This window comes from Methylobacterium terricola (genome assembly GCF_006151805.1).
Classification (GTDB): domain Bacteria; phylum Pseudomonadota; class Alphaproteobacteria; order Rhizobiales; family Beijerinckiaceae; genus Methylobacterium; species Methylobacterium terricola.
Genome location: NZ_VDDA01000014.1, coordinates 57,672 through 113,182 on the forward strand (window position 1 = coordinate 57,672; position 55,511 = coordinate 113,182).

The 55,511-nt window shown below is 72.0% G+C and carries 52 protein-coding genes, 1 pseudogene and 2 riboswitches (2 of these 55 cut by a window edge); of the genes and pseudogenes, 29 read left to right on the top strand and 24 right to left on the bottom strand.

The window, feature by feature from the left end; translation table 11 throughout:
- The 3 genes in view from FF100_RS24225 to FF100_RS24235 are tightly spaced (each overlapping or abutting the next) and all read left to right on the top strand, a layout consistent with a single transcriptional unit that may run on beyond the window.
- Positions 1-872, top strand: partial view of an ABC transporter permease gene (locus FF100_RS24225; protein WP_425463349.1) — the 3' portion only. The gene continues 40 nt to the left of window position 1, outside the view; only the last 872 of its 912 coding nucleotides appear in the window; its start codon lies off the left edge, out of view; the stop codon is at positions 870-872.
- Positions 865-1,824, top strand: coding sequence for an iron chelate uptake ABC transporter family permease subunit (locus FF100_RS24230; RefSeq protein ID WP_139038337.1), 960 nt, complete (start codon positions 865-867; stop codon positions 1,822-1,824). Before FF100_RS24225 ends, FF100_RS24230 begins: the two co-directional genes overlap by 8 nt.
- The gene (locus tag FF100_RS24235; RefSeq protein ID WP_139038338.1) at positions 1,821-2,579 is read left to right on the top strand and encodes an iron ABC transporter ATP-binding protein; all 759 of its coding nucleotides are present in this window, start codon (positions 1,821-1,823) and stop codon (positions 2,577-2,579) included. Before FF100_RS24230 ends, FF100_RS24235 begins: the two co-directional genes overlap by 4 nt.
- Before the next feature lie 19 nt (positions 2,580-2,598).
- Here the strand turns inward: FF100_RS24235 and FF100_RS24240 are convergent, their stop codons facing one another.
- Positions 2,599-3,972, bottom strand: coding sequence for an MFS transporter (locus FF100_RS24240; protein WP_246102318.1), 1,374 nt, complete (start codon positions 3,970-3,972; stop codon positions 2,599-2,601).
- Positions 3,973-4,085: 113 nt separating this feature from the next.
- Positions 4,086-5,354 (bottom strand): D-amino acid dehydrogenase, encoded by a 1,269-nt coding sequence (locus FF100_RS24245; protein WP_139038339.1) that lies wholly within the window; start codon positions 5,352-5,354, stop codon positions 4,086-4,088.
- A gap of 60 nt (positions 5,355-5,414) precedes the next feature.
- Positions 5,415-5,507, bottom strand: a riboswitch (glycine riboswitch).
- A 3-nt stretch (positions 5,508-5,510) separates the two neighbouring features.
- Positions 5,511-5,610, bottom strand: a riboswitch (glycine riboswitch).
- Positions 5,611-6,095: 485 nt separating this feature from the next.
- On the opposite strand from FF100_RS24245, the gene FF100_RS24250 reads away from it, so the two are divergent.
- From FF100_RS24250 to FF100_RS24270, 5 genes are read left to right on the top strand one after another with little or no spacing between them, the layout of a single operon-like run.
- The gene (locus FF100_RS24250; protein ID WP_246102320.1) at positions 6,096-6,878 is read left to right on the top strand and encodes a transporter substrate-binding domain-containing protein; all 783 of its coding nucleotides are present in this window, start codon (positions 6,096-6,098) and stop codon (positions 6,876-6,878) included.
- A 25-nt stretch (positions 6,879-6,903) separates the two neighbouring features.
- Positions 6,904-7,548: an amino acid ABC transporter permease gene (locus FF100_RS24255; RefSeq protein ID WP_139038341.1), complete on the top strand. Its 645-nt coding sequence runs from the start codon at positions 6,904-6,906 to the stop codon at positions 7,546-7,548.
- Positions 7,545-8,207 carry an amino acid ABC transporter permease gene (locus FF100_RS24260; RefSeq protein WP_139038342.1) on the top strand — a complete coding sequence of 221 codons (663 nt, stop codon included), beginning with the start codon at positions 7,545-7,547 and terminating at the stop codon, positions 8,205-8,207. The genes FF100_RS24255 and FF100_RS24260 overlap by 4 nt, the downstream gene beginning before the upstream one ends.
- Positions 8,204-9,004 (top strand): amino acid ABC transporter ATP-binding protein, encoded by an 801-nt coding sequence (locus FF100_RS24265; RefSeq protein ID WP_139038343.1) that lies wholly within the window; start codon positions 8,204-8,206, stop codon positions 9,002-9,004. Before FF100_RS24260 ends, FF100_RS24265 begins: the two co-directional genes overlap by 4 nt.
- Positions 9,001-9,792, top strand: a complete 792-nt coding sequence (locus FF100_RS24270; protein ID WP_139038344.1) for a histidine utilization transcriptional repressor HutC — start codon at positions 9,001-9,003, stop codon at positions 9,790-9,792. The genes FF100_RS24265 and FF100_RS24270 overlap by 4 nt, the downstream gene beginning before the upstream one ends.
- A gap of 318 nt (positions 9,793-10,110) precedes the next feature.
- On the opposite strand, the gene FF100_RS24275 is transcribed toward FF100_RS24270, so the two are convergent.
- Entirely contained in the window at positions 10,111-10,647 is a 537-nt protein-coding gene (locus FF100_RS24275; protein ID WP_139038345.1) for a flavin reductase family protein, read from the bottom strand.
- A 67-nt stretch (positions 10,648-10,714) separates the two neighbouring features.
- Positions 10,715-12,073 carry an LLM class flavin-dependent oxidoreductase gene (locus tag FF100_RS24280; RefSeq protein ID WP_139038346.1) on the bottom strand — a complete coding sequence of 453 codons (1,359 nt, stop codon included), beginning with the start codon at positions 12,071-12,073 and terminating at the stop codon, positions 10,715-10,717.
- Positions 12,074-12,237: 164 nt separating this feature from the next.
- Here FF100_RS24280 and FF100_RS24285 point away from each other — a divergent pair, with 164 nt between their 5' ends.
- Positions 12,238-13,149: a LysR substrate-binding domain-containing protein gene (locus FF100_RS24285; RefSeq protein WP_139038347.1), complete on the top strand. Its 912-nt coding sequence runs from the start codon at positions 12,238-12,240 to the stop codon at positions 13,147-13,149.
- On the opposite strand, the gene FF100_RS24290 is transcribed toward FF100_RS24285, so the two are convergent.
- The 3 genes from FF100_RS24290 to hutH form a co-directional block, all read right to left on the bottom strand.
- Complete coding sequence (locus FF100_RS24290) at positions 13,144-13,716, bottom strand: HutD/Ves family protein (RefSeq protein WP_139038348.1); 573 nt, start codon at positions 13,714-13,716, stop codon at positions 13,144-13,146. The genes FF100_RS24285 and FF100_RS24290 overlap by 6 nt on opposite strands.
- 392 nt (positions 13,717-14,108) lie before the next feature.
- Positions 14,109-14,909 (bottom strand): N-formylglutamate deformylase, encoded by an 801-nt coding sequence (gene hutG, locus FF100_RS24295; protein ID WP_139038349.1) that lies wholly within the window; start codon positions 14,907-14,909, stop codon positions 14,109-14,111.
- A complete protein-coding gene (gene hutH / locus FF100_RS24300; protein ID WP_139038350.1) occupies positions 14,906-16,450 on the bottom strand; it encodes a histidine ammonia-lyase in 1,545 nt (514 codons plus the stop codon). Before hutH ends, hutG begins: the two co-directional genes overlap by 4 nt.
- A gap of 243 nt (positions 16,451-16,693) precedes the next feature.
- On the opposite strand from hutH, the gene FF100_RS24305 reads away from it, so the two are divergent.
- From FF100_RS24305 to FF100_RS24320, 4 genes are all read left to right on the top strand, one after another.
- The gene (locus tag FF100_RS24305) at positions 16,694-17,647 is read left to right on the top strand and encodes a tyrosine-type recombinase/integrase (RefSeq protein WP_139038351.1); all 954 of its coding nucleotides are present in this window, start codon (positions 16,694-16,696) and stop codon (positions 17,645-17,647) included.
- A gap of 48 nt (positions 17,648-17,695) precedes the next feature.
- Positions 17,696-18,643 (top strand): AEC family transporter, encoded by a 948-nt coding sequence (locus FF100_RS24310; protein ID WP_139038352.1) that lies wholly within the window; start codon positions 17,696-17,698, stop codon positions 18,641-18,643.
- A 210-nt stretch (positions 18,644-18,853) separates the two neighbouring features.
- Positions 18,854-19,054 carry a hypothetical protein gene (locus FF100_RS24315; RefSeq protein WP_139038353.1) on the top strand — a complete coding sequence of 67 codons (201 nt, stop codon included), beginning with the start codon at positions 18,854-18,856 and terminating at the stop codon, positions 19,052-19,054.
- Between the two features lie 233 nt (positions 19,055-19,287).
- A complete protein-coding gene (locus FF100_RS24320) occupies positions 19,288-19,968 on the top strand; it encodes a GntR family transcriptional regulator (protein WP_425463348.1) in 681 nt (226 codons plus the stop codon).
- A gap of 79 nt (positions 19,969-20,047) precedes the next feature.
- On the opposite strand, the gene FF100_RS24325 is transcribed toward FF100_RS24320, so the two are convergent.
- The 4 genes from FF100_RS24325 to FF100_RS24340 form a co-directional block, all read right to left on the bottom strand.
- The gene (locus FF100_RS24325) at positions 20,048-20,785 is read right to left on the bottom strand and encodes an amino acid ABC transporter ATP-binding protein (protein ID WP_139038355.1); all 738 of its coding nucleotides are present in this window, start codon (positions 20,783-20,785) and stop codon (positions 20,048-20,050) included.
- Positions 20,757-21,452, bottom strand: coding sequence for an amino acid ABC transporter permease (locus FF100_RS24330; RefSeq protein WP_139038356.1), 696 nt, complete (start codon positions 21,450-21,452; stop codon positions 20,757-20,759). The genes FF100_RS24325 and FF100_RS24330 overlap by 29 nt, the downstream gene beginning before the upstream one ends.
- Positions 21,453-22,127: an amino acid ABC transporter permease gene (locus FF100_RS24335; RefSeq protein WP_139038357.1), complete on the bottom strand. Its 675-nt coding sequence runs from the start codon at positions 22,125-22,127 to the stop codon at positions 21,453-21,455. It abuts the gene before it with no gap.
- 186 nt (positions 22,128-22,313) lie between these two features.
- Positions 22,314-23,138 (bottom strand): transporter substrate-binding domain-containing protein, encoded by an 825-nt coding sequence (locus tag FF100_RS24340; protein WP_139038358.1) that lies wholly within the window; start codon positions 23,136-23,138, stop codon positions 22,314-22,316.
- Between the two features lie 150 nt (positions 23,139-23,288).
- Between FF100_RS24340 and FF100_RS24345 the strand changes: the two genes are divergently transcribed.
- From FF100_RS24345 to FF100_RS24360, 4 genes are read left to right on the top strand one after another with little or no spacing between them, the layout of a single operon-like run.
- Positions 23,289-23,573: a (2Fe-2S)-binding protein gene (locus FF100_RS24345; RefSeq protein WP_139038359.1), complete on the top strand. Its 285-nt coding sequence runs from the start codon at positions 23,289-23,291 to the stop codon at positions 23,571-23,573.
- Positions 23,570-25,003, top strand: a complete 1,434-nt coding sequence (locus tag FF100_RS24350; RefSeq protein ID WP_139038360.1) for an FAD/NAD(P)-dependent oxidoreductase — start codon at positions 23,570-23,572, stop codon at positions 25,001-25,003. Before FF100_RS24345 ends, FF100_RS24350 begins: the two co-directional genes overlap by 4 nt.
- Entirely contained in the window at positions 25,000-26,112 is a 1,113-nt protein-coding gene (locus FF100_RS24355; protein ID WP_139038361.1) for an NAD(P)/FAD-dependent oxidoreductase, read from the top strand. Before FF100_RS24350 ends, FF100_RS24355 begins: the two co-directional genes overlap by 4 nt.
- Positions 26,113-26,125: 13 nt before the next feature.
- Complete coding sequence (locus tag FF100_RS24360; protein ID WP_246102306.1) at positions 26,126-27,070, top strand: dihydrodipicolinate synthase family protein; 945 nt, start codon at positions 26,126-26,128, stop codon at positions 27,068-27,070.
- A 31-nt stretch (positions 27,071-27,101) separates the two neighbouring features.
- On the opposite strand, the gene FF100_RS24365 is transcribed toward FF100_RS24360, so the two are convergent.
- Both FF100_RS24365 and FF100_RS38395 read right to left on the bottom strand, forming a co-directional pair.
- Positions 27,102-28,040 carry an acetamidase/formamidase family protein gene (locus FF100_RS24365; protein ID WP_139038362.1) on the bottom strand — a complete coding sequence of 313 codons (939 nt, stop codon included), beginning with the start codon at positions 28,038-28,040 and terminating at the stop codon, positions 27,102-27,104.
- Positions 28,041-28,062: 22 nt separating this feature from the next.
- Positions 28,063-28,191, bottom strand: a complete 129-nt coding sequence (locus tag FF100_RS38395; RefSeq protein ID WP_281287313.1) for a hypothetical protein — start codon at positions 28,189-28,191, stop codon at positions 28,063-28,065.
- Positions 28,192-28,343: 152 nt separating this feature from the next.
- On the opposite strand from FF100_RS38395, the gene FF100_RS24370 reads away from it, so the two are divergent.
- From FF100_RS24370 to FF100_RS24385, 4 genes and pseudogenes are all read left to right on the top strand, one after another.
- The gene (locus FF100_RS24370; RefSeq protein ID WP_171070312.1) at positions 28,344-29,012 is read left to right on the top strand and encodes an ABC transporter substrate-binding protein; all 669 of its coding nucleotides are present in this window, start codon (positions 28,344-28,346) and stop codon (positions 29,010-29,012) included.
- 15 nt (positions 29,013-29,027) lie between these two features.
- Positions 29,028-30,269 carry an amidohydrolase family protein gene (locus tag FF100_RS24375; RefSeq protein ID WP_171070313.1) on the top strand — a complete coding sequence of 414 codons (1,242 nt, stop codon included), beginning with the start codon at positions 29,028-29,030 and terminating at the stop codon, positions 30,267-30,269.
- The gene (locus FF100_RS24380) at positions 30,170-30,451 is read left to right on the top strand and encodes a hypothetical protein (protein ID WP_139038365.1); all 282 of its coding nucleotides are present in this window, start codon (positions 30,170-30,172) and stop codon (positions 30,449-30,451) included. The genes FF100_RS24375 and FF100_RS24380 overlap by 100 nt, the downstream gene beginning before the upstream one ends.
- Positions 30,452-30,650: 199 nt before the next feature.
- A pseudogene (locus FF100_RS24385) lies at positions 30,651-31,277 on the top strand (class I SAM-dependent methyltransferase); the annotation flags it as partial.
- 72 nt (positions 31,278-31,349) lie between these two features.
- On the opposite strand, the gene FF100_RS24390 reads toward FF100_RS24385, so the two are convergent.
- Positions 31,350-32,822: an 8'-apo-carotenoid 13,14-cleaving dioxygenase gene (locus FF100_RS24390; protein WP_139038366.1), complete on the bottom strand. Its 1,473-nt coding sequence runs from the start codon at positions 32,820-32,822 to the stop codon at positions 31,350-31,352.
- A 196-nt stretch (positions 32,823-33,018) separates the two neighbouring features.
- On the opposite strand from FF100_RS24390, the gene FF100_RS24395 reads away from it, so the two are divergent.
- Positions 33,019-33,228, top strand: a complete 210-nt coding sequence (locus FF100_RS24395; RefSeq protein ID WP_139038367.1) for a hypothetical protein — start codon at positions 33,019-33,021, stop codon at positions 33,226-33,228.
- Between the two features lie 254 nt (positions 33,229-33,482).
- On the opposite strand, the gene FF100_RS24400 is transcribed toward FF100_RS24395, so the two are convergent.
- The 7 genes from FF100_RS24400 to FF100_RS24430 form a co-directional block, all read right to left on the bottom strand.
- Entirely contained in the window at positions 33,483-34,808 is a 1,326-nt protein-coding gene (locus FF100_RS24400) for an NAD(P)/FAD-dependent oxidoreductase (protein WP_139038368.1), read from the bottom strand.
- A complete protein-coding gene (locus FF100_RS24405; protein WP_139038369.1) occupies positions 34,801-35,565 on the bottom strand; it encodes an amino acid ABC transporter ATP-binding protein in 765 nt (254 codons plus the stop codon). The genes FF100_RS24400 and FF100_RS24405 overlap by 8 nt, the downstream gene beginning before the upstream one ends.
- Positions 35,562-37,061: an argininosuccinate lyase gene (gene argH, locus FF100_RS24410; RefSeq protein ID WP_139038370.1), complete on the bottom strand. Its 1,500-nt coding sequence runs from the start codon at positions 37,059-37,061 to the stop codon at positions 35,562-35,564. Before argH ends, FF100_RS24405 begins: the two co-directional genes overlap by 4 nt.
- Positions 37,062-37,116: 55 nt before the next feature.
- Complete coding sequence (locus FF100_RS24415) at positions 37,117-37,854, bottom strand: amino acid ABC transporter permease (RefSeq protein ID WP_205824987.1); 738 nt, start codon at positions 37,852-37,854, stop codon at positions 37,117-37,119.
- 15 nt (positions 37,855-37,869) lie between these two features.
- Positions 37,870-38,532, bottom strand: coding sequence for an amino acid ABC transporter permease (locus FF100_RS24420; protein ID WP_139038371.1), 663 nt, complete (start codon positions 38,530-38,532; stop codon positions 37,870-37,872).
- 65 nt (positions 38,533-38,597) lie between these two features.
- Positions 38,598-39,452 carry a transporter substrate-binding domain-containing protein gene (locus FF100_RS24425; protein ID WP_139038372.1) on the bottom strand — a complete coding sequence of 285 codons (855 nt, stop codon included), beginning with the start codon at positions 39,450-39,452 and terminating at the stop codon, positions 38,598-38,600.
- Positions 39,449-40,600, bottom strand: a complete 1,152-nt coding sequence (locus FF100_RS24430) for a threonine synthase (RefSeq protein WP_139038373.1) — start codon at positions 40,598-40,600, stop codon at positions 39,449-39,451. Before FF100_RS24430 ends, FF100_RS24425 begins: the two co-directional genes overlap by 4 nt.
- 83 nt (positions 40,601-40,683) lie before the next feature.
- On the opposite strand from FF100_RS24430, the gene FF100_RS24435 reads away from it, so the two are divergent.
- Positions 40,684-41,610, top strand: coding sequence for a LysR substrate-binding domain-containing protein (locus FF100_RS24435; protein ID WP_139038374.1), 927 nt, complete (start codon positions 40,684-40,686; stop codon positions 41,608-41,610).
- A gap of 52 nt (positions 41,611-41,662) precedes the next feature.
- Here the strand turns inward: FF100_RS24435 and solA are convergent, their stop codons facing one another.
- Both solA and FF100_RS24445 read right to left on the bottom strand, forming a co-directional pair.
- Positions 41,663-42,832, bottom strand: coding sequence for an N-methyl-L-tryptophan oxidase (gene solA, locus FF100_RS24440; protein ID WP_139038375.1), 1,170 nt, complete (start codon positions 42,830-42,832; stop codon positions 41,663-41,665).
- A gap of 63 nt (positions 42,833-42,895) precedes the next feature.
- Complete coding sequence (locus FF100_RS24445) at positions 42,896-43,906, bottom strand: TRAP transporter substrate-binding protein (RefSeq protein WP_246102308.1); 1,011 nt, start codon at positions 43,904-43,906, stop codon at positions 42,896-42,898.
- A gap of 901 nt (positions 43,907-44,807) precedes the next feature.
- On the opposite strand from FF100_RS24445, the gene FF100_RS24450 reads away from it, so the two are divergent.
- The 6 genes from FF100_RS24450 to FF100_RS24475 all read left to right on the top strand — a co-directional run bounded on the left by FF100_RS24450 (position 44,808) and on the right by FF100_RS24475 (position 52,696).
- On the top strand, positions 44,808-45,005 hold the full coding sequence (locus tag FF100_RS24450; RefSeq protein WP_139038376.1) for a hypothetical protein: 198 nt from the start codon (positions 44,808-44,810) through the stop codon (positions 45,003-45,005).
- Positions 45,006-45,197: 192 nt separating this feature from the next.
- The gene (gene repC / locus FF100_RS24455) at positions 45,198-46,388 is read left to right on the top strand and encodes a plasmid replication protein RepC (protein WP_171070314.1); all 1,191 of its coding nucleotides are present in this window, start codon (positions 45,198-45,200) and stop codon (positions 46,386-46,388) included.
- Between the two features lie 97 nt (positions 46,389-46,485).
- Positions 46,486-48,588 (top strand): hydantoinase/oxoprolinase family protein, encoded by a 2,103-nt coding sequence (locus FF100_RS24460; protein ID WP_139038378.1) that lies wholly within the window; start codon positions 46,486-46,488, stop codon positions 48,586-48,588.
- Positions 48,585-50,204, top strand: coding sequence for a hydantoinase B/oxoprolinase family protein (locus tag FF100_RS24465; protein WP_139038379.1), 1,620 nt, complete (start codon positions 48,585-48,587; stop codon positions 50,202-50,204). The genes FF100_RS24460 and FF100_RS24465 overlap by 4 nt, the downstream gene beginning before the upstream one ends.
- A 78-nt stretch (positions 50,205-50,282) precedes the next feature.
- Positions 50,283-51,206, top strand: coding sequence for a LysR substrate-binding domain-containing protein (locus FF100_RS24470; RefSeq protein ID WP_246102310.1), 924 nt, complete (start codon positions 50,283-50,285; stop codon positions 51,204-51,206).
- Between the two features lie 245 nt (positions 51,207-51,451).
- Positions 51,452-52,696 (top strand): ABC transporter substrate-binding protein, encoded by a 1,245-nt coding sequence (locus FF100_RS24475; protein WP_139038381.1) that lies wholly within the window; start codon positions 51,452-51,454, stop codon positions 52,694-52,696.
- A gap of 335 nt (positions 52,697-53,031) precedes the next feature.
- Here FF100_RS24475 and FF100_RS24480 read toward each other — a convergent pair whose 3' ends face one another.
- Positions 53,032-55,511, bottom strand: the 3' portion of a protein-coding gene (locus FF100_RS24480; protein ID WP_139038382.1) for an excinuclease ABC subunit UvrA. It continues 217 nt past the right edge of the window; the window shows 2,480 of its 2,697 coding nt (coding positions 218-2,697); its start codon lies off the right edge, out of view; its stop codon occupies positions 53,032-53,034.

The following is a 55,511-nucleotide window of genomic DNA, read 5'->3' on the forward strand; positions in this document are numbered from 1 at the left end:
TCCTCGTCGGCGTCGGCGACCTCGCCTCACCCGAGATCCTTCTGGCGAGCCGGGTGCCGCGCACCCTCGCCCTCATCCTCGCCGGCGCCGGGCTGGCGGTGGCGGGCGTCATCATGCAGCTCGTGGCGCAGAACCGCTTCGTCGAGCCCTCGACCGCCGGCACGACCGAATCGGCGACGCTCGGCATGCTGGTGATCACGCTCGTCGCCCCCGACGCGCCGGTCGTCGTGAAGATGCTGGCGGCGACCGCGACGGCGCTCGCCGGCACCGCCCTGTTCCTGCGGGTCCTGCGCGCCATGCCGCTGCGGGCGCGGCTGACGGTGCCGCTCGTCGGGATCATGCTCGGCGGCGTGATCGGGGCGGCCTCGACCTTCGTCGCGTACCGCACCGACATGCTGCAATTCCTCGGCACCTGGCAGGCCGGCGACTTCTCGACAGTCCTGCGCGGGCGCTACGAACTGCTCTGGCTCGCCGCGATCCTGGCTGTCGTCGCCTACATCCTCGCCGACCGCATCACCATCGCGGGGCTGGGGCGCGACGCGGCGGTCAATCTCGGGCTCGACTATCGCGGCGTCGTGGCGGTCGCGATCGCCATCGTGGCGATGATCACCGCCGTCACCATCGCCAGCGTCGGCACGGTCCCGTTCCTCGGCCTGGTGGTGCCGAACCTCGTCGCGCTCGCCGCCGGCGACAACCTTCGACGGACCCTGCCGCTCGTGGCCGCCGCGGGCGCCGGGCTGCTGCTGGCCTGCGACGTGCTCGGGCGGGTGATCCGCACCCCCTACGAGATCCCGGTCGGCACCGTGATGGGGGTCGTCGGCAGCGGCCTGTTCCTGGTCCTGCTGCTGCGCCGGGACGCCCGCCATGCATAGCGGGCGCGCCGCCCTGCGGCCGCTCCACGTCCTGGCGCTGCTCGGCGTGGCCATCCTCGGCCTGGCGGTCGTCTTCATGACGATCGGGGCCAACGGCCGCTGGGGCTTCGTGCTGCCGTTCCGCGGCACCAAGCTCGCCTCGCTGCTGCTCGTCGCCTGCGCCGTCGCCACCGCGACGGTGCTGTTCCAGACCGCCTCGGGCAACCGCATCCTGACGCCGGCGATCATGGGCTTCGACGAGCTCTACCGTCTGATCCAGACCGGCCTCGTCGTCGGAATCGGGACCGGGGGCTTCGGCGATCCGCGCCTGCGCTTCCTCGCCGAGACCGGCGCGATGGTGCTGTTCGCGCTCCTCCTCTACCGCTGGCTGCTGGCGCGGACCGAGGGCGGCCTGCATCGCCTTTTGCTCGTCGGGGTGATCTGCGGGGTGCTGTTCCGCAGCCTGTCGCAGTTCCTCCAGCGGATGCTCGACCCGAGCCAGTTCGTCGTGCTGCAGGCGAGCTTCTTCGCCAATTTCAACGCCGTCCGCCCGGACCTGCTGGCGCTCGCCGCCCTCCTGGTGCTGGGAGCCGGGGTCGGGACGTGGCGCCTGCTGGCCCGGCTCGACGTGCTGCTGCTCGGGCGCGACGCCGCCATCGCGCTGGGGGTCGATCACCGCCGCACCGTGACCCTCGTGCTGGTCCTCGTGGCGGTCCTGGTCTCGGTCTCGACCGCGCTGGTCGGGCCGGTGACCTTCCTCGGCCTCCTCGTCGCCCACCTCGCCTACCGGGTGATGCCGACCTACCGCCACGCAGTCGTGCTGCCGGCCGCCGCCCTCATCGCGGCGGTGACGCTGGTCGGCGGGCAATTGGTGCTGGAACGGGTCTTCTCGCTCAACACCGCCCTGTCGATCGTGATCGAGTTCCTGGGCGGCCTCACCCTCCTGGTCCTGCTGGCGAGACGCCCCCGATGATCGAGACGCAAGACCTCACGCGCCGCTACGGCGACACCGTGGTGGTGGACGGCGTGTCGTTGCGCCTGCCGGAGCGCGCCTTCGTCTCGGTGATCGGGGCGAACGGCGCCGGCAAGTCGAGCGTCCTGTCGATGGTGAGCCGGCTCCTGCCGATGAGCGCCGGCCGGGCCCTCGTCGACGGGCTCGACGTGGCGGCGACCCCGGGCGACGTGCTGGCGCGCCGCCTCGGCATCCTGCGCCAGGACAACGGCGTCGCCGCCCGGGTGACGATCCGCGACCTCGTCGCCTTCGGGCGCTACCCCCATTCGAAGGGCCGGCTGACCGCGGCCGACCGCGGCCACATCGCCGATGCGCTGGCCTTCCTCGACCTCGAGCCGCTGGCCGACCGCTTCCTCGACGAGGTCTCGGGCGGGCAGCGCCAGCGCGCCTACATCGCCATGGTGCTCGCCCAGGACACCGACTGCATCCTGCTCGACGAACCCTTGAACAACCTCGACATGCGCCACGCCGCCGCGATGATGGGCCTGCTGCGCCGGGCGGTGGACGAGCGCGGCCGCACGATCGTCGCGGTGCTGCACGACATCAACTTCGCCTCCTGCTACTCCGACCGGATCGTGGCGATGCGCGACGGCAAGGTCGTGGCGATCGGGTCGCCGGAGGAGATCGTGACCCCGGAGGTCCTTCGCGCCGTCTACGGGATCGACGTCGAGGTGGTGATGGTGAAGGGCTACCGGACGGTGTTCTTCTACCGCTGAAGGCCTGCGAGGCCGGCGCCTACGTCGACCCCCGCACCGCCAGGCGCGACAGGCTGACCACGCTGGCGATGCCCGCGAAGGCCGCGCCGAGCCCGAGCGCCAGGGCCGGGCCGTGGGCAGCGGCGACCGCGAAGCAGGCCGCCACCAGAGCCGCGCCGGTGGTCTGGCCGAGCAGCCGCGCCGTCGCCACGATGCCGCTCGCCCCGCCGGAGCGCGACGGCGGGGCGCTCGTCATGATCGCGCGCAGGTTCGGCGCCTGGAAGAAGCCGAAGCCGGCCCCGCACAGCGCCATCCGCCAGGCGAGCCCGACGACGCTCGGCTCGGGCGGCAGCGCGGCGAGCAGGCCCATGCCGAGCGCCAGGATGGCGAGCCCGATCCCGCCGAGCACGCTCGGCGGGTAGCGGTCCGACAGGCGTCCGGCGACCGGCGCCATCAGGGCGACCACCACCGGCCAGGGCGTCATCAGGAAGCCGGTCTCGACCTGCGAGCGCCCGAGATCGTGCTGGAACAGGAACGGCAGCGACACGAAGGCGAGGCCTTGTGCCGCGAACGAGCAGATCGACGTCGCCGCCGACAGGGCGAAGAGTGGCCGCTTGAGCAGGTCGACGGCGAGCATCGGCGCCGGGTGGCCGGCCTGTCGCCGCAGGAGCAGCACCCCGCAGGCAAGGGCACCCGCGAATTCCGCCAGCACCCGCCAGGGCGGGCCGGCATGGGCCGCCTCGCCGAGGCCCAGCACGAGGAGCGCGAAGGTGGCGGCGTTGAGCAGCGCGCCGACCCGGTCGAAGGCGTAGCCGGCGCGCGGTGTCTCGGGCAGGGCGCGCCGCGCGAGCGCGAGCGCCGCGAGCCCGATCGGCAGGTTGACGGCGAACAGCCACGGCCAGGACGCCGCCACCAGGATCAGCGAGGCGACGGTCGGCCCGAGGGCGAAGCCGATTCCCACCACGAAGGCGTTGAGGCCGAGGCCCCGCCCGAGCTGGCTCGTCGGATAGATGAAGCGGATGAGCGCGACGTTGACCGCCATCAGGGCGCTCGCGCCGAGCCCCTGCAGGATGCGCGCGGCGACGAGCGCGGGCAGCGACCAGGCGAGCGCGCAGACCAGCGAGGCCACGGTGAACAGGGCGAGGCCCGCGACATAGACCCGCCGCTGCCCGACGATCTCGCCGAGCGCCGCGACCGGCAGCAGCGTCGCCACCACGGCGAGCTGGTAGGCGTTGACGATCCAGACCGACTCCGCCGGATCGACGCCGAGATCGGCCGCGATGGTCGGGAGCGCGGTGTTGGCGATGGCGGTGTCGAGCGTGGCGAGGGCCACGCCGGCGAGCACCGCCACCATCGCCTGCCGGCGCTGCGCCGGCGGCAGACCCTCGCGGGGGGATGGGTCGGACCGCGTCACGTCGGGGGCGGGAGGGGGCGGGGCAGAGTATGACACTCGCCCTGGATGTGTCCCGGCGACGCGGTTGGCAAGCGGTTTGGTGGCCGCAGGTTTGGTGGCTTGCGGCCGCGCGCTCAGGCGGCGAGCCGGCGCCCCTCGACCGGCAGGCCGCCCTCGACCGCGTCGGCGGCGATCTGCGCCGTCGCGGCCGACAGGGTCCAGCCGAGATGGCCGTGCCCGGTATTGTAGAAGATGCCCCGCTGCCGGCCCGGCCCGACCCGCGGCAGCATGCCGGGCATCATCGGCCGCAGGCCGCTCCAGGCCACCACCCGGTCGGTCGCCACCCGCGGGAACTGCTCCCGCGTCCAGCGCACCAGCGGCTCGATCCGGTCGTGGCGGATGTCGCGGTTGAAGCCGTTGAACTCCGCGGTGCCGGCGACGCGGAACCGGTCCCGGCCGAGGCGGCTCGTGACGATCTTCGTCGCGTCGTCGAGGATGCTGACCTGCGGCGCCGCCTCCTGGCTCTCGGGCGTGTGCAGCTGCACGGTGATCGAGTAGCCCTTCACCGGATAGATGTTCAGGCGGTCGCCGACGGCGGCGGCGAGATCCCGGCTGGCGCAGCCGGCGCAGATCACCACCCCGTCCACCTCGAGCGTCTCGCGCGCGGCGACCCGGGCGCCGTCATCCTGCGCCGCCGGCCCCCAGCGGAGGCGCCAGCCCTCGCCGGCCGGCTCGATCGCCTCGATCGCGGCGTCGTAGCGGAACTGCACGCCGCGCCGGGTGCAGGCCTCGGCGAGGCCGCGGGTGAACTTGTGGATGTCGCCGGTCGAGTCGGACGGCGTGAAGAAGCCGCCGTGATAGGCGCCCTGCAGGGTCGGCTCGATCTGCCGGATCTCCTCGGGCGTCACCGCATCGCGGGCGAGCCCACCCTTGCGCAGCAGCGCATTGACCGCCAGCGCCTTCTCGAACCCGGCCCGGTCGCGGTAGAAGTGCAGGATGCCGCGCTTCTCCAGGTTGAAATCGATGTTCTCCCGCTCGGCCATGGCGAACATCTGCTGGCGGGCGGCGAGCGCCAGGCGCACCGTCTCGACGGTGTTGGCCTCGTAATGCCGGATCTGGCCGATGAACTCGGCCATCCAGGAATACTTGTGCCAGCTCGGCTTCGGGTTGACGAGCAGCGGCGCGTCGCGCCGCATCATCCACTTGAGACCCTGGAGGATGGTCGCCGTCTTGTTCCAGACCTCGGCGTTGCTGACCGAGAGCTGGCCGCCATTGGCGAACGAGGTCTCCATGGCGGCGTAGCGGTGCCGTTCGAGGACGGTGACGTCGTAGCCGCGCTGGATGAGCGCATAGGCGGTGGTCACGCCGGTGATGCCGGCGCCGATGACGGCGATGTGGGGCATGGATCTGGTTTCCGTGAACGCGAGCGGCCGAAGGCGGGATGGCCCCGCCCTTTGCGCCCCCTCTGTCACGGTACCTGAGAGCGTCATCCGCCCGCTGACGCAGGCAGACATCCCCTTCGGTGGACGGCCTGTTGCAGCCGCCTCTCTCCAGAGCGTCCTGACGATACGGTCCTTTTGCCTGAGAGTTTCCGGGGGCGGTTGCTCCGTCGGCGTCGAGGTAGCGCGAAGGCCCCTCGATCTCTCCCGCATCGTCGTAGTGGACGCCGACACCCGTATCCGCGCCGCCGCCGCCCGTCAAGGCGCTCCTGCACGGCTTTCGTGGACGATACGATCGAGTCGGCGATCGACTGTCGGATCACAATAGAAACGCGCATCCGGCGGACCCCGCGCGGCGATTGCAGCACGGCGAACGCTTCCTTACCTTTGGTCAGGCGCTGCGCACCGCCGATCGCCCACCGACGGCGATCGGCACGGACGGAGCGGTCCCCGCCGCGCGTCGTCCGGCTTCCCCTCCGTCGCCCGTCGGATCCCCGGCCGGGGACGCGAAATGAGACGGAAGACCGACCCGAGTTGCCTGATTTTTTCTCAGTTCGGATCGTGCCCAACGATTGACATCCGATCCGGAATCGCGCCCATATGTCTAATCATAATCGGCAACCCTCGGTCGCCCTGCCCGTCCCGTCGGAGACCTGCATGAACAAGCGCTTCTTCGTCCAGATCACCCTCGGGCTCGGCCTCGCAATGACCGTGCCGTCGCTGGCGCAGGCCCAGGACGCCCTGGCGCGCGTCAAGGCGGCGGGAACCCTGAAGGTCGGGACCGAGACCGCCTTCGCGCCGTTCGACTTCATCGACGCGACCGGCCAGCATGCCGGCTTCAACGTCGACGCTTTCGCGGAAGTCGGCAAGGAGCTCGGCGTCAAGATCCAGTGGGTCGAGCTGCCCTGGGAAGGCGTGCTGCCGGGGCTCGAGGCCGGGCAGTTCAACATGGTGGCGGGCCCCGCCACCATCACCAAGGCGCGCGTGGAGCGCTACCGGTTCCTGTCGCCCGTCGCCGAGGCGACCGTCGCGATCCTGCGGCGCGCGAAGGACGACACCATCAAGACGCCCCAGGACATCGCCGGCAAGACCGTCGGCGCCGGCAAGGCGACGGCGCAGCTCGCCCAGCTGAAGACCTTCAGCGCGACGCTGCCCAAGCCCGTGGAGCCGCGCGAGTATCCCGGCTTCAACGAAGCCTATGCCGACCTGGCGGCCGGGCGCATCGTCGCCGTGGCGAACTCGCTGCCGAACATCGCCTTCGTCGCCTCGAAGCAGCCCAACGTCTTCGCGGTCGTGCAGCCGCCCTTCGGCCAGAAGAGCTATTTCGGTTATATCGGCACGAAGAAGCCCGACGATCAGCCCCTGCTCGATGCCGTGCAGGCCGCGCTCGTGAAGATCAAGGCCGACGGCCGGATGAAGAAGCTGCAGGAGAAGTGGTTCGGCACGTCCTTCGAGACGCCGGACGTGGCGCCGGAGCCGAGCTTCTGATCCGGCCCGCGATCTCACGCGTGCGATGACCGCCCAGCTGTTCGAACTGATGCTGAAGGCGGCCGGCTACACGGTCGTCATCAGCGCCGCGTCGATCGCGATCGGCCTCGTGATCGGCATCCTGGTCTGCGCCGCCAAGCTCTCGCCGCGGCCGTGGCTGCGCTGGCCGGCGAGCCTGTTCGTGAGCTTCTTCCGGGGCGTCCCGCTCCTCGTCCAGCTCCTCCTGATCTACAACCTCCTGCCGGCGATCGGTCTCACGGTGCCGAGCATCGTGGCGGCGCTGATCGGCCTGTCGCTCTGCACCGCCGCCTACCAGGCCGAGAACCTGCGCGGCGGCTTCCAGAGCGTGCCGCGCGGCCTGCTGGAGGCCGCCGACATGGCGGGCCTGTCGCCCTGGCAGCAATTCAGCCGCATCCGCGCCCCGATCGCGTTGCGGCTCACCGTTCCGGCCCTCGTCAACGAGGCGATCCTGATCCTCAAGGCATCCTCGCTGATCTCGGTGGTCGGGGTGATCGAGCTGACGCGCACGGCGCAGAACCTCGCCGCCTCGACCTACGAGCCGCTGCTGTTCTACTCGGTTGCGGGCGGCCTCTACCTCGCGATCAACTGGCTCGTCGCGGCCGGCGGCAGCCTGACCGAGCGCGCTTTGCGCCGGGGGCGGCTGGCATGAGCTTCGACGGATCGGTCATCCTCGCGGCCCTGCCGGCGATCCTGTCCGGGCTCACGGTCACGCTCGGCATCTGGGTGGCGGCGACCGTGCTGGGCATCGCGCTGGGCTTCGTCGTCGCCGCGCTCCGGCATTTCGGCCCGCGGCCCCTCGGCCTTTCCTTACGCCTCGTGGTCGAGGTCCTGCGGGGCACGCCGTTCCTGATCCAGATCTTCCTGCTCTATTTCGGCGGGCCGTTCGTCGGGATCAGCCTCGATCCGGTGCCGGCCGGGCTGCTGGGCTTGAGCGTCTACGCCGCGGCCTACTTCTCGGAGATCTTCCGGGCGGGCTTTGCCGCCGTGCCGCGGGGCCATGTCGAGGCGGCGCAATGCGTCGGCTTGAGCCAGGCCCAGATCGTCCGGCGCATCCTGATCCCCGAGATGACCATGCTGGTCCTGCCGCAATGCGTGAACATGGCGGTGATCCTGGTCAAGGAGACCGCCGTCCTGTCGATCATCGCGGTGCCGGAGGCGACCGCGGTCATCAGTGCGCTCGGCTCGCAGCAATACGCCTTCGTCGAATCGCTCTTCCTGCTCGCCATCATCTACTGGGGGCTGGTCGAGGCCTGCGGCCGAGCCGGAAGCGCGCTCGAAACCCGGCTCTCGAAGTTCAGGTTCGCATGACGCACCCCGCCATCGCCATCCGCCGCCTGTCGAAGAGCTACGGCCAGACCGAGGTCCTGCACGGCATCGACCTCGAGATCGCCCGCGGCGCCACCACCTGCCTGATCGGCCCGTCGGGCTCGGGCAAGTCGACGCTGCTGCGCTGCATCGCCTTCCTGGAGGAGGCGACGACGGGCACCATCCTGATCGACGGGCAGCCGCTCGGCTTCGAGGAGGGGGCGGACGGCCGGCGCATCCGCCTGCCCCCGCAGCGGATCCGCACGGTGCGGTCCGGCATCGGCATGGTGTTCCAGCAATTCAATTTGTGGCCGCACATGACGGCGCTCGGCAACGTCACCGAGGCGCTGGTCACCGTGAAGGGCTTGGTCCGCGCGGAGGCCGAGGCCCGCGGCATGGCGCAGCTGCGCCGGGTCGGGCTCGAGGCCCGGGCCAAGCATTACCCGTCCGAGCTCTCCGGCGGCCAGCAGCAGCGCGTCGCGATCGCCCGCGCGCTCGCGCTCGAGCCGGAGATTCTCCTGTTCGACGAGCCGACCGCCTCGCTCGATCCCGAGCTGACCGGCGAGGTGCTGAACGTGATGCGCGATCTCGGGGAGGACGGCATGACGATGGTGGTCGTCACGCACGAGATCGGCTTCGCGGCGACCGTCGGCGAGCGCATCGTCTTCCTCGATCACGGCCGCGTCCTCCTCAACGGAACGCCGTCCGAGCTGTTCGCCCCGCCGCGCCACCCCCGCCTGACCCAGTTCCTCGAAACCTACCTCGACCGCGGGGCGGCGATGTTGCTGAAGCCCGCGTGAGCCCGCCCCTTCGCCCGACCCGCCCCGAACCCGGCTCCGCCCCCCCGGGCGCCCGCAAGGGCGGGACCCGGCACGACCACATCGTCGAGGACATCCGCTCGCTCATCGTCGACGGCCGCTGGCCGCCGGGATCCCAGCTCCCGGTCGAGACCGAGCTGGCCGAGCGCTACGGCGTGTCGCGCATGACCATGAACAAGGCGCTGGGCCAGCTGGCGCGCGACGGCTTCCTCGTCCGGCGCAAGAAGAGCGGGACGCAGGTCGCGCAGCCCCGCGCCGAATCCGCCGTGGTGGCGATCGTCGATATCCGCGACGAGGTGCGCCGCTCGGGCCGGGCCTACCGCTTCCACCTGCTGGCGCGCCGCGCGCGGCCGGGCCGGGAGGAGGACGCGCTGCTGCTGGGCGCCGCGCCCGGGGTCGGGGAGGTCGTGTGGCTGCAGGGCCTGCACCTGGCCGACGACCGTCCCTTCTGCCTCGAGACCCGCCTCATCAACCCCGCCATCGCCGAGGGCGCGAAGGCCCAGGACTTCACCGACCTCACCCCGGGGGGCTGGCTGCTCGGGGCCGTGCCCTGGAGCGTGGCAAGCCATCGCGTCCGGGCCGTCAACGCGACCGCGGCCGAGGCCAAGCTCCTGGAACTCGCGGTCGGCGAGGCCTGCCTGGAGATCGTCCGCCGCACCCAGGCCGCGGGCGAATGGGTGACCGGCGTGCGGCTGCTCTATCCGGGCAGCGAGCACCAGCTGGTGGCGAATTTCGGTCCGGAGGCCGGGGGCGGGCCGGGGCGAGGGTGAGATCCACCCGGCCCGACCGCGCCAAGCTCGAAACCCAACCGGCTTGACCATGCGCGGGCTGCTTGCGGCCGGTCGATGCCATAAGGTCATCGTGCATAAAATCCAATCGGCGGAATATGATCCGAAATCCAGAATGAGACTTCGCAAAGGGTCCGTCTGACTGCGACGGCGCACGGATGGAGCCGCTTCGCGGCACTTCTTGTGCCGGATCCCGGATCACCCTCCACGTCGTTTCAGTTGGTCGGAAAAGGGCGGCGCGAACCAGGAGCCGTCGAGTTGCGCAAGGCGCTCGACGGCTGGACTCGCGCGACCGACGCCTCACCCCTCCCCGGCCGCGAACCGGCCGTAACTCCCGTCGCAATACAGCAGTGGATCGCTCCCCTGCTCGCCGATCGCGCCGGCGATCCGGGCGATCAGGACGGAATGCGTGCCGTAATCGTGGCTGGCGTCGATCGCGCAGAACAGGGTCGCCTGCGCCTCCGCCAGCCAGGGCAGGCCCACGATCGCGTCCTCGGCGTCCCGCAGCCGCCGCCAGGTGCCGTGGTTGAAGCGCGTCGCCGAAGGCGCCTCGGCGATGGCCGAGGCGAGGTCGCGGTGCGGCGCGGCCATGAGGCCGAGGGAGAAGGCGCCGCGCCCGCGCAACGCCTCGTGCGCCGAGGCGGAGCGGTTGATGCAGACGAGGAGCGAGGGCGGGTCCATCGAGACCGAGCTGACCGCCGTCGCCAGCATCGCGTGGCGCGCCGCGCCGTGCTCGGTGGCGATCACCGCCACGGTCGAGCCGAACCCGCGCCAGACCTGGCGAAAGGTCTCGGCATCGCCCGGCCGCAGCTCAGGCCCGGCCTCGTCTCCGCTCATCGCATCCGCTCCCGATCGCCGCTCCTGTTGCGGCGCACACTATCGTAGGGCATCCGGACAGCAATCGTCATGCCGACGCTCTCCCCCGCGCAAGGGCGTGGCGGGTCGGCGGGGTGGACAGGCCGAGATTGGCCCGCAGCGTCAGGCCCTCGTACTCCTCGCGGAACAGGCCGCGGCGCTGCAGCTCGGGCACCACGAGGCGGGTGAAGTCTTCGAGGCTCGACGGCAGGGTCGGGCACATCAGGATGAAACCGTCCGCGGCCTTCGTCTCGAACCATTCCTGCATGAAGTCGGCCACGTCGGCCGGCGTGCCGGTCAGCCCGTTGCCGGTATGCCGGCGGGCGTAATGGGTGATCAGCTCGCGCATCGTGTGGCCCTGGCTGACGAACTCCTTCAGCTCCTCGAACATCGCCTTCGACCCCTTGGCGCCTGCTGGCATCCGCTCCATCGGGAACGGCTTGTCGAGGTCGGCGCCGTGGAGGTCGGTCTCCAGGAATTCCTGCAGCATCAAGAGCCCGACATCCGGGTGCATCAGCGTCACCAGCGCCTCGGCCTTCGCCTCGGCCTCCGCGCGGGTCTCGCCGACATTGATGACGATCCCGGGCAGGATCTTGAGGTCGTCGGTGTCGCGGCCGTAACGGGCCATCCGGCCCTTCACGTTGGCGTAGAAGGCGCGGTTCTTCTCGATGTTCGAGGCGAGCGAGAACACCATCTCGGCGGTGCGGGCGGCGAGCTCCATGCCCTGCTCGGAGCCGCCGGCCTGCGCGATCACCGGCCGCCCCTGCGGCGTGCGGGCGATGTTGAGCGGGCCGCGGACCTGGAAGTGCTTGCCCGTGTGGTTGAGCGCGTGGAGCTTGTCCTTGTCGTGGTAGAGGCCGCTCTCCCGGTCGAGGAGCAGGGCATCGTCCTCGAAGCTGTCCCAGAGGCCGAAGACGGTGTCGATGAACTCCTCGCCACGCTCGTAGCGCTCGGCATGCGGCGCCAGCCCCTCGCGGTTGTAGTTGTAGCCGGTCTCGTCGTGGTCCGAGGTCACGACGTTCCAGGCGATCCGGCCGCGGGAGATGTGATCGGCCGAGGCGAACAGCCGGGCGATGTTGTAAGGCTCGTAGTAGCTCGTCGAGGCCGTCGCCACGAAGCCGATCCGGTCGGTGTGCTGCGACAGGGCGGTGATGGCGGTGATCGGCTCGAACCGGTTCATCTTGGTGGGATTGCGGGCGAGCGCCCCCGCATCGCCGACCGCGCTCGCCGGGCTGTCGGCGAAGAACATGAAGTCGAGCTTTCCCGCTTCCGAGATCTTGGCGCAGCGGGTCAGGTGGCCGAGATCGTTGGCGCCGCGCACGTCGCTGTCCGGGTGCAGCCACGCCGCCGGGTGGAAGCCGAAGGTGTAGACGAACGTGCCGAGCTTGAGCTTGTCCGGGCGGGGCATTCGCGGGTCTCCTCGGGGGCGGGGCTTTTCGCCTGCGGCCTGGCTCCGGCAGGCGCGGCGCGGTCTCGACGGGCGCAGTATGCCCGGGAGCGGGCTTGCCGGGATCGCAGAAATTCTGCTTCAAGCGTCAGGCAATCTGTGCAGCGCACGAGATCGGACCCGTCATGTCCCCCCTCCCCCCGCTGAAGGCGCTCCAGGCCTTCGACGCGCTCGGGCGGACCGGCAGCCTCGCGCGCGCCGCCGCCGACCTCGGGGTGACGCCGGGCGCGATCGGCCAGCAGCTGCGCAAGCTCGAAGAGGCCGTGAAGGCGCGGCTCGTCGAGCATGACGGCCGGGCCTTGCGCCTGACGCCGCTCGGCGCGACCTACCACGCGCAAGTTCGCCAGGGCTTCGCGGCCTTCGCGGACGCCGCCGCCACCTTGCGGGACGCCAACGCCGACATCATCGTGCTGTCCTGCCTGACGACGGTGCTGGGCAAGTGGATCGGCCGGCGGATGCGGGACTGGACGGAGCTCGATGCCCAGGCCCGGATCTCCCTCGTCGGCAGCGATGCCGAGCCGGATCTGGCCCAGGGCGGGGCCGACCTGCGCATCTATTACGGCGGCCGCCTGCACCCGCCGCACCGCACCGAGCTGTTCACCGACCACATCGTGCCTGTCTGCGCGCCCGCCCTGATCGCGGGGCAGCGCCTGTCCGGCCCGGCCGAGATCCTGCGCTTTCCCCTGCTCCACATTGCCTGGAACCCGCGCTTCGGCGCGAATCCCGGCTGGGCGGAATGGGGCCGGCTGATCGGCGCCAAGCCACCGCCCGCCAACCTGACCTACGGGCTGTCCGGCAGCGCGATCGACGCGGCGCTCGCCGGCCAGGGCGTCGTGCTCGGGCAGCTCGCCTTCATCGGGCCGGAGCTGGAATCGGGCCGGCTGGTCATCCCGTTCGACCTGCGCCTGCCCCTGCCCGAACCGTATTACCTGGCCTGGAACCCCGATTCCCTGAAGAAGCCCGGCGCGCGGGCCTTCCACCGCTGGCTCCTCGGCGAAGGCCGGGCCCAGGGCCTCGCCTCCGCCCCGCCGCTATGAGCCCGCGACCGCGTCGATCTCCACCACGGCAAGGTCGACCGGACCGTCGGCGGCGATCGTCGCCCCGCCCTCCCCGAGGAGGGCGTCGCGGGCGGCGAGCGGCACCGTCCGGCCGTCCACGACGACGGTCGACGGCCCGACGGCGACCACGAGAATCCAGCGCCCGCGCGGCTCGAAGGGCATGACGGGGCCGCGAAGCCGCGTCACCCGCTGGCGGCAGGCCGAGCGCCGGGTCATGACGTTGAGGTCGGTGATCGGCCCGGCGGCGAGGCGGGCCGTGGTCGCGGCGTCGCCGGGGAAGGCCAGCGGCGGCGAGGCCGGCGTCAGGCGGTGCGCGCCGTGGCCCTCAATGGCGAGATCCATCCCCTCGCCGTCGAGGAGCGCGAGCGTCCGGTCGATGCCGGGAAACACGGAGAACGGGCCGTCCATCGCGACGACCGCCATCGAGACGCGCCAGTCGAACCCGCCGAGCCCGGTGCCCGGGGGATGGACGGCGATCTCGGCGGTCTCGCCGCCCCCGTTCTTCCACGGCATGCGCAGGTGGTCCGCGGCCTTCAGGAGGCGCATGAGGTGTCCTTCTCGGGCTGTGAGCGGTTGGGACAGGACATGGCGCGGGTTTCCCCCTCCCCCTCTGCGGGGGAGGGTGGCGAGCGGAGCGAGTGCAGCGGGACGAAGTCCCGCCGAGAGGGGACGCCGCTTCCGGAGAGGTCGCGACCTTCATGAAGGCAGCTATCTGAATCAGCGCCGCGCTGCCCCTCTCCCGCCCCACTCCGTGGGGCACCCTCCCCCGCAGAGGGGGGAGGGGGAAACCCGCGCTAGTCCTCTCCTCGGTCGGTCTTGTGCACGCGGGGAGAGGAGGAACCCGCGCCTTTTCGTTCTCCGGACGGCCCTGCCGCGACCGGACGTACCGGCAGGATTGGTTCAGGCCGAAGCCAGCTCCGACCGTGCATCACGGCGACTCACCCCTTCAGCCTCCCGGCCACCTCCGCGATACGCCCCAGCACGGCGCCGAGAACCGGCCGAAGCCGCGCGGCCTTCGCCGGATCGAGCGCGAAGGGCGGCGCCTCCGTCGCCAGGTGCGAGCTCTGCGCCAGCTCCATCTGGATCGCGTGGATTCCGGCCTCCGGGCGGCCGTAATGCCGCGTGGTCCAGCCGCCGCGGAAGCGGCCGTCGACGACGCTGGTGTAGCCGGCGGCGGCAGCGCAGGTCTCTTCCGCCGCACGCGCGATCGCTGCGTCGCAGGTCCGCCCGCCATCGGTGCCGATGTTGAAATCCGGCAGCGTGCCGGGGAACAGGAACGGGATCCGCGAGCGGATCGAATGGCAATCGTAGAGCACCGCGATCCCGTGCAGCGCCCGCACGCGGGCGATCTCGGCGGCGAGCGCCGCGTGGTAGGGCGCGTGGAACCGGACGGTCCTGTCGGCGATGTCGGCCTCGTCCGGGCCGGCGCCGTCGCGCCAGATCGGCGCGCCGTCGAAATCGGTGAGCGGGACGAGGCCGGTGGTGTTCTGGCCGGGATAGAGGCTGGCCCCCGTCGGGTCGCGGTTGGCGTCGATGACGGAGCGGTGGAAGGTCGCCCGCACGGTCGTCGCGTCCGGCAGCAGCCCGTCGTAGAGGCGGTGGATGTGCCAGTCGGTGTCGCGCAAGCGGCGGCCTTCGTCGTTCAGCCGCGCCAGGATGTCGGGCGGAACGTTCGTGCCGGTATGGGGGAAGGCCAGGATGACCGGCGACGATCCTTGAACGATCTCGAACGGGCTCATCGCGCCGCCTCCAGGCTCGGCAGCAGCCCGGGGGACAGGCTGGCCTCGATCGTGCCGTCGGCCACGAGCGCCGCGGCGGCGCGCAGGTCGCCGGCGAGGTAGCGGTCCTCCTCCAGGGACGGGATTACGGCGCGGATCGCGGCGAGCGCCCGTTCCAGCTCCGGGCTCGTCCGCAGCGGCCCGCGCAGCTCGACGCCCTGCGCGCCGGCGAGCGCCTCGATGCCGAGGATGCCGAACAGGTTCTCGGTCATCGCCAACAGGCGGCGGGCGCCGTGGCAGGCCATCGAGACGTGGTCCTCCTGGTTGGCCGAGGTCGGCGTCGAATCGACCGAGGCCGGATGGGCCCGCTGCTTGTTCTCGCTCATCAGCGCCGCCGAGGTCACCTCGGCGATCATCAGCCCGGAATTGAGCCCCGGCTTCTTCGCCAGGAAGGCCGGCAGGCCGAAGGACAGGGCCGGATCGACGAGGAGCGCGATGCGCCGCTGGGCGATCGAACCGATCTCGCAGACGGCCAGCGCGATCTGGTCGGCCGCGAAGGCGACCGGCTCGGCGTGGAAGTTGCCGCCCGACACGACCTCGCCGTCGGACAGGACGAGGGGATTGTCGGTGACGGCGTTGGCTTCCGTCTCCAGGGTGTGCCCGGCCTGGCGCAGGAGGTCGAGGCAGGCGCCCACCACCTGCGGCTGGCAACGGATGCAGTAGGGATCCTGGACGCGCTCGTCGCCCTCGACGTGGCTCGCGCGGATCGCCGAGCCGTCGAGGAGCGCCCGCAGGGCCGCGCCGGCATCGATCTGCCCCCGATGGCCGCGCAACGCGTGGATCTCGGGATGGAACGGGGCCGAGGAGCCCATCGCGGCGTCCGTCGACAGGGCGCCGGTGACGAGCGCGGTACGCAGGGCCCGGCAGGCCCGGAACAGCCCGGCGAGCGCCAAAGCCGTCGAGACCTGCGTGCCGTTGATGAGCGCGAGCCCCTCCTTCGCCGCCAGCACGACCGGCTCCAGCCCGGCGCGCCGCAGGGCCTCGGCCCCGGATAGCCGCTCGCCGTCGAGGAACGCCTCGCCCTCGCCGATCATCACGGCGGCGAGATGGGCGAGCGGCGCGAGGTCGCCGCTCGCGCCGACCGAGCCCTGGCCGGGAATCGCCGGGACGACGCCGCGTGCGAGCATCGCCTCGATGAGCCGTACGAGGGCCGGCCGCACGCCCGAGGCGCCTCGGCCGAGCGAGATCAGCTTCAGCGCCATCACCAGCCGCACCACGTCGGCCTCCAGCAGGTCGCCGAGGCCGCAGCAATGGGACAGGATCAGGTTGCGCTGGAGGGTGGCGAGGTCGCCGGGCGCGATCCGGATCGAGGCCAGTTTCCCGAAGCCGGTATTGATGCCGTAGATCGGCGCTTCGCCCGCGGCGATGGCGGCGATCCGGGCCGCGCCCCGTTCGATGGCGGCATCGCAGCCCGCATCCAGCCGCGCCGCCGCGCCGTCGCGATAGACGCGCTCGAGATCCCGGAGCGTCACGCGGCCGGGATGGAGGGTCAGGGTGGTCATGGCAAGATCCTCGCTTCCTGAAGCGGTGCGCGTCAGCCGCGCGGCCGGTCCGATGCCGCGGCATCGACATCCCCTCGGCCGTCAGCCGGCGAGCGCATCGACGCGCCTGTCTCGCCGTCGCTATTATGTATAGACATGTGACGCGGCTTGGCAAGCGCGGCGCGCATCCGAAGGGCCGCGGCGCGGCGATCGGCGCGGCGGTTCCGGGACCGATCGTTAACCGGCACCCGCCATCCTCGTCCGATGACCAATGCCGAGATCACCGACCTCTGGCTCGACGCCCTGGCGGCCGAGCGCGGCACCGCCGCCTCGTCGCTGAAGACCTACCGCCGCGACATCGCGAGCTATCTCGGCTGGCTGGGCGAACGGCGCCTCGCGGCGGTGACCCGCGACGACATGGTGGCCTACCTCTCCCATCTCGATCGGCAGGCCCTGTCGCATTCGACGATCAGCCGGCGCCGCTCGGTCGCCAACGGCATCCACCGCTTCATGGTGGCGGAGGGAATCGGGACCGGGAATCCGGCGGCCGAGCTCCAGCCGATGAAGCGGCCCTCACGCCTGCCGTTCACGCCGGGGATCGAGGCCGTCGACCGGCTGATCGAGACCGCGCACGCGCAGGCCCGGGACGGGTCGGTCGGGCTCTACCGCCAGGCCGGCTACGCGCGGCGCGCGGCCCTGCTCGAGACGCTCTACGCCAGCGGCATGCGGGTGTCGGAGGCGGTGACGCGCCCGGCCGACGCGGTGCGGCCAGGCACCCGGATGATCCATGTCCGCGGCAAGGGCGGCAAGGACCGGCTGGTGCCGCTCCACGACCGCGCGGTCGAGGCGATCGGCCTGTGGCGGAATCTTGCCGGCCGCTACGGCTCGCGGTCCGACGTCTGGCTGTTCCACCGGGTCGCCCACGGCGAGCAGCACCTGACGATCGACGCTGCCCTGAAGGAGATCAAGGAGGCCGCCGCCGCCGCCGGCCTCGCGAACGCGGCGCGCTGGTCGCCGCACAAGCTGCGCCACGCCTTCGCGACCCATCTCCTGCAGAACGGCGCCGACCTGCGGGTCATCGGTGAGCTTCTGGGCCATGCCGATCTCAGCACGACCGAGGTCTACACCAAGGTGGACCTGTCGCGCGCGCAGCGGATGGTCAGGGATCTGCATCCCCTGTCGGGGGAGCCGCCGGAGCCGCGGCGCGGGCCGGCGTGACCGGGGATCGCGGGCGGCGCCGGGACGGGCCGAGTTCGGGCTGAAAGCATGTCACATCTCGCGACGATCGCGTCGACCCTGGTCTCCGTCATCCTGCCGGTCTTCGGCCTGATCGCGATCGGCCGGCTGATCATCCGCCTCGGCGTCGTCGACAAGGCCGAGACGAAGGGGCTGACGAGCCTGATCTTCTGGATCCTGCTGCCGTCCCTGCTGTTCCTGTCGATCGTCGGCAGCCGGACGGCGCCGCGCCTCGACGTGATCGGCCTCTACTTCGCCGTGGCGCTGCCGGTCTTCGCCCTGTCGGTGCTCGGCGGGATCGCGCTGATGCGCATGACGATCGCGCAGGGCGCGCTGTTCGGGCTCAACGCCGCGTTCGGCAACACCGTGCTGCTCGGCATCCCGATCGTCGGCGGGATCTGGGGCGGGTCGGGCCTCGCCGTGCTGCTGTCGATCATCGCGGCGCATTCGCTCCTCCTCCTGCCCGCGGCGACGATCCTCGTCGAGCTGGACCGGGGCGCGCACCGGCGCCCCCTGTTCCACACGCTCCGGGACACGGTCGTCGGCAGCCTCAAGAACCCGATTATCTCCTCGATCGTGGCGGCCACGCTGTGGAACGCGACCGGCCTGCCCGTGCCGGAGGCGCTGCGGCGGATCCTCGACCTGCTCGCCCAGGCCGCACCGGCCCTGGCGCTGATCAGCCTCGGCGCGTCGCTGCCCGTCCTGCGCCGGGGCACCGTCGGTCCGCCGGTCCTCGCCGCCGTGGCGATCAAGCTCGCAATCATGCCGCTCTGCATGGGCCTCGTCGTCACCCTGGCCGCGGTGCCGCAGCCGGCCGGGATCATCATGATCGTGACGGCCGCGCTGCCGACGGGGGCGAACGCCTTCCTGCTCGCGCATCGCTCGGGCGCGATGATGGAGGTCTCGGCAGCCACGGTCGTGGTCGCCACGGTCGTCTCCATCGCGACGCTCACCGCCATCATCTCGGCGGCCCTCTGACCCGGGCCGCACCGCAGGCGGCGCGAGACGGCACGCACCGACGCAAGATCGGCGTCGGCCGCGATGCACCGGGGCAGCCGGGGACGCGGGCGGGCCGACCGGCGACGAGGCCGCGGCGCCCCCCGGTACGGCCGAGCCTTGACTTCCAGATTGGATTTGTTCTAATTCGCATCAGGCGCGGCGGACAGGCCGCATGACAGGAGCACCACGATGGCCACGGCGAACTGCGAGAGCTGCAAGTTCTTCGACGAGCACAAGGGCAACGGTGCCGCCGCCCAGGGCGATGCCGGCCTGTGCCGCTTCAACCCCCCGGTGACCCAGCCCGGCCCGCAGGAGCACGGCCTGTGGCCGGTGGTCTCGACCAGCGACTGGTGCGGCCACTTCAGCGCCGAGATGACCGCCGCCGAGTAAGACGCGGCCCATCGCGACCGCGATGCGGGGTCGGCCGAGAGGCCGGCCCCTTTTTTGTTCGGTCAGGCCACCGGCGCGGCGGCACGGTCGGCACCTCGAGCGGGGCGACCGGCGGATGCGCCCCGACGCCGCCGATCCGGCGCGCCTCAAGCGGCGCAATGGCTTGCGATTGCGTTCATTTTGCATACAATCAGCCCTGTCATCGCGGGATGGATCAGGCAGGCGACGCGACTTTGGGTATTCCGGTCATCGAACCGAGCGGCATCGACGCGAGCGAGGAGGCGTCGCCTCCCAACCTCGTCAATCTCGTCACCACCTCGGTCACGGCCATGATCCGCCAACGTCAGCTGCGGGGCGGTCACAGCATCGTCGAGGCGAAGCTGGCGGCCCAGCTCGGCGTGTCCCGCACGCCGTTGCGCGAGGGCCTGCAGCGGCTCGAGGGCGAAGGGCTGGTCATCAAGGGAAGCGGGCGCTCGTTCGTCGTGCGGCACGTGGATCTCGGCGAGTATCTCCAGAGCCTGAAGGTCCGCGAGATCCTCGAGCCGGAGGCCGCCGAGGCCGCCGCCGGCCACATCCCGGACGCCGAGATCGCCGCCGTGCGCCGGGAGATCGCCGGGCTTCAAGCCGGGTCGACGTCGCTCCACACCGATGCGCATTGGCAATCGGACGACGCCCTGCACGAGCTCTTCGCCCGCAACAGCGGCAACGACGTGCTGGCGCAGGTGATCCGGCGCCTGCGGGTGACCACCCGCCTGTTCGAGATCGCCCGGCTCCAGGACCGCGTCGCGCCCGACCTGCGCGAACATGCCCAGATCCTCGACGCCCTGGAGAGCGGCGACGGCAAGGCCGCGCGCAAGGCGACCCAGGCCCACATCCGCAGCCTCCAGCGCTTCGCCCTCGCGACCGTGCGCTGAGGCCGGCACCGGCGGGCGCACGATGGCCCGCCGGCGTCGCGGCCTCCCGCGTCGTGCCGCGACGCGATCGGGTGATTCCCTAGTGCCGCAGGATCTTCGAGACGAAGCTCTGCGTCCGCGCCTCCTGCGGCGCGTCGAAGATGCGGGCGGGCGGGCCCTCCTCGACCTTGCGCCCGTCGGCCATGAACACGACGCGGGACGACACTTCGCGGATGAAGCCCATCTCGTGCGAGACGATCATCATGGTCATGCCCTCGCGGGCCAGCAGCCGGATCGTGTCGAGGACTTCCGACACCAGCTCGGGATCGAGCGCCGCCGTCACCTCGTCGAGGAGCAGGATCTCCGGCCGCAGCGCCAGGGCGCGGGCGATCGCGACGCGCTGCTGCTGCCCGCCCGAGAGCTGGTCGGGATAGGACGAGAGCTTGTCGGCGAGCCCGACCTTGGCGAGGAGCCGGCGCGCCTCGTCCTCGACCTCGCGCCGGGGCCGGCCGCGGATCTTGACCGGGGTGATGCAGACGTTCTGCAGCACGGTCATGTTCTGGAACAGGTTGTATTGCTGGAACACCACGGCGACGCGCTCGCGCAAGGCGCGCACCTCCGCCGGCTTGGCGTAATCGACCCGGCGCCCGTCGAGGACGATCTCGCCCCGGCTCGGCGGCAGAAGGCCGAGGATGGTGCGCAGGATCGTGCTCTTGCCCGAGCCCGACGGGCCGATCAGCCCGACCGTCGCCCCGCTCTCCACGTGCAGGTCGAGGCCGGACAGGACCGGGGTCGCCCCGTAATGGGCATCAAGGCCGCGGATGACGAGGTCCGGCAAGGCGGGTCTCCAGTCTGGCCCCGAGGCGGGCGAGCGGGTAGGACAGGGCGAAGTAGAGCACGAGCACGCAGCCGAAGCTGAGGGTCGCCGAGAACCCCTTGTTGTTCAGGACCCGGGCCGCATAGGTCAGCTCGATCACGCCGATCTGCGAGGCGAGCGCCGTATCCTTGATGAACATCACGAAGAAGCCGAAGCTGGGGGGCAGGATCAGCGGCCAGGCCTGCGGTAGGACGACGAGCCGGATCGTCTGGAGCAGCGTGAAGTTCATCGTCGCCGCGGCCTCCCACTGGTTGGGATGGACGGCGGCGAGCCCGGCGCGCACGATCTCGGCGAGGTAGGCCCCGGCGATCAGCGTCACGGTGACGCCGGCCACCACCGCGAGGGGCAGATCCACGCCCGAGGCCTGGACCAGGTAGAAGGTCAGCATCAGGGTGACCAGGAACGGCACCCGGCGGAACAGTTCGGTGTAGAGCCGGGCGAGCAGCCGCACCGGCCTGAGCCAGCCCGCCCGCGTGCGCCCCGCGACGGCAACCGCCACCCCGATCAGGCTGCCGAGGACGACGCCGACCGCCGAGAGCGCGAGGGTCGTCGCGGCGGCGCGGGCCAGGAACGCGGCGTTGGCGAGGGTGGCGAAGCGCGGCCACTCGGCGAGGATCGTCTCGAACATCTAGAGCGGCCTCACCCGGACCCGGAACGCGGCCCGCGCGAACAGCGAGATCGCTAGCGAGGCGAGGAGCGTCAGCGCGACGTAGAACCCGGCGACGATCAGGAAGACCTCGACCGACCGGAAGGTCTGCGACGACAGGGTCAGGGCCTCCCCCGTCAGCTCCTCGACGCCGAACACCGCGGCCATCGAGGTGCCGAGCGTCATGATGATGAAGTGCGAGGAGAGCGGCGGCAGGAGCACCCGCATCGCATGGGGCAGGACGACGTAGCGGATCTGCTGCAGGCGGGAGAAGCCCAGGACCGCGGCGGCCTCGAGCTCGGAGCGCCGCGCGCTCTCGAAGCCGGCGCGCTGGATCTCGGTGAGGTAGGCGCCCGCGTTCAGCGTCATGCCGATCAGCACCGCCGTGAACGAGGACAGGACGAGGCCGGCATCCGGCAGCGCGAAGTACAGGAAGTAGATCTGCACGAGCTGCGGCGTGTTGGTGAAGGCCGTGACGTAGAGCTTCACCGCCCGGCGCGCCCAGGCTCCGCCATAGGTGCGGATCGCCGCCCCGGCCGTGCCGAGGAGGAGGCCGCCGCAGAAGGCCAGCAGCGCGAGCTGCAGCGAGACCAGGGCGGCGTCGAAGAGCCGGGGCAGGAACGGCCAGACCTGCCCGAACTGGAAGGTGTAACCCATCTTTCGTTCCTCTCGGGTCGCTCCGGTCGGGGAAGCGGCCCGGGGCGTGATCCGGTGTCCCGGACGGATGACCCTCCGGACCCGGCGTCGCCAGCCCGCGCGGCTGAGCCTTCCGGCTCCACACGCCCGGGCGACGCCGCATCCATGGTGCGACGCCTCGATCGGATGCTGGACGAGATCGCGGGATCAGAAGTACGGCGAGGCCTGGACCGGCGCGATCATGTCCATGCCGAACCACTTCTTCCACAATTCGGCGGTCCGGCCGCGCCGGTGCATGTCGAAGATCGCCACGTTCAGCCAGTCCTTGAGGCCGGTCGCATTCCGGGCCACACCCATGCTGCAGTAATAGGTGTCGATGGGTGTCGGCAGGATCTTCCACTTGGTGTTGGGGTAGTTACGCATGTGCTCGCCCATGAAGTCGATGACGTCGATCATCGCGGTGCCGCGCTTCTGCGACAGCGCCCGGACGGCGTCGGGATAATTGTCGAGCAGCGTCACCTTGGCCTGGGGCAGGTTGTCGGCGATGAACTTGACCGGCGTGGAGCCGCGGACCTCGACGAAGGTGACGCCGGGCACGTTCAGGCTCTTCCAGTCCTGGTAGGGCTGGTCCTCGGTGGTGAGGACGCCGAGCACCTCGGTATGCACCGGGACCGTGAACTCGATGACCTTGGCGCGCTCGGGCGTACGGGTCATCGCCCCCATCACGACGTCGATCTTGCCCGAGGTCACGAAGGGGATGCGGTCCGGCGAGCCGACCGGGACCACCTCGAGCTTCACGCCCAGCGTCTTGGCGATCTCGGTGGCGAAATCGACGTCGAACCCGACGATCGTGTTCGACTCGTCGAACTTGCCGAGCGGCGGCAGGGTCGGGTTGACGCCGACGCGCAGCGTTCCGGAGGCGATGACCTCGTCGAGCGTCCGGGCGGCGGCCGGCGCGAGCGCGGTCGTGGCCACGGCGAGAGCCGCGAGCCCGGCGGCGAGGGCGTTCCTGAACGTCGCGGGTCCGAACATGGGCTTTCTCCTGGTCGCGACGGGGCGGGACGAGCCCCGACCGGACGCTTGCGGTTGCGCTTTCGGTCTGCAAAATGTATACATTCTTTATTCCTGTAAAGCGCAGTTTGTGGGTCGCTGGTGCCTCCTTCGCAGGCAGCGCGGGGTCGGATGACGATGCGGATCACGGTCGATGGCGTGGAATGGCAGGTCGAGCCGGGGGAGGTCCTGTCCGCCGCGCTGCTGGCGCGGGGCCGCCGGGCCCTGCGCGCGAGCCCGCGCCGCGGCGCCCCGCGCGGCGCCTTCTGCATGATGGGCGTGTGCCAGGAATGCGCGATCACCGTGGACGGGCGCATCCGCCGCGCCTGCGTCACGGTGGTCCGCGACGGCATGGTCGTCAGCCTCGAGGGGGCGGGCAGCGACAAGGTGCGCATGGCGGGGGCTCACGGGGCATGAGCGGGCCCCTCTGCCATCGCGTCGATCTCGCCGTCCTCGGCGCGGGCCCCGCCGGCGGCGCGGCGGCCCTCGCGGCGAGCCGGGCGGGCCTCCGCGTCGCCCTGATCGACGAGAATCCGGAGGCCGGCGGGCAGGTCTGGCGCAAGCCGGTCCGGCCCGCCGCCCGATCCGCGAAAGCCGATCCCGGCGAGGCCCTGCGGGCGGACCTGCGCGCCGGCGGCCTCACCCTGCTGTATGGCCGCACCGTCTGGTCGGTCGGCGCCTCGCTCGACCTCGACCTGATCGACGGGGAGAGCGGCCGCTGGGAGCGCGTCTCGGCCGGGCGGCTCGTCGCGGCGGGCGGCGCGCACGAGCGCGTCGTGCCCTTTCCCGGCTGGACGCTGCCGGGCGTGGTGGGGCTGGCGGGCGCGACCATCCTGCTGAAGTCGCACGGCGTCGCCCCGGGCCGCCGCGTCCTCGTCGCCGGCTGCGGCCCGCTCCTCTTCGCCGTCGCGGCGGGCCTGGCCGGGACCGGAATCGACGTGGTGGGCGTCGCCGACCTCGCCGCCCGCGGCGACTGGCTGCGGGCGATGCCCTCCCTCCTCACCCGGCCCGGACTGCTCGGCCAGGGCGCCCGCTGGATGGCCTCCCTCAGGGCGGCCGGCATCCCGGTCTTCTTCCGCCACGCCCTGCGCCGGGCCGAGGGCGCGACGGGGATCGAGCGCGCGGTGATCGGCCCCGTCGATGCCGAGGGAGCGCCAGCGCCCGGCCCCGAGCACGCCTTCGCGGTGGATGCGCTCTGCGTCGGCAACGGGCTCGTGCCGGGCGCGGAGGTGACGCGCCTGCTCCGGGCGCCGCACCGCTTCGACCGCCTGCGCGGCGGCCTGGTCCCGGTGACCGACGAGGCGGGGCGCACCGGCATTCCCGGCCTCTACGCCGTCGGCGACGGCGCAGGGTTACGCGGCGCCGCGATGGCGGCGCTCGGCGGCGAGTTCGCCGGCCTCGCCGCCGCCGCCGATGCCGGGCGCCTCGCGTCCGACGCCTTCGCCCGCGAGGCGGCGCGGCTGCGCCGGGCGATGGCGCGCGAGCGGCCGTTCTCCGACGGCATGGCCGGAATGATGCGGCTGCGGCCGGCGCAGGTGCGCGCGATTCCCCCCGAGACGGTCGTCTGCCGCTGCGAGGACGTCACCCGCGCCGAGATCGACGCGGCCGTGGAGGCGGGCGCGCGCGACGTCAACCAGATGAAGCAGTTCACCCGCTGCGGCATGGGCCCGTGCCAGGGGCGGATGTGCGGCGACGTCGCCGCCGAGCTCGTGGCGGCGCGCGTCGGTCCGCGCGAGGCGGTCGGCAGCTTCACCGCCCGCCCGCCGCTGCGCCCGATCGGCTTCGACGAGCTGATGGGCGATTTCGACTATGCCGACATCCCGATCCCGGAGCCCGCTCCCCTATGACCATGCATGATCTGGCGGTGGTCGGCGGCGGCGTCCACGGCGCCACCGCGGCGCTCTTCGCCGCCCGCGGCGGGATGGACGTCGCGCTCTTCGACCGCGGGCCGCTCTGCCGCGAGGCGTCCGGCGTCAATGCCGGCACGCTGACGATGCAGATGACCCGGGTCGCGCTGATGCCCTACGCGTTGCGCGCCCACGCGATGTGGGCCTCGGCGCGCGACTGGCTCGGCCACGACGTCGGCGTCGTGGTCTGCGACGGCCTGTCCCTCGCCTTCACCCCGGCGGAGGAGGAACTGCTCACCTACCGGGCGGGCAAGCGGCGCGAGGCCGGCGCGCCGATCGTCCTCGTCTCCGGGTCGGAGGCCCGCCGGATCGAGCCCGGCCTGTCGCCGGCGGTGCGCCTCGCCGGCCATTGCCGGGTCGACGGCTACGCCAACGCCTACCTCACCGGCCTCGCCTATCGCCGGGCGCTGCTCGAGGCGGGGGTGGCCTTGCGGGAGAGCACGCCGGTCCGCGGCGTCACCCCGACGGGAGCGGGCTTCGAGCTCGACACCGCCTCCGGCACGGTGCGGGCGCGGCGGATCCTCCTGGCCGGCGGCGTCTGGATCGAGCCGATGCTGGCCTGGCTCGGCGTGCACCTGCCGATCAAGACCCTGGTCAACCAGCTCGTAGTCAGCGAGCGGGTCGCCCCGGTCATGCGCACGGTCGTCGGCATCGCCAACGGCCTCCTGTCGCTCAAGCAATATCCCCATGGCACCGTCGTCATCGGCGGCGGCTGGCAGGGGGTGGGCGACCGCGAGCGCGGCGGCGTCGAACTCCTGCCCGACCGCGTCGTCGGCAACGTGCGCCTGGCCTGCCACGCGATTCCCGCCCTGCGCGCCGCCCGGATGGCCCGGGCCTGGGCCGGGCTCGAGGCCGAGACCGCCGACGCCCTGCCGGTCGCCGGGCCGGTTCCGGGCGTCGAGGGCGCCTTCGTCTGCGGCTCGGTCCATTCCGGCTACACGAGCGGCCCCTACATCGCGCGGCTCCTCGCCGAGCGCATCCTCGGCCGCGAGCCGGATCTGCCGCTGTTTCCCGTCGACCGCCTGCTCTCCCGCCCCCGGGCGGCGTGAAGGATCTCCTGCCGTGCCGGTGCCCTCTCCCCTCCCCTTCGCCGAACGCCTCACGGGCATCCATGCGGCGACCATCGTGCCGATGCGCGGGCCCGACTTCGCCGTCGACGGGCCGGCCCTTGAGCGGCACCTGCATGCCGTCGCGGCCCGGCCCGGGATCCGCGGGCTGCTCGTCAACGGCCATGCCGGCGAGAACTTCGTCCTCGATCGCGCCGAGAAGGTCGCGGTGGTCGAGGCAGCGCGCCGCGTCGTTCCCGCCTGCTGCCTGATCGTGTCCGGGGTCAACGCCGAATCGAGCCTCGAGGCGGCGCGGGAGGCCGCCGCCTTCGAGGCGGCCGGCGCCGACGGCCTGCTCGTGTTCCCGCCGAACAGCTGGGCCCTCGGCCACGACCCCGCCTGCGTGGTCCTGCACCATCGCACGGTCGCGGCGGCCACCAGCCTGCCCCTGATGCTCTACGGCGCACCGGTCGGTGCCGGCGCGATGGCGTACGACGCGGCGACGCTGCGGCGCCTCGCGGCGATCGAGCAGATCGTGGCGATCAAGGAGGGCAGCTGGGAGGTGGCGCAGTACGAGGCGAACCTGCGCCTGCTCACCGGCCTGCGCCCCGACTTCAAGGTCCTGGGCTCGGGCGACGAGCATCTGCTCACGAGCTATCTCATCGGCAGCGTCGGCAGCCAGGTGTCGCTGGCCGCCGTCGTGCCGGACCTCGTCGCCGCGTTGTGGGCCGCGGCCCAGGCCGGCGATTGGGCCCGGGCCCGGCAGCTGCACGAGGCGCTGTACCCGCTCGCGGTCGCGATCTACCGCGACGCGCCGGGCGGCCGGGCGACGGCGCGGCTCAAGCACGCGCTGCACCACCTCGGCGCGATCCCGGATCCGCGCCTGCGGCCGCCGCAGCCGCCCCTCGACGCGGCCGAGCGGCAGCGGGTGGAGAGCGCCCTGCGCCACGCCGCGCTCTGAGGACCGCCCTCGGCCCTGCCGCCGCGCGGGATCACCGCACGAGGAAGTCCTTGCGCAGCATGCAGTGAACGCCCTTGTGCTGGTTGACCGTCTGCGTCACCCGCAAATCGGCGGCGATGCTGCACAGGGCGTAGGCCTCGTCGCGGGTGATGCCGACCCGGGCGACCACGAGGGCGATCATCTCGCGCAAGGCCCGCTCGGCGCAGCGGTCGAGGTCGGGATCGAGGCCCATCGTGATCACGTGGGTCGGCGTCTCGGCCTGCGGAACCGTGAGCGCCAAGTCCTTCCGCAGCACGAACTCGAACGTGCCGGAGAGCGCGGTCTCGATCGCCGTGACGTTGACCTCGCCGTCGCCCTGCGCGCCGTGGCCGTCGCCGCAGGAGAACAGGGCGCCCTCGGTGAAGACCGGCAGATACAGCGTGGTGCCGGCGGTGAGCTCCTTGTTGTCGAGGTTGCCGCCGAAGGCGCGCGGGATGATCGAGGTGCAGCGGCCCCAGGCCGGGGGCGGGGCGACCGCCATCACGCCGAAGAACGGCGACAGCGGGATGTCGAGCCCCCAGGGCATCCGGGCGGTCATTCGCTCGCGGTCGAGGGGGAGGTTCATGTGGTGGAAAGCCGGGAAGTCGTCCGGCAGGGTGCCGGCGAGCGGCCGGTGGCGGTTGAAGCCCCAGTCCTGGCGCAGCGCGACGTCGAGGATCCGCACCTCCAGCACGTCGCCGGGCTGCGCGCCCGCGATCGCCACCGGTCCCGTCAGGATGTGGGGGCCGAACGGGAGGCCGGCCTCGGCGGCGTGGATCGCCCGCAGCTCCGGCGGCACGTCGAAGCCCTCCGGCGGCAGGGCGTCGGGTCCGCCCGACACGGTCTCGATCGTGACCCGCTCGCCGCTGCGGACCGTGAGGACCGGCGGCACGGCGGCGTCGACATAGCCCCAGCGGCAGGTCTCGGGCGAGGCGGTCAGGCGATGCGTCATGCGGGGGATCCGGGATCGGCGGTCAGGGAGCCGCAGCATTGCCTGGCGCCGGCGGCGCGTCGAGGGCGGCGGATCCGGATTCGAGCCGGGCGGCGAGCTGCTCGGCGAATTTCGCCGCCACCGAGAGGGCGCGCCCGGGCAGCTGGCCCATGGCGACGCGGGCACCCCGATCTCGACCTGGACGATGATCGCATCCTCGAGGCGGACGCAAGCACGCAGGAACTCGAACGAGTTCGCGCCGATCACCGGCGCGAGGCGGACCGAGCCGTGCGCCACGGCGCGTTCCGGGAGTTCCCGTCCGCCATGGCTGCGGTCGGGCAGGGCCAGGGGATGGGCCGCGCAGTCGCAACGGGCCCGTGCCGGCGTCGGCGAGCTGCCCGCGGGCGTGCCGGATCAGCGACGCTCGGCGGGCCGGCCAACGACAGCGCCCTCACGCTGCTTCCCGCCTTCGCCAGGAGGGCGGGCCGCGCCCCCGCCACCGTCACGGTCGGCAACATGCAGCCGGCCCTGCGCGAGCCGATGCTCCAGCGCGGCCAGGTCGACGGCGTGTCCGGCTTCGTCACCACCATCCGCTTCTCGGCCAGGCTCGTCGGCATCGACCCGGACCGGGACCTGCGCTTCATCGATGACGCCAAGTCCGGCCTCGATCTCGATTCCGACGCCGTGATCGCCTCGCGCCGCCTCGTCGCCCAGAAGTCCGAGGCTGCGCCCGGCCTGCTGCGCGCCATCGACCGCGGTCTCACGGAGATGCTGAAGGACCCCGACGCGGCGATCGAGGCGGTCGCCCGGCGCGAGCCCCTGACCGACCGCGACATCGAGAAGGCGCGGCGCGTCGCGCCGCTCAAGGCCGCGATGAGCCACCCGGAAGGCCGCCGGATCGGCCCCACGCGGGTGCCGGCGGTCGGGGAGGTGTTCAGCCGCGCCTTCCTGCCGCCGCGCCCCGCGCGCATGCTGCCGGTTCCGAAGAACTGAGGAGAGGTGAAGCCCGTGCGCAATCTGGCGGCCCGACACGGTTTCGACGCGCAGGGCGCGTTCCACAATCTCGCGCTCACGCTCGCGGACGGGCGGATCGCTGCGCTCGGGACCGCGGCGGAGGCCGAGGACACCGTCGTGCTGCCGGCGCTCGCCAACGCCCACGACCATGCCCGCCCGCTGCGGCCGAGCTCGATCGGCGGCTTCAACAAGCCGCTGGAGACCTGGCTGCACCGTCTCGCGCTCCTCGCCCCGGTCGATCCCTACCTGGCGACGGTGGCGCCGCTGGCGCGGGCGGCGCTCGGCGGCCAGGGCGCGGTGATGATCCATCACGTGCGGCCGATGGGGCTGACCGACTATCCGACCGAGGCGGCTGCGATGGCGCGCGCCGCCCGCGACGTCGGGGTTCGCATCGCCCTCGGCGTCGGCCTGCGCGACCGCAATCCCCTCGTGTACGGCGATCACGGCCCGGTGCTCGACGCCCTCGCGCCCGAGGCGCGGGCGGAGATCGAGGCGCGCTTTCTCGGCCCCATGCTGCCGCTCGCCGAGCAGCTCGCCCGGGTCGAGGCGGTCGCGGAGGCGGTCGGCGGGCCGATGGTCGACGTGCAATACGCCCCGAACGGGCCGCAATGGGGCTCGGACGCGCTGTGGGAGGCGGTCGCCGAGGCCTCCGCCCGCACCGGGCGCCGGGTCACGACGCATCTCTTCGAGACGCAGTACCAGCGCGACTGGGCCGACCGGACCTATCCGGGCGGCCTCGTGCGGCGCTGGCGCGAGATCGGGCTCCTCTCCCCGCGGCTGACCCTCGCCCATTGCGTCCATGCGCGGCCCGACGAGCTCGAGATGATCGCCGAGGCCGGCTGCGTCGTCGCCGTCAACACCTCGTCCAACCTCGCCCTGCGCTCCGGGATCGCGCCGGTCGCCGAGATGGTGCGCCGCGGCTGCCGGGTCGCGCTCGGGATCGATGGCCGGCCTTCGACGAGGACGACGACGCCCTGCGCGAGCTGCGCCTGCTCTGGTCGCTGCATGGCGGCTGGGGCTTCGACACCGCGATCGCCCCGCGCCAGGCCCTGGCGATGGCCCTCGAGACCGGCCGCGTCGCGGTCGGCGCGCCGGAGGGCGGGCGGATCGCCGCGGGGGGCCCCGCCGACCTCCTGGTGCTCGACCGCGCGGCGCTCGACGAGGACGGCCTGGCGGAGGTCGATCCCCTCGATCTGCTGTTCGCCCGCGCCGCCAAGCGCCATGTCCGGGAGCTGATCGTCGCCGGGCGCACGGTGGTGCGGGACGGAATCGTGCTCGGCATCGACCTCGACGCGGCGCACCGGGCGCTGCGCGAGGCGTGCCGGGCGGCGATGCCCGGGCGGGCGGGGCTGTGGCGGGCCATGCCGGGCCTCGAGGCGGCCATCGCGGGCTATTACCGCCGTCTCGGCTGCTGCTGATCCGGGTGCCGGGCCGAACCGGCCCCTCGCGGCCTGATCGTCCGGCTCCCGCGGTGCCGCCCGCGTCATCGCGCGGATGCGGCAACTTGGACGCCCGCACTGGGAGTCCGCCTCGCGCTCCCTACCCTCGTCTCCGCCCGACGGTTCGTGCACCGGCCATCGCGGTCGGCGCGCCGCTCGGCCGGAGGCATCCCCGACGATGGCGCAAGATCTGCCGGACCTGCCGCCGAACGCATTCGCGAAGCTCGACCGCGCGCCCGATCCCCTGTTCTACGCGCAGCCCCGCTTCGTGACCCATATCGACGCCGCCGCCATCGCGGCGGTGACCGACCTGTATCGGGAGGTCGTCCCGGCGGGCGGCGACATCCTCGACCTGATGTCGAGCTGGGTCAGCCACCTGCCGGACGAGGTCGCCTATGCCGGCGTCGTCGGCCACGGCCTGAACGCCGCGGAACTCGCCGCCAACCCGCGCCTGACCCGGTACTTCGTGCAGGATCTCAACGCCGCGCCGCACCTGCCCCTCGACACGGCGAGCCTCGACGCCGCCCTGATCTGCGTCTCGGTGCAGTACCTGCAGCGACCCGTGGACGTCCTGTCGGAGATCGCCCGCGTGCTGCGCCCCGGCGCCCCGGTGGTGATCACCTTCTCGAACCGCTGCTTCCCGACGAAGGCGGTCGCCGTCTGGCACGGTCTCGGCGCCGCGGACCATGCCCGGCTCGTCAGCCTGTATCTCCAGCGCGCCGGCTTTCCCCGCATCGACGGCTATGCCCTCAGGCCCGAGGGAGGCCTCGGCGACCCCATGACGGCGGTGGTCGGCTGGACCTCCGCGGGCCGAGGAACCGAACGCGGCGCCGACGGCAAGGATCGCGCGTGCCGATCGCCGCGGCGGCAGCGCGCGTCACGCCCCGGCGTCGGTGCCGTCCCCGGCCGTCTCGCCCGGCGGGCGCGCCGGGAACCAGTTGCCGTGGAAGCCCGGCGGGATCCGGTGCCCGAGGCGGATCCCGGCGACCGGCGGCGCCTCGAACGCGCGCGCATCGAGGATCGCGAAATCCGTCGTGTCGTGCGCGGTGTCGATGACGAAGCCGACGAGCCAGCCTTCGTCCTCCTCGGCCTCCGGGTGCGCCGGCACGAAGACGAATTCCCCCGGGATGCGGTCGGCCCCGAACTCGTGCACACGGCGCCCGCCCGTCTCCAGGTCGTGCTTGTATATCTGCGTCGCGCCGGCGAGTTGCGTGTTGCCGTCGGCGGGGACGCTGACCGTGTAGAGATAGCGGTGGCTCTGCCCGAGGCGGCGCTCGTCGATGCGGGGGAATTCCTGCGCCGCGGGATCGAGCACCCGCCGCTCGACCCGCCGCGTCGCGGGATCGATCGTCCAGCGTTCGAGCCGGCCCGGGCGGTCGAGCCCGCCCGCGGCCGCGGTGAACACCGCCGCGTAGGCGACGACATCGAGGATCACCCGCCCGTCTGCGTCGTCGTAGGCGTTGGCGGCGTGGAAGACGAAGCAGGGCTCGACCTCGCACCACAGGATGTCGGCGCCGTCGCCGTCCTTGGGCAGGAGGCCCACCCGGGCCCTGTGGCCGGAATTCCAGCGAAACGGGAAGCGGTAGCCGGCCATCACAGCCGCCAGCGAGAACGTGACCGGCAGGTCGAGCACGATCACGAAGCGCGCCGTGATCGCACAATCGTGGATGCAGGGGCCGTGCTCGACCGCGACCGGCATGTCCCGCACCACCCGCCCGGCCGGTGCGACGACGACGTGGCGGACGCTGTCCCAGATCCGGCCGTCATAGGCGATGGCGTGGGTCTCGCCGGTCAGCGGGTCGCGGTGCGGATGCCCGGTGAAGGATCCGGCGAGCGTCCCGTCGAAGGGGTTGTAGCACTGCGCATCGAGGCGCCGCGAGAGCTCGACGGGGAAGCTGCCGGCCTCGACGACCGCGAAGATCCGGCCGCCGATCGCCACGACGTTGGTGTTGACGGTGTCGCTGCCGCCCCGCCGGGGCCCCGGCGCGGCCGGCCGTCCGAGCGCCGCGGCGGCGGTTCGCGAGCCGATCCAGCGGTTGCGGTACCACAGCGCCCGTCCGCCCTCGATCGCGAGGCCGTGCACCATGCCGTCGCCGAGGAACCAGTCGTGGCCCCGCGTCGCCGGACGGACGGGGTTGGCCCCCATCTTGAGGTAGAGGCCGTCGAGCCCGGGCGGGATCGCCCCGGTGACGGGCAGGGTCTCCAGCGACATCTCCTCGCGCATCGGTTCGTGGACGCCGACCACGAAGGGGTTTCGCGTTCCGGGCAGGCGCAGGCGGTTGCACGCCGCCCAAAGGCCGAGGCCCGCCTCGGCGGCGGCGCGGAAGGCCGACTGGACTCGGTTCGACATCGGCGGCAATCCCCGGATCAGGTGGCAGGCCGGAACGTCGTCGACCGGGGACCGCCCGGTTCCCGACCGCTGCGAGGACGGCCGACGGTTGCGTCATGCGTCCCGACGGATCGTCGCCGGTGACGCGCCGGAACCGGGCGCGACCATGGACATTGGCTTGCGAGGCCGGCGCTCGTGCCGGTCGAGAGGGAAGACGATGTCCGAGGATACCGAAAAGCACCGTGCCTTGCTCAGTGTCCTCAAGGACGCACGCGGCAAGGGCGACGGCTCGTTCGAACAGGCGGTGGTGGACGCCTTCGAGCACGTCTTCGCCCATCTCGGACGGCTGAACGATCACGTCGCCCTCGGCGGTCCCGACGGCGGCGACCCCCACCTCAAGCCCGGCGAATCGCCGACCTTGCGATAGGGCCGGAGCGCCGCTCGGATGGCCGCGGTCTCGGCGGCCGCGCCGTGGGGCCACGGGCGCGGACGCCATCGGCGGGGACACGGTGGCCGCTTTGCCGAGCGCCCCCCTCCGACGAAGCGGATGCCGGCGCGATCCACGACCCTGCCAGCCGCGGTGCGGACGGCCCCCCGATCCGTCGTCGCCCCGTCTTTCCGGGCGCGGACCGGGCCTGCAAGGCCGCAACGGAGCGGCCGCGGCGCCGGGCTCACCCCCGGTCACGGACGGGCGAGGCGATGCTCGACCGCGTCGCGAAAATGGTACCAGCCGCTCACCACCGGCAGGAACCACGGCCTGCCGTCGTAGAACGGCACCGGCACGGGGGCGAAGGCCGGGGCGTCGAAGGCGCTCGGGCGGTTCTGGCGTCCGAGCAGCTTCAGCGCCGCCTGGTGCCCGAGATAGGTCATCAGCGCCACGCCGTTGCCGTTGCAGCCGACCGCGAAGTCGAGGCCGTCCTGCCGGCCGAGATGGGCGAGCTTGTCGGCGGTCATGCCGACCTTGCCGCTCCAGCAATGGGTGATCCGCACCTCCGCGAGCTGCGGCCAGACCGCCCGCATCAGCGCGTGCAGCTTGGGTGCGGCCTCGCGCTCCGGCAACGTGAACATGCCGGGCCGGCTGCCGAACAGGAGCCGGGTGCCGTCCGGCGAGGGCCGCGCATAGATCAGCTCGCGGCGCGAATCGGTGATCATCCGCCGGCCCGGGTTGATCTCGTCCATCAGGGCGCGCGGCAGCGGCTCGGTGGCGATCTGGTAGCTGCGCACCGGCACGACGCGCTTGCGCAGGTAGGGGCTCGCCCGGTCGCTGTAGCCGTTGGTGCCGTAGAGGACGTGCCGGGCCCGGATCCGGCCGCGCCCGGTCTCGACCGCGACATGCCCGTCATCCAGGGGCCCGACCGTGAGCACCGGGGCGTGCGAGCGCAGGGTCGCGCCGTGGCGCCGGGCGAGGCCGCGCAAGGCGCGGTGGTACTTGCCCGGATGCAGGCCGCCGTAATCGTCGATGACGATGCCGCCATGGTAGAAGTCGGTCCGGGTCACCTCGTGCTGGCGGCTCCTCGGGATCTCGTGGACGGTGACGCCGGTATGGCGCGCCAGCAATTCGCCGTTGCGGCGCAGGCGGTCGTAGTGGCGCGGCACGTAGGCCGCGAAGTAGCGGCCGACGACGCCGAGATCGGCATCGAGCGCCTGCTCGCGGATCAGCGTCTTCAGGTGCTCGTAGGAGGACAGCGAATCCTCCAGGAGGCGGGCCATGCGGGCGGCATCGATGCCCTTGATCGCGCCGCCGATCACCAGCTTCTGGCCGCTCGACACCATCCCCCCGGAGCGGGTCGAGGCGCCGGCGCCCAGCTCCTCGGCGTCGACCACGGTGACCGACACGCCGTTGCGGGCGAGCTCCGCCGCCGCCGAGAGGCCGCAATAGCCCGAGCCGACGACGAGCACGTCGGTTTCCTCCGGCAGCGGGTCGCGGGCGGTCTCGGGCGCCGCGGCGTCCCACCAGTACGGATCGGTGGTGAAGCCCTCGGCGAGGAGGGCGGCGGGATCAGGCATGGAGGGCCTCCGAAGCGGGGCGGAGCGAGGACAGGAAGCCCTGCGTGCGGGCGTTTTGCGGAGCGCCGAAGAGGGCGGCGGGAGGCCCCTCCTCCACGATGGCGCCGTCGGCCATGAAGACGACGCGGTCGGCGACCTCGCGGGCGAAGCCCATCTCGTGGGTCACGACCACCATGGTGGTGCCGTCGCGGGCGAGCCCGCGCATCACGTCGAGCACGTCGACGATCGTCTCGGGGTCGAGGGCGGAGGTCGGCTCGTCGAACAGGATCGCCTTCGGCCGCATGGCGAGCGCCCGCACGATCGCGACCCGCTGCTGCTGGCCGCCCGAGAGCGCGCTCGGATGGTCCTCGGCCTTGTGGGCGAGGCCGACCCGGGCGAGCAGCGCGCGGGCCTGCGCCTCGGCCTCCGCCCGCGACAGGCCGAGGCGGCGCATCGGCGCGAGCGTCATGTTGCGCAAGACCGTGAGGTGCGGGAACAGGGCGTAATCCTGGAACACCATGCCGATCTCGGTCCGCAGGCGCTGCCAGGCGCCCTCGTCGCCGAGCTCGACCGAGCGGCCGGCGACGCGAAGGCTCCCGGCATCCGGCCGCACCAGGCCGTTGATGCAGCGGATGAGCGTGCTCTTGCCCGACCCGCTCGGGCCGATCAGCACCACGACGCTGCCGGCCGCGACGTCGAGGTCGATGCCGTGCAGGGCCCGGAACGCCCCGAAATGCTTGGTCAGCCCGCGCAGGGAGAGGAGCGGTTCCGGCGTCATGCGGCGAGTTCCCGCACCGCGCGCTTGAGCGCGTCGCGCGTCGCCTGGAGCCCCGTGCGCCGGGCGACGAGGGCGGCGCGGCGTGCCTCGAGCCGGGCTTGCGCGGTCTCGACCGACCGGGCCACCGCCTCGGGCGCCGGGCCGCCCGGCAGGGTGCGGGCCGCGACGCTGAAGCCCGGATCGAGGCTGCGCCGCACGGCGTCGTCGGTGAGCCCGAGGGCTCGGCCGGTCTGCTCTTCCGCGGCCTTGTCGACCATCGCCGGCGTGATCCCGTCGGCGCTGAGGCCGGCATCCATCGCCGCCCGCACCACGGCGCCGACGACGTGGTGCGCCTCCCGGAAGGACAGGCCGGCCTCGCGCACCATCAGGTCGGCGAGGTCGGTGGCCGAGGCGAAATCCTCGGTGACGCGCCGGCGCATCAGGGCGGCGTTCGGGCGCGCCGTCGCGATCACGAGATCGAACAGCGCCAGGCAGCGCAAGCCCTCCTCGCCGGCCTCCCACACGCCCCGCATCGTCTCGCGGTTGCCGTCGATCGTGTTGGTGAAGTGCGTGCCCTTCACGGCGCTCGCCGCCGCCACGTAGAGGCCGAGCATCTGGCCGGCCTTGCCCTTCAGGTGCTCCAGCACCACCGGATTCTTCTTCTGCGGCATGATGCTGGAGGTGCCGGTGACCCGGTCGGGGAACTCGATCGTCTGGAACTCGTGCGAGACCAGCACGTGATAATCCTGCGCCACCCGGCTCCAACTGACCGCGACCTGCGACAGGGCGGCCAGGATCTCGAGGCCGAAATCGCGGGTCGCGACGGCGTCGAGGGCGTTCTCGACCAGGCCCTCGAAGCCGAGGCTCGCCGCCAGCCCGTGCCGGTCGATCGGAAAGGCGGTGCCGGCGAGCGCGCCGGCGCCGAGGGGAGAGAGGTTGGTCCGCGCCCAGGCATCCGACAGGCGGCCGGAATCGCGGCCCAACGCCTGCGCCACCCCGGCGAGGTAGAAGCCGTAGGTCACGGGCTGCGCCGGCTGGAGATGGGTGTAGCCGGGCATCACCACGTCGCGGAAGCGATAGGCGCCGTCGAGGGCGTGCTCCTCGACCGAGAGCAGGGCCTGGCCGGCGTCGAGCAGCAGGTCGCGGGCCCGCATCCGGTCGAGGGCCGAGGTCAGGTCGTTGCGGCTGCGGGCGATGTGCATCCGCCCGCCGGCATCCGGGCCGATCAGCCGGATCAGCTGGGCCTCGTAGTTGAAGTACGAATCCTCGCGCTCCGGATCGAGCGGGACGGCGCCGGCCCCCTCCCCTTCCATCCGCAGGAGGCCCGCCGCCAGGGTCCGGGCCGCCTCCGGGGCGATCAACCCGCACCGCGCCAGCATCAGCACGTGGGCCTGGTTGAGGTCGGTCATGGCGGCGAACACGGCGTGGAAGTCCCGCGCCAGCCGCGGGGCGTAGATGTGCTCGCACACCTCCGGGGCGACCGGCTCGGTGAGCCGGCGGCTGACCTTCGATTCCATGGCTGAGACCTTTTTGTTAGATCTTAGATCCGCGGCCGGTCGGTCGCGTCGCGCGTCAGGGAAGCTGCGGGGCGGGGGCGGGCGAGGCGACCGCCCCGGCGGGAGCGGGCCGGCTCTGGGTCCGGCCGAGGCGCCGCTCCAGCCAGCGGCCGAACCAGGACAGGCCGGAGCAGATCACGAAGTAGGTGACGAGGACGGCGCCGTAGACCAGGAAGGCGGGGTTGCGGCCCTCCATCATCGTGGTCCGCTCGACGATGATCTGGCCGACCTTGAAGAACTCGCCGACGCCGACGAGCGCACCCAGCGACGTGGCCTGGATCAAAAGCGTGAGCAGCCCGACGAAGGGCGGCAGGATGGCGCGCAGCGCCTGCGGGCCGGTGATGAAGCCGTAGACCTCCCAGGTCTTGAGGCCGAGCGCCGCAGCGCTCTGCCACTGGTGGCGCGGCACCGCGTTGAGGCCGCTGCGCACGATCTCGGCCCCGTTGGCGCTGCCCCAGAGCGACAGGCCGACCGTCACCGCCCAGAACGGCGTCAGGTCGAGCCCGGCCAAGGGGGCGACGAAGAACACCAGGAAGATGTTCACGATCAGCGGGATGTCGCGAAACAGCTCGACCCAGACCCGCACCAGGACGCGCAAGGACCGGAACCGCAGGGTGGCGGCGATGCCGAGAAGCCCGGACAGGACCGTGACGAAGAGAAGCGTGGTGAGCGAGAGCGCCAGCGTCATGCCGAGGCCCTGCAGGATGAACGGCAGGTTCTTGAGGAGGAGATCCAGACCGGCCAGGGGATTCATGGGCGCCCTCCCCTCTCAGTGCCGGAACGGCGCGTTGAGCCGGAACTCGAGCCGGCTCGCGAGGAACGACAGGACGAGGACCAGCGCGAGATAGATCACGCAGATCGCCGCGAACATCTCGATCGTGCGGAAATCCATCGAGATCCGGTCGATCGCCACGTAGGTCAGCTCGGCGAGCCCGATCGCCTGGAGGTAGGACGAGTTCTTCAGGAGCGAGATCGCGGTGTTGAGCATCGCCGGCAGCGCCACCCGGATCGCCAGCGGCGCGGCGACGAGGTGGAAGAACCGCCACGGCGTGAGCCCCAGCGCGTACGACGCCTCGCGCAGGCCCTTGCCGACGGTCGCGAGGCCGCCGCGCAGGTTCTCGACCTGATAGGCCCCCGCCCACAGGGTCAGGCAGAGCACGCCCGACCAGAACAGCGACAGCTTCAGCCCGATGCCGGGCAGGCCGTAGAAGATGAAGAACAGCTGCGCCAGCATCGGCGTGTTGCGGATGAACTCGACATAGGCCCGCACCGCGGGATCGAGGACCGGCACCTCCATCACGCGCGCGGCCGCGCCGAGGAGGCCGACGAGCACCGACAGCACGATCGACAGGAGGCTGACCTGGATCGTGAGCCACAGGCCGCGCATCAGCGCCGGCCCCTGCGCCATCAGGTAGGCGAGATCGAAATCCATGCCGGCATCCCTCGCGGTCGGGGCGGGATCGGGGCGGCCGTCGTGGGCCGCCCGGCTCGTGGCGGTCAGCGTGCGGTCGGCTTCGGCTTGGTGAAGGCGTCGGCGTAGAACGGGCGCAGGTCGGCCGGCACCCACTTGTCGACCCACTTGGCATAGAGCCCGTCCGCCTTCATCCGGGCGAGCGCCGCGTCGACATAGGTCAGCCATTCGGGTTCGTTCTTGCGCAGGCCCGCGGCGGCGTCGGTGACCGCGAAGGACTCGCCGACGAGGCGCAAGGACGGGTCCTTGGCGGCGATCACCACCAGCGTCGCGGCGTCGTGGGTGTAAGCCTCGCCGCGGCCCTGCTTGAGCGCCTGGAGCGCGTCCGAGGCGGTGTTGAGCCGCAAGGTCTCGACCTTCGGCATGGTGTCCTCGAACCACTTCGCCTGGGTCGAGCCCTTGAGCATGACGACGGTCTTGCCGGCGACGTCGTCCAGTTTGCGGATCGGGCTGTCCTTCGCCACCAGCATGTCGGAGCCGCCCCACCGATAGGGCTTCGAGAAATCGATCACCCGGGCGCGCTCCGGCGTCACCCCGAGGGTGGCGAGCAGGATGTCGACCTTCTTGCCCATCAGCTGGGGGATGCGGTTCTCGGCGGTGACGCAGGTCAGCTCGATCTTGTCGGGGGCGCCGAACGCCCAGGCGGCGATCTGGATCGCCATGTCGGTCTCGATCCCGGCGAAGTTCCCGGATTCGTCCTTGTAGCCGTAGGGCGGCTGATCGCAGCGCACGCCGGCCCGCAGGACGCCGGCGGCCTGGATCGCCTTCGGCAGCGGCGGCAGCGCTTGCGCCGCGGCGGCGGACAGGCCGGCGGCGAGGGCCGTGGCAGCGAGAGCGAGGCGGATCGAGGCGGTTCTCGTGAGGTGCCGGAGCAAGGTCATCGGGTTCCCCTGTGGTCGAAAGGCGGCGTCTGCGCCGTGGCGGCGGTCTCGTCCCGGTCCATGGCGCCCGCGCCGGACCCGGTGAGCACCGCGACCGCGTGGCGGCCGGCGAGGGCGCCGTCGGCCCCGAGCGCGACCAGTGCCGCGAATGCGGCGGCGGCGGAGAGCTCGGCGTGGAAGCCGGCCCGGCCGAGGCGCGCTTGCGCCGCCCGAGCGGCGGCATCGTCCGCCACGACCGCCCTCCCCCGGCTCTCTCGCAGGGCGTGGAGCGCCTGGAACGTCACCGTGTCGCCGCCGATCGAGAGCTGCGCCGTCCGGCCCGGGAAGGATTCGCGGTAATCGGCTCCGGCCAGCACGCGGGCGAGGCGCGGGAACGGCTCGGCGGCGACGAGGCAGGGTACCCCGCGCCCGAGTTCGAGAAAGCCGAGCAGGAGCCCCGACAGGAGGTCGCCGCGGGCACACGGCACGACGACGAGATCGGGCAGGCCGTGGGCGGCGATCTCGACGGCCAGCACCTTGTAGCCGGCGATCCCGAACGGGTTGGTGCCGATCGCCGGCATCCGGTAGTTGGTGGCGGCGAACGCGCCCTCGGCGACGCGCCGCCCGACATGGCGCCAGCGCGCCGCGCCGTCCGGAACCTCGACGAGCCGGGCGCCGTGGGTCCGGATCGCCCGGCGCGCGCCGGCCGGCATGGAAGGGGTGGTGACGATCTCCGACGGCAACCCGGCCCGCGCCGCGTAGGCGGCGAGCGAGAGCCCGGCATTGCCGCTCGACGCGCCGACGACCAGAGGGGCGCTGCGCTCACGCGCCCGCGCCATCAGCGGGGCGCTCATCCGGTCCTTGTGCGAGCCGGTCGGGTTGCACCATTCGAGCTTCAGCGACAGCCGGCCGAGGCCCGCATCGGCCGCGAGGTCCGGCGCCTCGACCTGCGGTGTTCCCCCCTCCCCCAGCGAGACGGCATCGGCCGAAGGCAGGACGATCCGGCCCGGCGCGGCATCGGAAAAGACCAGCCTGAGGTTCGCCGCGTGCCCCTCGGCGGCGCAGGCCGGGCATCCCCCGTCGTCATCGGCGATCGGGAGCCCGACATCGCAGCGCAGGCAGGCCATCCCGCTCGGGAACTGCCTCTGTACGGCTGTGTGCTCGATCATGGCGCGCAGTGTGAAAGATCTCGCTCCATCTGGTCAAATGCCGGATTTTGCAGATGCTATTCACCGCCGATATGGGGGAATGCATGAATCTGAGGCAGGTCGAGGCGTTTCGCGTCGTGATGCTGCGCGGATCGATGACGGCGGCGGCCCAGGCGCTGCGGACCTCGCAGCCGAGCGTCAGCCGGCTCATCGCGGAGCTGGAGGCGACGACCGGCCTCAGGCTGTTCGAGCGCGAGGCCGGCCGGCTGCGCCCGACCGACGAGGGCCTGTCCTTCTACCGCGAGGTCGAGCGCAGCTTCCTCGGCCTCGAGAACCTGGCCCAGGCCGCGCGGGAGATCAGGGTGTTCGGCAGCGGACGGTTGCGGGTCGCCGCGATGCCCGTGATGGCGCTCGGCTTCATCCCGCGCTGCATCCGGCGCTTCCGCGAGCGGTTCCCGAACGTCGCGATCTCGCTGCAGATGGGCAGCGACGGCACGGTAATGCGCTGGATGTCGGCTTCGTATTGCGACATCGGCTTCATGGCGAACGTCGTCGAGACGCCGTTCATCGAGCACCGGCCGCTCTACACGATCCCGGGCCTGTGCGCCCTGCCTCCCGGCCACCGGCTGACGGAGCGGGCCTTCATCGTGCCGGAGGATCTGGAGGGCGAGCCCTTCATCTCCCTGTCGCTGGAGGACGGGGCGCGGATGCGGGTCGATCGCGCTTTCGAGGCCGCCGGGATCGGCCGCCAGATGATGCTCGAGACGCCGTTCGGGGCCACCATCTGCGCCCTGGTCGAGCAGGGTCTCGGCGTCGGGATCGTCAACCCGATCGCCGCCGACGACTACCGCCGCAGCGGCATCGCGTTCCGGCCGTTCCGGCCCGAGATCCCGTTCCACGGCCACGCCCTGTTCCCGAGCCGGCACCTCAGCAACCCGCTGATCGACGGCTTCCTGGCGGTCGTGCACGAGGAGCTGGCGGGCTACGACACGACGGCGCCCGGATTGGTGGCGGGGGCGCCGGACTTTTGACAGCCGTGCAGATCGGCCGAAAATCGCGATGCGACAGGAGGTTGGGCGCGGTTCAGCCGAACCGGCCGACGGCAAAGGGCGCGAGGTCGATCGCACTGCGCCCCTCGGTCAAGAGCTCGGCCGCCGCCTTGCCGATGCCGGCCGAGTGCTTGAAGCCGTGGCCGGAACAGGCCGACACGACGAGGATCCGGCTCTCGTCCGGATGCCGGTCGATGATGAAGCCGCGGTCGGGCGTGACGGTGTAGAGGCAGGCGGCGGCCCGCACGACCCGGGGCGTCGCACCGGCGAGGCGTCCGGCGATGTGGGTCCGGTACATCGCGGCGGATTCCTCCGGGGCGACCATGCGGTCGGCCCCGTCGGCGGTGGTGCCCTCCGCGTATTGCTCGGTCGCGACCTTCACGCTGCGCTCGCCGGCTTGCGGCGGGAAGCCGTAGAAGTACTCGGTATCGCTGGTCCCGTGCATCCAGATATAGACCGGCGCGTCGGCCCGGTAAGCGGTCGCATCGTCGAGGGCGTACCAGTGCAGGAGCTGGCGCTTCACGCCGAGCAGCCGGTCGAAGGGGGCGCCGAGGAGCGGCGCGGTCCAGGCGCCGGCCGACACCATCACCTCGCCGGCGCTGAACGGCCCGGCCGAGGTCTCGACCCGGACGCCGTCGCCGTCCCGGCGGATCGACCGCACCTCGACGCCCGTCCGGACGTCGGCGCCGAGCTGCCGGGCGCGGGCGAGCTGCGCGGCGATGCAGGCCTCTGGCCGGACATAGCCGCCGCCGGGCTCGAAATACGCGATCTCGTCGCCCTGGAGATTCAGGAATTGCGGGAAGCGGCGGGCGACCTCGCGCCCGTCCAGAACCTCGTGCGCGATGCCGAAGGCGCGGGCGGCGGCAATCGAGTTGCGGACGAAATCCGGCTTGCCGTGATGCGAGGCCGCGCCGGTCCCCGGCGCCATGACCAGCGCCCCGCAGGCCTCGAGCAGGCGCTCCCCGGTCTCGGCCTCGAGCTCGCGCCAGATGCGGTGGGACTCGAGCACGAAGGGCACGTAATCCTGCCCCTCGCCGACGGCCTGGCGCGTGATGCGCGTCTCGCCGTGGCTCGACCCCATCTCGTGGGGCGGGGCGAACCGGTCGAGGCCGATGACGCGCGCCCCGCGCTGGGCCAGCTGGTACAGCGCCGCGCTGCCCATGGCCCCGAGGCCGATTACCAGGAAGTCCGCCCGCTCACCCATCTTTGCCGCCTCGCTCGTTGTCGTCGGCCTGAGGCTGCCCGATCGGCGGGGCGTGAGGCAAGGTCAGGCGCCGAGGGGTCCGGTATGACGCTCCAGCGCGCTCCAGGCCTCCGGCCCGAACTTCGCCTTCCACTCGGCGTAATAGCCGGAGGCGGCGAGGGCGGCCCGGAAGGGGGCACGGTCCGGCGTGTTGACGACGAGGCCCTTGGCGCGCAGCCGCGCCTCGCCCTGCGCGTTCATCTCGGCGAAGGCTTGGCGCTGGCGCGCGACCGCATCGTCGAAGTGGCGCCCGATCAGCGCCTGCGCGTCGCCCGACAGGGCGTCCCAGGTGCGGCCATGGGCGAGGAGCCACAGCCCGTCCCAGGAATGCCCGGTGCGCGAGAGGTATTTCTGCACCTCGTAGACCCGCGTCGCCTCGATCTGCGGCAGCGAGTTCTCCATCCCGTCGGCCACCCGGGTCTGCAGGGCGGCGTAGGTCTCGGCGAGGTTGATGGTGGTGGGCGAGGCCCCGAGCGCCTTGAACAGGGAGGTCAGCAGCGGGCTCGGCGGCACCCGGATCTTGAGACCGCGCAGGTCGGCCACCGTCTCGACCGGCCGCACGCTGGTGATCACGTCGCGAAACCCGTTGTCGACGATCCGGAAAGCCCTCAGCCCGAACGGTCTGAGGCTGTCACGGATGCGCGCGCTCAGGGGCCCGTCGTCGAGGGCGGACCAGAGCGGACCATAGCCGGAGAAGGCATAGGCCACGCCCGGGATCCCGGCGAGCGGCACCAGGGTCTGGAGCGAGCTCGCCGAGGTGAGGGTGAAGGCGATGGCACCGGAGCGAAGCTGCGACTGCATGCTGAGCTCGCTGCCGAGCTGGCTGTCGGGATAGAGCGTGATGTCGATCCGGCCGTCGCTCTCGGTCCGGATGGCGTCGAGGGCCTCGACGAGACAGGTGGTGGCCGGGTGGGCCTGCGGCATCGGCGAGCCCATGCTCAGGCGCAAGGACTCGGCCCGGCTGCCCCGGACGGCGAGGGGAGTGAGCAGCATCCCCGCTCCCATCCCCCGCACGATCGTTCTGCGCGTCGGCATCGTCCGCCCTCCCGTCGGTGTCGCCCCGTTTGGCCCGGAGTGTAGCCGGGAGCGGCCCGCGCCGGCAGAGCCCGGACGGTGATGCCTCCACTGCGCCGGCGCCATGCTCCGGCGACGAGCGTCCGCTCGTCGACGAGGGTTCATCATCGCCGGGGAGGGGGGGTCGATGTCGAACGCGTCCCACTGCCGGGCGAGGTCGTCCGCCACTGGTCACCGGCGAGCGGCCGTACCGCAGGCCTGCTCGCATGCGCTCGCCGCCGTGAATCCCTCCTCCGTCGTTCCGGGGCCGCGGAGCGGAACCTGGGATCCCGCTCCGGTGACGGCACGAAAGGCCTGGAACGCCGGCCCTCCGATCCTCCGCCGTCGGCCGTGACCGATCCCGGGGTCTCGACTGCCTCATGCCTCAGGATGACGTCGAGAGATAATGAGGCCGTCGTGATGGCGATGGCCATAAGACTACGATATTTACTATGTCGACCGGGCCGGACATGATTAAATAGTCCTAGGTATAAATACCTTGTATTGTCAGATCGTGCCATCACGGCGCCTCCCGGAGCCCGGCATCTCCTGCGATGCCGTTCTGACATGTGTCGCGTCGCCGATCGAGGTCGCCCCTCCCGCCGCGGCGGCAATCACCGAACCCGGCCCATGCAAGACCAGCCCGCTGGTTCGAGCCAATTCCCAAAGAATCTCCCGAATCAGGCAAGGAACCATTCGCGAATCACGCCGTGAAGCCGAGTCGCGGCCACAGATCACGGCAGGGCTCGCGCAGAATCACCCGAATCGTGCGATTCACCTGTGAATCGAAATTAAGAATCGCGCCCGAATCTCGACTCGGCGTTGCCCGCCACGGCCGAGTCGTGACACGACTCGTAACGTTACGAGTCGTGGAGCCGAATCGATGGCCGACACCCCGTCTCAGCGCGTCAAGAAGCTCCGTGAGGCCCGCAAGGCGTCCGGGGAGCTGGAGACGAATGTCTGGGTGCCGGCACAGGTCCAGCAGGCGATCGACGCGGCGGTGCGTGAGGGCAAGTTCCCGAACCGCCGTCTCGCGATCATCCACGCGCTCGAACAAGCCTTCGTGGAGCCGAACATGTAGACGCGGCAAAGCAAAAAGCGCCGAGGTGGGGACCTCGACGCTTTTTTGGATCTCATAACGGGGGCTGGGGAAGCCGCCGCTGGAAGACCGGATTGGCATCCTCCTTCTAGCGGTTCCCGCACTCACCGTCAATGACGCCCGCTCGGGCGAACGGTCCCGCTTTGCCTCCGTCCAAGGAGGTGTGGAGTGGAGATGGTTCAGACCGGGGGCCGGCCGCTGACGCGCGCCGCCCTCGCTGGGAAGAGACGCGCCCTCGAGGACGGGCGCATCGTCACGCGCAAGGAACTGTCCGCATCCGCCCGGGAGGCCGCGAAGGCGCTCGGATTGCGCCCGGCCCTCCGGCTGGTCCTGTCCGAGCTCGTCGCCGCCTGGGGCGAGCAGGCTTGGGCACGCCTGATCGTGTGGCCGTCGAACGAGTACCTGGTCTCGCGGACCGGGCTGTCGGAGCGCGCCGTGCGCTACGCTCTGCGCGACCTCGTGGCATTGGAGATCGTCGCGCCGAAGGATTCGGCGAACGGCAAGCGCTACGCCGTGCGCGCCCGCGACGGCACCGTCCTCGACGCCTTCGGGTTCGACCTGACGCCGCTCTACGCCCGGCGGGGCGACTGGACGCTGGCGATCCAGGCCCGCGCCGACGCGCGCGAGCGCCGCCGCCGCAGCTTCGACCTGCTGACCATGCACCGGCGCGCCGTCGGGGAAGCGTTGCAGGCGCTCGTCCAGCGCCACCCGGGCACCGCCATCGCCGACCTCACAGCGGTGCAGGCGAGCCTGGAGGCGAGCACGCCCGACCGCCGCGGCCGGGGCGACCCGGAGACGGTGCTGGAGGCCTGGGGAGAACTGCGCCAGCTGGTCGAGCAGCGCTTCTACGCAGCCGGCTGTGACGGCACGTCCTGCCGCCACGTAGAAGCAGAGAAAGGATCTCCTATCGAGGCTTGTGACAACGGGAGAGACCACGACCGGGCTCGGGCCGCTCGCGATCGGGGCGGCGACTCGGCGGGGACATCGGGCATCGTCGCGCCGACGGAACGACCGGACGCGGATCCGGCCCCTCAGCTCGTCGTCGAGGCCTGCCCGGTGGTGCGCGAGCTGGTCGGCGGGGAGATCCGGGAGGAACACGAGGTCTTCGATGCCGGGCGGCAACTCCGGGCGGCGATCGGCGTGCATCCGAGCGCCTGGGGCGAGGCCTGCGCGACGGTGGGTCCCTACGGCGCGGCGATCCTGGTGCTGATCGTGGCCCAGCTCCACGACGACGACGCGACCTCCGGGCGGAACCGGATCCGCAACCCGGGCGGCTATTTCCGGCGCCTCGTGCGCCTGGCAGGGGAGGGGAGGTACCAGGCCGGAACCGAGCTTCTGGCCATGCGCCGGCGGCGGTTGATGTAGCGGGGGAAACCGTGCCCGATCGACAAGGAGAGCTTTCCGGTGCCGAGGTTTTCTTCCGTGTGCCGGTGGACATCGCGCGCCTAAGGTCGCCCTCGGCATGACGACGCATCCCCAGATCCGACTCGGCGCCGATATCGGCGGCACCTTCACCGACATCGTGCTCGACGTGCGGGGCCGCCTGCACTCGACCAAGGTGCTCACCACCTACGCGGCACCCGAACAGGCGATCCTCGACGGGCTGGCGATCCTGACCCGGGAAGCCGGAATCTCCGCCGGCGAGATCGACCTGGCGATTCACGGCACCACGCTCGCCACCAACGCGCTGATCGCCCGCCGCGGCGCCCGGGTGGCGTTCGTGACCACGCAAGGGTTCCGCGACGTGATCGAGATGCGGACCGAGAACCGGTTCGCGCAATACGACCTCGCCATCCGGCTCCCGGCCCCCCTCGTTCCGCGGGAGGACCGGTTCCCGATCGGCGGCCGGATCGGGGCGCGGGGCGACGAGCTGCAGGCGCTCGACGAGGCCGCGCTGGAAGCGCTGGCCGAGACCCTGGCCGCCGGCGGCTACGGGGCGGTGGCGATCGGCTTCATCCATTCCTACGCCAACCCGGCCCATGAGCGGCGCGCCCGCGAGATCCTGGGCCGACGGGTGAGCGTGCCGATCTCGCTCTCGTCCGAGGTCTCGCCGCAGATGCGGGAATTCGAGCGCTTCACCACCGTCTGCGCCAACGCCTATGTCCGCCCGCTGATGGCGGATTACCTCGGGCGGCTGGAGATCCGCCTGCGCGAGGCCGGCGCGGCCTGCCCGGTGGTGATGATCCATTCCGGCGGCGGCCTCGTCTCGCTCGGGACGGCCGCCGAGTTCCCGGTCCGCCTGGTCGAATCCGGGCCGGCGGGCGGGGCGATCTTCGCCACCGACGTCGCCCGGCGCTTCGATCTCACGAGCACCGTGTCCTACGACATGGGCGGCACCACCGCGAAGATCTGCCTGATCGAGGAGTTCCAGCCGCGCACCGCGCGCACCTTCGAGGTCGCGCGCACCACCCGCTTCGCCGAGGGCTCGGGCATCCCGATCTCGATCCCGGTGATCGAGATGATCGAGATCGGGGCCGGCGGCGGCTCGATCGCCTCGGTCGACGCGATGGGCCGGATCCAGACCGGGCCCGACAGCGCCGGCTCGGAGCCGGGCCCGGCCTGCTACGGCCGCGGCGGCGCGCTGCCGACCATCACCGATGCCGATCTCCTGCTCGGCAAGCTCGATCCCGAGACCTTCGCCGGCGGGGCGATCCGGCTGTCGCGCGAGGCCGCCGAGACGGCGTTGCGGGCAGAGGTCGGCGACCGGCTCGGGCTCGCCCTGGTGCCGGCCGCCTTCGGCGTCGCCGAGGTCGTCGACGAGAACATGGCGAATGCCGCGCGGGTCCACGCGGTCGAGAACGGCCGCGACCTCGCCGGCGGCGTGATGATCGCCTTCGGGGGCGCCGCGCCCCTCCACGCCGCGCGGCTCTGCGAAAAACTCGACATCGCGCTCTGCCTGGTGCCGGCGGGGGCCGGCGTCGGCTCGGCGATCGGCTTCCTCAAGGCGCCGTTCGGCTACGAGGCGGTCGGCTCGCGGGTGTTCCGGCTCTCCGCCTTCGACGGCGCTGGGCTGGCCGCGCAGGTGGCGGAGTTGAGCGGAACGGCGGAGCGCTTCGTCCGGGCCGGCACCCAGGCGCCGCTCACCCGCGAGGTCACGGCCTTCATGCGCTATGCCGGGCAGGGCTGGGAGATTCCGGTGCCGCTGCCGGACGGCTCCATCGACGCCGCGGCGTTGCGCGCCCTGTTCCGCGAGCATTACGCCCGGTTCTTCGGCCGGCCGGTCGACGGGCTCGAGGGGCTCGACATCGAGATCGTCACCATTTCGGTGAAGTTGCAGGACACGCGCGAGGCTCCGTCCCGCCACACCCTGGACCCGATCGGCCGGCCCATCGTCGCCCAGGCCGGCACGCGCCCGGTCTTCGATCCGGCGAGCGGGGAGACGCGCGACAGCGCGGTGGTGGCCCGCGACGCGCTCGCCCCCGGCGACCGGGTCGAGGGGCCCGCGGTGATCGTCGAGCGCGAGACCTCGACCCTCGTCACCTCCCGGTTCGATGCCGTGCTCCAGGGCGACGGCTCGCTCCTCCTGGTCCGCAAAGGGTTCGGCGCGAAAGGGTTCGGTTCATGAGCGCGATCGACGACATCCGCCTGCAGGTGATGTGGAACCGGCTGATCTCGGTCGTCGAGGAGCAGGCGACGACGCTCGTGCGCACCGCCTTCTCGACCTCGGTGCGCGAGGCCGGCGACCTCTCGGCCGGGGTGTTCGACCCATCCGGCCGCATGCTCGCCCAGGCGGTCACCGGCACGCCCGGCCACGTCAACACCATGGCGGAGGCGGTCGGGAACTTCATGGCGGAGATCCCGACCGACGAGATGCATGAGGGCGACACCTACGTCACCAACGATCCCTGGCTCGGCACCGGGCACCTGCACGACATCACCATGGTGTCGCCGTCCTTCCTCGACGGGGTGCTGGTCGGCTTCTTCGCCTGCACCGCCCACGTGGTCGATGTCGGCGGGCGCGGCTTCGGCGCCGACGGAAAGTCGGTCTACGAGGAGGGAATCCAGATCCCGATCATGCGGTTCATCGACCGCGGCACCGTCAACCGCGACCTGGTGCGGATCCTGCGCCAGAACGTGCGCGAGCCGAACCAGGTCGTCGGCGACTTCTACTCGCTCGCCGCCTGCAACGAGGTCGGCCACCGCCGCCTCGTCGCGATGATGCGCGAGATCGGGCTCGCCACCCTCGACGGCTTGACCGACTTCATTTTCGCCCGCACCCGCGCCGCGATGGCCGAGCGGATCCGCGCCCTGCCGCGCGGCGCGTGGTCGAACGCGCTGATGACCGACGGCTACGACGCGCCGATCCCCCTCGCGGTCCGGATCACGATCGGCGCGGAGCGGATCCACGTCGATTTCGACGGCAGCGCCCCGGTGAGCCGCTGGGGCATCAACGTGCCGATCATCTACAGCAAGGCCTACGCCTCCTACGCGCTCAAATGCGTGGTGGCGCCCGACATCCCGAACAACGCCGCCTCGCTCAGCTTCTTCACGGTCTCGTCGCCACCCAACATCCTCAACGCGGCGCGGCCGGCCCCGGTCAGCCTGCGCCACGTGCTCGGCCACCTGGTGCCGGACCTGGTGCTCGGCGCGCTCGCCAAGGCCCTGCCCGGGCAGGTGCTGGCCGAGGGCGCGGCCTCGCTCTGGAACATCCACCTGTCGCTGCGCCCGGTCGCGGGCGGGGAGGGCCGCCGGGCCGAGGTCCTGATGTTCAATTCCGGCGGCATGGGCGCGCGGCCGGGCCTCGACGGATTGTCGGCCACGGCCTTTCCGTCCGGCGTCCACACGATGCCGATCGAGGCGACCGAGCAGACCGGCCCGGTGGTGATCTGGCGCAAGGAGCTGCGGCCGGATTCCGGCGGCGACGGCGCCTGGCGCGGCGGCCTCGGGCAGATCATCGAGATCGCCGCCGAGGACGGGCACGACTTCGACTTCTCGGCGATGTTCGACCGGATCGACAACCCGGCCCATGGCCGCGACGGCGGCGGCGACGGCGCCCCGGGCGGCGTCCATCTCGACGACGGCACCCGGATGCGGGGCAAGGGCTGGCAGCACGTGCCGGCGGGCCGGCGCCTGATCCTGACCGTGCCCGGGGGAGGGGGCTTCGGGGATCCGGCCGGGCGCGATCCGGCGGCGCGGGAGGATGACCGGCGCAAGGGCTACGTGACGGGCGAGTCCGCCTGACCTTGCCGCCCCCGAACGGCGCTCCTATCGTGACGGCATATCGGGGCTGAGCGGCGCGGGGCGATGAGGTCGGACGGCGTGCGTCTCCCCCCGCTCAACGCCCTGCGGGCCTTTCACGCGGTGATGCGTCACGGCAGCTTCCGCGGCGCGGCGGACAACCTCCTGGTCAGCCCCCAGGCGGTGAGCCAGCAGATCAAGCTCCTCGAGGAGACCTTGGCGGTGGTGCTGTTCGACCGCCGCGGGCGCACCATCGTGCCGACGGAATCGGCCGTCCTCCTCGCCCACTTCGTCCAGAGCGGCTTCGACGAGTTCCGGGAGGGCGTGCGGCGGGTCGCCCGGGTCGGGCAGCGCGACCGGATCGACCTCAATGTCAGCCCCTATTTCGCCACCCGCTACCTCGTCGACCGGCTCGACCGGTTCCGCGCGCGGCTGCCGGGTGCCGATATCCGCATCAAGACGATGGTCGAGATGCCGGATTTCGCCGCCGACGAGGTCGACGTCGCGATCCAGTGGGGCTTCGGGCAGTGGCGAGACGTCGAATCGACTCTGCTGGTGCGCGACCCGAAGATCGTGTGCTGCTCGCCCGCCCTCGCCGCACGGCTCACCGGGCCGGAGGACCTGGCGCGGGCGCCGCTCGTCCACCTCGTCCTGGCGAGCGATCTCTGGCCGCGGGTGCTCGCGCATCTCGGGGCCGCGGGCGGTACCGACCGCAACGTGATCCAGGTCCACGACGCCGCGAGCATGCGCCGGGCGGCGCTCTCCGGGCTCGGAATCGGGCTGATCTCGCGGCTCGACGCGATCGAGGACCTGCAGGCCGGACGCCTCGTCGCGCCGTTCGGCCTCGACGCCCTCGCGGGCATGGCTCCCGCCGACATCCCGGGCTTCTACCTCGTCCTGCCGCGCTCGCACCGGCGCCTGAAGGGCGTCGCGGCGTTCTGCGACTGGGTGCTGGGGGAGGACTGGGCGCGGGAGCCGGGGGAGGGGGCGCCGTCCTGGGCCTGAGCGCGATCGAGTCCGTATCGGTTCACCCGACCGATCCGTCACCGCCATCGTCATGCCGGGCGCCGCCGACGCGGGCCCGGATAGACGCGGCGGATTCGGCGCCGTGGCGCAGATCGCGTGAACCCTGTCCGTCGACCGGCAAGCACAGCTTGCCGGTCGCGCGCGTTTCTTGGTTCGGCCGCCTGCTCCTGCGGCACTCTCCTTGCAAAGCCCGGCCCGGTGGGGCTGGTTCAGGGAATCATACGATGCATCGCAGAGACGTCCTGCTCGGTGGCGCCGCCACCCTCGCGGCCTTGGCAGGGGCGCAGCCCGCCCGCGCGGCCGAGGAGGTGCTGATCGGCGCCGTCTACCCGATGTCGGGCGCCAACGCCCAGGCCGGGGTCGACGGGCGTCACGCGCTCGAGACCGCGATCGAGATCATCAACGGGGTCCACGACCTCGACCTGCCGGGCGCCCGCGCGGCGGGACTCGCCGGGCTCGGCGGCGCCAAGATCCGGCTGGTGGTGGCCGACCACCAGGCCGACCCGCAGAAGGGTCGCTCGGAGGCCGAGCGCCTGATCACGCAAGGCAAGGTCGCGGCCATCGTCGGCACCTACCATTCCTCGGTCGCCGCCACCGTGAGCGTGACGTGCGAGCGCTACGGCGTCCCCTGCGTCATCGCCGACAGCTCGTCGCCGAGCCTGCACAAGCGCAACCTCAAATACTTCTTCCGCCCGGCCGCCCACGACGAGATGTTCTCGACCGCGATCTTCGACCTGCTCGACGCCGAGCGGAAGCGCGGCGCCAAGGTCGACACCGTGGCGTTGTTCTGCGAGGACACGATCTTCGGGGTCGATTCCGCCAACGTGCAGCGCAAGCTGGCGGCCGAGCGCGGCTACAAGCTCGTCGCCGACGTGAAGTACAAGAGCAACTCGCCCTCGCTCACCGCCGAGGTGCAGCAGCTCAAGAGCGCCGATGCCGACGTCGTGCTGCCGTCGACCTACACCACCGATGCGATCCTGCTGGTGAAGACCATGGCGGAGCTCGGCTACAGGCCGCGCAACATGGTGGCCCAGGCGGCGGGCTTCGCCGAGAAGGCGACCTTCGAGAGCGTCGGCGACAAGCTCGACGGGCTGATCAGCCGCGGCTCCTTCGCCCTCGACCTCGCGGCCAAGCGCCCGTCGATCGGAATCGTCAACGCGATGTTCAAGGCCCGGGCCGGCCGCGACCTCAACGACAACACCGCGCGCCTCGTCGAGGCGATGCTGGTGCTGGCCGACGCGATCGACCGGGCCCGCTCGCTCGACGGCGCGAAGATCCGCGACGCGCTCGCCGCCACCAACACCCCGGCCGAGCAGACCATCATGCCCTGGCGCGGCATCGCCTTCGGCCCCGACGGCCAGAACACCCTGTGCGACCCGGTGCTGATCCAGTACCGCGGCGGCACGTTCGTCACCGTGTTCCCGGAGGCCTTCGCGGCGGCGGCGCCGAAATGGCCGATGAATGCGTGATAAGAATTCCGGGTTGCGACGGACGACCGTTGCGTAGGATCACGTTGAATCGGCAAATCCCTTGCTCGTAAGCCACCCCCTTTCCCGGACGAGTGTAGCGTCAGCGGAAGGAGATCCGGGATCCAGCCGTAAGACTTGCCGCGAAGCGGCTCTTTGTGCTGCACCGTTGCAGACGAACGGACGCTTCGCGACGTCTTGTGCTGGATCCCGGGTCCCATTCCGCTGACGCTGCATGGGCCCGGGAAAGGGGGCTTGCGAGGCCCCATCAGCGCAAGGGGAGGCGGCTTGGCAGCCCGGCCGCATCGCGCGCGTCGCACCGCCATGCCGCTCGGCGATCACGCCTGCACGGCCTCACCCGCCGCCTCGCCAGCCGCCAGCTCCTCCCGCAGATACGGCGCCGTGCGGCTGTCCGGGGCCGCCGCGACCGCCTCCGGCCGGCCGGCGGCGACGACGCGGCCGCCGAGGGCGCCGGCGCCCGGGCCCATGTCGATGACGTGGTCGGCGCCCGCCACCACCCGCATGTCGTGCTCGACCATCACGACGGTGTTGCCGGCATCGACGAGGCCGTTGAGCTGGAGCATCAGCCGGTCCACGTCGGTCGGGTGCAGGCCCGTCGTCGGCTCGTCGAGGACATAGAGCGTGCCGCCGCGCTGGCCCCGCTGCAATTCGGTGGCGAGCTTGATGCGCTGGGCCTCGCCGCCGGAGAGCTCGGTCGCCGGCTGGCCCAGCCGCAGGTAGCCGAGGCCGAGATCGCGCAGCAGGGCGAGCGGCCGCAGCACCGTCGGCTCGTCGGCGAAGGCCGCGCAGGCGCGCTCGACGGTGAGCCCGAGCACGTCGGCGATGCTCATGCCGTTCCAGGTGACCTCCAGGGTCTCGGGCGCGTAGCGGGCGCCGTGGCAGGTCGGGCAGGGGGCATAGACGCTCGGCATGAACAGCAGCTCGACGCTGACGAAGCCCTCGCCCTCGCAGACCGGGCAGCGGCCCTTGGCGACGTTGAACGAGAAGCGGCCGGCATCGTAGCGGCGCCGCCGTGCCTCGGGCGTGGCGGCGAACAGCTTGCGGACGGCGTCGAACAGGCCGGTATAGGTCGCGAGGTTCGAGCGCGGCGTGCGCCCGATCGGCTTCTGGTCGACCTTCACCAGCCGCCGGACCGCCTCCATGCCGCCGGCGATGCGCCCTTGCGTGGGCCCGAGCGCCTCGTCGAGCGGATCCTCGGGCTCGTCGTCGGACTCGCCCGGCTGCCCGAGGCGCTCGCCGACGAGGTCGAGCAGCGCCTGGCTGACGAGGCTCGACTTGCCGGAGCCCGAGATGCCGGTGACGGCGGTGAGGCAGCCGAGCGGGAAGGCGGCCGCGACGCCGCGCAGGGTGTTGCGGACGATGCCCTCCAGGCGCAGCCACCCCGCGGGCTCGCGCCGCCTGGCTTCCGGCGGTGCGGCGAGGCCGAACAGGTGCAGGCGGGTGCGCGACGCCTCGACCTCCCGCAGGCCCTCCGGCGGCCCGCTATAGAGGATCGTGCCGCCGTGCTCGCCCGCCGCGGGGCCGACATCGACGAGCCAGTCGGCCCGGCGCATCGTCCCGAGATCGTGCTCGACGACGAAGAGCGAGTTGCCCGCGGCGAGCAGCCCGGCGAGCGCGTCGTGCATCGCGTCGCCGTCGGCGGGATGCAGGCCCGCCGTCGGCTCGTCGAGCACGTAGACGACGCCGAAGAGCTGCGAGCGCAGCTGGGTGGCGAGGCGCAGGCGCTGCAGCTCGCCCGAGGACAGGGTCGTGGTGACGCGATCGAGCGAGAGGTAGCCGAGGCCGAGATCGTTCAGCGTCCCGATCCGGTCGACGAGGTCGGCGGCGAGGCGCTGGGCGGCGAGGCGCTTCTCGATCGAGAGGTTCGGCGTCGCCCGCGTGTCGGGCGCGGCCGCATGGGCCGAGCCGCCGGCGGCGGCGCGGGCGGCCCGGTCGCGCCGGCCCGCCTCGCGGTCGAGGGTGCCGGTGTCCGTGCCGTCCTCGGCGAGCCTGTCCTCGGCCGCCGGCGCCAAGGCCTCGGCGAGGTCGCAGAGCGGCATCCGCGACATCTCCCCGATATCGAGCCCCGCGAAGGTGACGGAGAGCGCTTCCGGCTTCAGGCGCTTGCCGTGGCAGGCCGGGCACTCCTCGCTCACGAGGTAGCTCGCGGCGCGCCGCCGCATCAGCGCGCTCTGCGAATTGGTGAAGGCGTGCATCACGTGGCGGCGGGCGCTGGTGAAGGTCCCCCTGTAGCTCGGCTCCAGGCCGCGCTTGCGGGCGAGGCGCGTCTGTTCCGGCGACAGCCCGGCATAGACCGGCTCCTGCGGCTGCTCGTCGGTGAACAGGATCCAGTCGCGCAAAGCCGGCGGCAGATCCCGCCAGGGTTTGTCGACATCGACGCCGCGGCTCACCAGGATGTCGCGCAGGTTCTGCCCGCCCCAGGCCTGCGGCCAGGCCGCGACGGCGCGCTCGCGGATCGTCAGCGAGGGGTCGGGCACCATCGAGGCCTCGGTGGCGCGGTAGACCCGGCCGAGGCCGCCGCAGGTCGGGCAGGCGCCCTGGGGCGTGTTGGGCGAGAAATCCTCGGCAAACAGCATCGGCTGGCCCGGCGGATAGGTGCCGGCGCGCGAGTACATCATCCGCACCAGGCTCGACAGGGTGGTGACGCTGCCGACCGAGGAGCGGGCGCTCGGGGTGCCGCGCTGCTGCTGGAGGGCGACCGCCGGGGGCAGGCCCTCGATGGCGTCGACATCCGGCACGCCGACCTGATCGATCATCCGCCGCGCGTAGGGCGCGACCGATTCGAAGTAGCGGCGCT

Coding starts and splice junctions, on each gene's coding strand:
- FF100_RS24230 (WP_139038337.1), top strand. CDS start 865: ATGCATAGCGGGCGCGCCGCCCTGCGGCCGCTCCACGTCCTGGCGCTG.
- FF100_RS24235 (WP_139038338.1), top strand. CDS start 1,821: ATGATCGAGACGCAAGACCTCACGCGCCGCTACGGCGACACCGTGGTG.
- FF100_RS24245 (WP_139038339.1), bottom strand. CDS start 5,354: ATGCCCCACATCGCCGTCATCGGCGCCGGCATCACCGGCGTGACCACC.
- FF100_RS24250 (WP_246102320.1), top strand. CDS start 6,096: ATGACCGTGCCGTCGCTGGCGCAGGCCCAGGACGCCCTGGCGCGCGTC.
- FF100_RS24255 (WP_139038341.1), top strand. CDS start 6,904: ATGACCGCCCAGCTGTTCGAACTGATGCTGAAGGCGGCCGGCTACACG.
- FF100_RS24260 (WP_139038342.1), top strand. CDS start 7,545: ATGAGCTTCGACGGATCGGTCATCCTCGCGGCCCTGCCGGCGATCCTG.
- FF100_RS24265 (WP_139038343.1), top strand. CDS start 8,204: ATGACGCACCCCGCCATCGCCATCCGCCGCCTGTCGAAGAGCTACGGC.
- FF100_RS24275 (WP_139038345.1), bottom strand. CDS start 10,647: ATGAGCGGAGACGAGGCCGGGCCTGAGCTGCGGCCGGGCGATGCCGAG.
- FF100_RS24280 (WP_139038346.1), bottom strand. CDS start 12,073: ATGCCCCGCCCGGACAAGCTCAAGCTCGGCACGTTCGTCTACACCTTC.
- FF100_RS24285 (WP_139038347.1), top strand. CDS start 12,238: ATGTCCCCCCTCCCCCCGCTGAAGGCGCTCCAGGCCTTCGACGCGCTC.
- FF100_RS24290 (WP_139038348.1), bottom strand. CDS start 13,716: ATGCGCCTCCTGAAGGCCGCGGACCACCTGCGCATGCCGTGGAAGAAC.
- hutG (WP_139038349.1), bottom strand. CDS start 14,909: ATGAGCCCGTTCGAGATCGTTCAAGGATCGTCGCCGGTCATCCTGGCC.
- hutH (WP_139038350.1), bottom strand. CDS start 16,450: ATGACCACCCTGACCCTCCATCCCGGCCGCGTGACGCTCCGGGATCTC.
- FF100_RS24305 (WP_139038351.1), top strand. CDS start 16,694: ATGACCAATGCCGAGATCACCGACCTCTGGCTCGACGCCCTGGCGGCC.
- FF100_RS24310 (WP_139038352.1), top strand. CDS start 17,696: ATGTCACATCTCGCGACGATCGCGTCGACCCTGGTCTCCGTCATCCTG.
- FF100_RS24315 (WP_139038353.1), top strand. CDS start 18,854: ATGGCCACGGCGAACTGCGAGAGCTGCAAGTTCTTCGACGAGCACAAG.
- FF100_RS24330 (WP_139038356.1), bottom strand. CDS start 21,452: ATGTTCGAGACGATCCTCGCCGAGTGGCCGCGCTTCGCCACCCTCGCC.
- FF100_RS24335 (WP_139038357.1), bottom strand. CDS start 22,127: ATGGGTTACACCTTCCAGTTCGGGCAGGTCTGGCCGTTCCTGCCCCGG.
- FF100_RS24340 (WP_139038358.1), bottom strand. CDS start 23,138: ATGTTCGGACCCGCGACGTTCAGGAACGCCCTCGCCGCCGGGCTCGCG.
- FF100_RS24345 (WP_139038359.1), top strand. CDS start 23,289: ATGACGATGCGGATCACGGTCGATGGCGTGGAATGGCAGGTCGAGCCG.
- FF100_RS24350 (WP_139038360.1), top strand. CDS start 23,570: ATGAGCGGGCCCCTCTGCCATCGCGTCGATCTCGCCGTCCTCGGCGCG.
- FF100_RS24355 (WP_139038361.1), top strand. CDS start 25,000: ATGACCATGCATGATCTGGCGGTGGTCGGCGGCGGCGTCCACGGCGCC.
- FF100_RS24365 (WP_139038362.1), bottom strand. CDS start 28,040: ATGACGCATCGCCTGACCGCCTCGCCCGAGACCTGCCGCTGGGGCTAT.
- FF100_RS38395 (WP_281287313.1), bottom strand. CDS start 28,191: ATGGGCCAGCTGCCCGGGCGCGCCCTCTCGGTGGCGGCGAAATTCGCC.
- FF100_RS24370 (WP_171070312.1), top strand. CDS start 28,344: ATGGCTGCGGTCGGGCAGGGCCAGGGGATGGGCCGCGCAGTCGCAACG.
- FF100_RS24390 (WP_139038366.1), bottom strand. CDS start 32,822: ATGTCGAACCGAGTCCAGTCGGCCTTCCGCGCCGCCGCCGAGGCGGGC.
- FF100_RS24395 (WP_139038367.1), top strand. CDS start 33,019: ATGTCCGAGGATACCGAAAAGCACCGTGCCTTGCTCAGTGTCCTCAAG.
- FF100_RS24400 (WP_139038368.1), bottom strand. CDS start 34,808: ATGCCTGATCCCGCCGCCCTCCTCGCCGAGGGCTTCACCACCGATCCG.
- FF100_RS24405 (WP_139038369.1), bottom strand. CDS start 35,565: ATGACGCCGGAACCGCTCCTCTCCCTGCGCGGGCTGACCAAGCATTTC.
- argH (WP_139038370.1), bottom strand. CDS start 37,061: ATGGAATCGAAGGTCAGCCGCCGGCTCACCGAGCCGGTCGCCCCGGAG.
- FF100_RS24415 (WP_205824987.1), bottom strand. CDS start 37,854: ATGAATCCCCTGGCCGGTCTGGATCTCCTCCTCAAGAACCTGCCGTTC.
- FF100_RS24420 (WP_139038371.1), bottom strand. CDS start 38,532: ATGGATTTCGATCTCGCCTACCTGATGGCGCAGGGGCCGGCGCTGATG.
- FF100_RS24425 (WP_139038372.1), bottom strand. CDS start 39,452: ATGACCTTGCTCCGGCACCTCACGAGAACCGCCTCGATCCGCCTCGCT.
- FF100_RS24430 (WP_139038373.1), bottom strand. CDS start 40,600: ATGATCGAGCACACAGCCGTACAGAGGCAGTTCCCGAGCGGGATGGCC.
- FF100_RS24435 (WP_139038374.1), top strand. CDS start 40,684: ATGAATCTGAGGCAGGTCGAGGCGTTTCGCGTCGTGATGCTGCGCGGA.
- solA (WP_139038375.1), bottom strand. CDS start 42,832: ATGGGTGAGCGGGCGGACTTCCTGGTAATCGGCCTCGGGGCCATGGGC.
- FF100_RS24445 (WP_246102308.1), bottom strand. CDS start 43,906: ATGCCGACGCGCAGAACGATCGTGCGGGGGATGGGAGCGGGGATGCTG.
- FF100_RS24450 (WP_139038376.1), top strand. CDS start 44,808: ATGGCCGACACCCCGTCTCAGCGCGTCAAGAAGCTCCGTGAGGCCCGC.
- repC (WP_171070314.1), top strand. CDS start 45,198: ATGGTTCAGACCGGGGGCCGGCCGCTGACGCGCGCCGCCCTCGCTGGG.
- FF100_RS24460 (WP_139038378.1), top strand. CDS start 46,486: ATGACGACGCATCCCCAGATCCGACTCGGCGCCGATATCGGCGGCACC.
- FF100_RS24465 (WP_139038379.1), top strand. CDS start 48,585: ATGAGCGCGATCGACGACATCCGCCTGCAGGTGATGTGGAACCGGCTG.
- FF100_RS24475 (WP_139038381.1), top strand. CDS start 51,452: ATGCATCGCAGAGACGTCCTGCTCGGTGGCGCCGCCACCCTCGCGGCC.